Genomic DNA, 42,840 nt, shown 5'->3' with positions numbered 1-42,840 from the left:
GATTCAGTTGTTAAAGAGCGGTTGGTTAAGATCTTTCGTCTCAACCGAGGCGCGCATTCTACAGCAGCCTCATTTGCTGTCAAGTGATTATTTTCAGAAGTTTTCGAAGAATTCTTCAACAACTTCAACCACTTGCGCTTCCGATCTCTCGTCAGCGGGAGGCGAATTCTACAGCGTTACACGCTGCTGTCAACACCTCTTTTTCAACTTCCTTTTGGCTTCGATGAACTGAAGCACTTACCGCCGAAACCTACATAACTCATTGAATCTCAAGGAGTTTTCCGTTTCGACTGCGCCGGAAGTGGGGCGAATTATAGACATCTGAAAATCGCCGTCAACTGTTAATTTCGTTTTTCTTTCAACAACTTGCAGATCGATTAAAAAACGTACAAAACCCACCCTAAATAGACATCCTTCTATATAGACGAAGCACTCACAGCACTCCTTCCTCCTTCAACGCTGCCACTGCACCGGCGCCCAAGCCCAGCACACGCTGCAAAACCTCCAACGTATGCTCACCCAATAAAGGAGGTGCACGACGATATTCGACCGGCGTCTGCGACATCCGGATAGGACTGGCCACCTGAGGCACCATCCCGGCCAACGCATGAGGCAACTCGATCGCCAGCCCACGAGCCTTCACCTGCGGATCTTCGAATACCTGGGACAGATCATTGATCGGCCCGCACGGCACCCCCGCTTGCTCCAATTGAGACACCCACTCAGCGGTAGTCTTGAAAACCGTCGACTGGCGAATCAGTGGTATCAACACCGCCCGATTCGCCACCCGCAGCTTATTAGTCGCGAAACGTGGATCATCAGCCCACTGCGGCTGCCCCGCCACTTCGGCAAACTTGCGGAATTGCCCGTCATTACCCACGGTAAGAATGAAATCACCATCAGCCGTCGGAAAATCCTGATAAGGCACAATGTTTGGATGCGCATTGCCGAGCCGCTTGGGCGCATTGCCGGTAGTCAGGTAGTTCATCGCCTGATTCGCCAGACAAGCTACCTGCACATCCAGCAACGCCATGTCGATATGCTGACCACCACCGTCGTGATCACGATGAGCCAGCGCTGCCAGGATCGCCACTGTCGAATATAGACCCGTGAGAATATCCGTCAGCGCAACCCCGACCTTCACCGGCCCAGCCCCCTCATCACCCTCCGGCCGACCGGTCAGGCTCATCAGCCCACCCAGCCCCTGAATCATGAAGTCATACCCGGCACGCTTGGCATACGGCCCGGTCTGGCCGAAGCCTGTGATCGAGCAATAGATCAGATCCGGGTTGATTGCCTTCAGCGATTCATAGTCCAGCCCATAGGCCGCAAGCCCACCCACTTTGAAGTTCTCAATCAGGATGTCCGACTTGGCAGCCAGTTCCCGCACAAGCCTCTGCCCTTCCGGACGGGTGAAGTCGATAGTCACCGATTGCTTGTTACGGTTGGCCGACAGGTAATAAGCCGCCTCTGTCGTATTTTCGCCATAGGCGTCTTTAAGGAATGGCGGCCCCCAGGCGCGAGTGTCGTCACCATTGCCCGGGCGCTCGACCTTGATCACCTCGGCGCCAAGGTCGGCGAGGATCTGCCCGGCCCACGGCCCGGCCAACACTCGCGATAAATCCAGTACCCGCAGATGCGACAGCGCGCCCATGACCGCTCTCCTATTAATAGAACGCTTGCAGACCGGTTTGTGCACGTCCGAGGATCAGCGCGTGAACGTCGTGAGTACCTTCATAAGTGTTCACCACCTCCAGGTTGACCAGATGTCGGGCCACACCGAACTCGTCGGAGATACCGTTGCCACCGAGCATGTCGCGAGCCATACGGGCGATGTCCAGCGACTTGCCGCAGGAGTTGCGCTTCATGATCGAAGTGATCTCGACAGCAGCAGTGCCTTCATCCTTCATGCGACCCAGACGCAGGCAGCCTTGCAGTGCCAGAGTGATCTCGGTCTGCATGTCGGCCAGTTTCTTCTGGATCAGTTGAGTCGCGGCCAGTGGACGCCCAAACTGTTGACGATCCAGCGTGTACTGGCGAGCGGTGTGCCAGCAAAATTCTGCAGCGCCCAGCGCGCCCCAGGAGATGCCGTAGCGTGCAGAGTTAAGGCAAGTGAACGGGCCTTTCAGACCACGTACGTCCGGGAAGATGTTCTCTTCCGGCACGAACACGTTGTCCATGACGATTTCACCAGTGATCGAAGCTCGCAGGCCGACCTTGCCGTGAATTGCCGGAGCACTCAGACCTTTCCAGCCTTTCTCCAGCACAAAGCCACGGATGTCGCCGGCATCGTCTTTGGCCCAGACCACAAACACATCGGCGATCGGGCTGTTGGTGATCCACATCTTGGCGCCAGTCAGGCTGTAGCCGCCGTCGACTTTGCGTGCGCGAGTAATCATCGCGCCCGGATCGGAACCATGGTTAGGCTCGGTCAGACCGAAGCAACCGATCCACTCGCCGGAAGCCAGTTTCGGCAGGTACTTCTGCTTCTGCGCTTCAGTACCGAATTCGTTGATCGGCACCATCACCAGCGAAGACTGCACACTCATCATCGAGCGGTAGCCGGAGTCGACACGCTCGACTTCACGAGCGATCAGGCCGTAGCTGACATAGTTGAGGCCGCTGCCACCGTACTGCTCAGGGATGGTCGCACCCAACAGGCCGACTTCGCCCATTTCGCGGAAGATTGCCGGATCAGTTTTCTCATGACGGAAAGCTTCGAGGACACGCGGTGCGAGGCTCTGTTGAGCGAACTGCTCGGCGGTGTCGCGGATCATGCGCTCTTCTTCGGTGAGCTGTTGATCCAGCAACAGGGGATCGATCCAGTTGAAGCTAGCTTTACCGCCCATGAGTGTGTCCTCGCAAATCGGGTGAATTAACGTGGCATTGATCCTAGGCGCGGTTCGCCGTCGCGGCAAACGAGGATTTCGCATTCTGTTGTGCTAATTTCTCACTCCGAAACGTCGCTGAATGCCTTTTAAGCGGCGCATTAGTGAGATTGACGTACATGCGCAGAAAGATCCCCAGCACCACGGCCCTGATCAGCTTCGAAGCCGCCGCTCGTCATGAGAGCTTTACCAAGGCTGCCGAAGAACTTTCCCTCACCCAAGGCGCCATTTGCCGACAGATCGCCAGCCTGGAAGACTTCCTCAGTGTGGAACTGTTCCGACGCTCGCGACGCGGGGTGAAACTGACTGAAGCCGGTCTTTCCTACAGCCGAAGGGTCGCAACGCAGCTCGATGCGGTTGAGCGCGACACGCTCTCAGTCATGGGCCAACAAGGCACCAACGTGATCGAACTGGCGGTGGTGCCGACCTTCGGCACGCAATGGCTGCTGCCAAGGCTCAAGGATTTCCAGCTCAAGCATCCGGAAGTAACAGTCAACCTGACCAACCGCACCCGCCCTTTCCTGTTCGCCGACACCGACTTCGATGCCGCAATCTACTTTGGTGATGCGGACTGGTCGGGCACCGAATCCCACAGATTGATGGGCGAGAATCCGATGCCGGTATGCAGCCCCGCCCTACTCGGCAACAAGCCCTATCTGACAGCCGACGAGATTGCCGATCTTCCTTTACTGCAGCAGACCACCCGCCCATATGCCTGGCGCCAGTGGTTCAACTCGCAACACTTGAATATCCCTCGCGACATGACAGGCCCACGCTACGAGCTATTCTCCATGCTGGCCCAGGCGGCCACGCACGACATGGGCATCGCACTGATTCCACCGTTCCTGATTCAGCGTGAATTGGCCGAGAAACACCTGGTGATTGCCAACCCGAATGCGCTCTCCAGTATCAAGGCGTACTACCTGATGATTCCGGAACGGAAAGTCGAATCGGCGTCTCTCAAGGCATTTCGTGACTGGCTGGTAAATCAGGCACAGAGCTACAGCCTAGAAGCATAAAGGCTTTCAGCGATAACTAACCCCGTAGTCAGAAAACCAAAAGCCCTACAGATATAAGTATTTGTCGCAAATCCACAGACTGTATCCGAAAGTCGTACAGACGTCCCACAAGCGCCTGAAGACGTGGCTTTGAGCCTTCATTCGCGACTCATTGCGACCTATTCACGTCACCGATAAGAAAATTCTTCAAATTCGTCCAGAATCCTTGCAAGGCACGGCCTGTAAGGGATTCAGCCGGCCATCTGCGACATTCGGTCACGGGATGACTTGTAGTTAATTTTCCGTCACCAGTCATAATCCCTTGAAGGGCATAAAGTTCGCCTGCAAAATGCCGCGCCCCGCCCTGATTTGGCGGGATCGTGCTGATCGGCCGCCCCAGTCGCACCATCCGCAGTGCCTGGGTTTACTCAATAAGATCACGCAGGAGATTTGACGTGCACATTGGTGTTCCTCTCGAAACCCAGACCGGTGAAACACGGGTTGCTGCAACCCCGGAAACCATTAAAAAGCTGATCAGCCAAGGTCATAAGGTCACTGTGCAATCCGGCGCCGGCGTGAATGCCAGCGTTGTCGACAGTGCCTATGAAGCGGCCGGCGCAACCATTGGCAGTGCCAATGACGCGTTTGGCGCCGAGCTGATTCTCAAAGTGGTCGCCCCGAGCGATGCCGAGCTGACGCTGATCAAGCGCGGCGCGGTGCTAGTGGGCATGCTCAACCCGTTCAACAACGAAAACATCGTCAAAATGGCCGAGTGCGGAATTACCGCGTTCGCCCTGGAAGCGGCGCCGCGCACCTCACGGGCGCAAAGTCTCGATGTGTTGTCCTCGCAAGCGAACATTGCCGGCTATAAAGCTGTGCTGCTGGCCGCTCACCACTACCCACGCTTCATGCCGATGCTGATGACCGCTGCGGGCACCGTGAAAGCGGCACGCGTGCTGATTCTTGGCGCAGGCGTGGCCGGGTTGCAGGCGATTGCCACGGCGAAACGTCTGGGTGCCGTGATCGAAGCGTCCGACGTACGTCCGGCCGTTAAGGAGCAGATCGAGTCGCTCGGTGCGAAATTCGTCGACGTACCTTACGAGACCGATGAAGAGCGCGAATGCGCCGTCGGTGTCGGAGGTTACGCACGGCCGATGCCTGCGAGCTGGATGCAGCGTCAGGCTCAGGCCGTGCACGAACGCGCCAAACAGGCTGACATCGTCATCACCACCGCACTGATTCCGGGTCGCAAGGCACCGACACTGTTGAGCGCAGACACCGTGGCGCAAATGAAACCGGGCTCGGTCGTCATCGATCTCGCGGCGGCTCAAGGTGGCAATTGCCCGCTGACCGTGGCCGATCAGGTCGTTGTCGAGAATGGCGTGACCATTTGTGGCCCGACCAATCTGGCCGGTGAAGTCGCCGCAGACGCTTCGGCGCTCTACGCGCGCAACCTGCTGGACTTCCTCAAGCTGGTCTTCACCAAAGAAGGCCAGTTCGACGTCAACCTCGAAGACGACATCGTCGCCGCGTGCCTGATGTGCCGCGACGGCCAAGTCATCCGCAAAAACGCCTAAGCAGGGATTCAGACGATGGAAGAGCTTATCTCCCCCGGTATCTACAACCTGATCATCTTCGTGCTGGCGATTTATGTCGGTTATCACGTGGTCTGGAACGTTACACCTGCGCTGCACACGCCTTTGATGGCGGTGACCAACGCCATTTCGGCGATCGTGATCGTCGGCGCCATGCTCGCCGCCGCACTGACCGTCACGCCGCTGGGCAAAACCATGGGCACCCTCGCGGTGGCGCTGGCGGCGGTCAACGTCTTCGGTGGCTTCCTGGTCACCCGCCGCATGCTTGAGATGTTCAAGAAGAAAGCCCCGAAAGTAAAAGAAGAGGCGCCGAAGTAATGAGCATGAATCTCGTCACGACGCTCTACCTGATCGCGTCGATCTGCTTTATCCAGGCTCTCAAAGGCCTGTCGCACCCGACTACGTCGCGGCGCGGCAACCTGTTCGGCATGCTCGGCATGGCGTTGGCCATCCTGACTACCGTCGGCCTCATCTATAAGCTCGGCGCTGAGTTGGCCACCGCCGGTATCGGTTATGTGATCGTCGGCCTGCTGATCGGTGGCACCGCCGGTTCGATCATGGCCAAGCGCGTTGAAATGACCAAGATGCCGGAACTGGTCGCGTTCATGCACAGCATGATCGGCCTCGCGGCAGTGTTCATTGCCATTGCAGCTGTGGTTGAGCCGCAATCGCTGGGCATCGTCAAGCAACTGGGCGACTCGATCCCGACGGGCAACCGACTGGAGCTGTTCCTCGGTGCTGCGATCGGTGCGATCACCTTCTCCGGTTCGGTGATTGCGTTCGGCAAGCTGTCGGGCAAGTACAAGTTCCGTCTGTTCCAGGGCGCACCAGTACAGTTCGCCGGTCAGCACAAACTGAACGCAGTGCTGGGTCTGGCGACGCTGGCACTCGGTCTGACCTTCATGTTCACCGGCAACCTCACAGCTTTTGCGTTGATGCTGGCGCTAGCGTTCGTGATGGGCGTGCTGATCATCATCCCGATCGGCGGTGCGGACATGCCGGTCGTAGTGTCGATGCTCAACAGCTATTCGGGCTGGGCGGCGGCGGGTATCGGCTTCTCGCTGAACAACTCGATGCTGATCATTGCCGGTTCGCTGGTGGGTTCGAGCGGTGCAATCCTTTCGTACATCATGTGCAAGGCGATGAACCGTTCCTTCTTTAATGTGCTGCTCGGCGGTTTCGGCAACACGGCGGACGCAGGTCCTGCCGGCGCGAAAGAAGCCCGTCCGGTGAAATCCGGCTCGGCTGACGACGCGACCTTCCTGCTGACCAACGCCGACACCGTGATCATCGTGCCGGGCTACGGTCTGGCGGTGGCTCGCGCGCAGCACGCCTTGAAAGAACTGACCGAGAAGCTGACTCACCGTGGCGTGACCGTGAAGTACGCGATCCACCCGGTTGCCGGTCGGATGCCGGGCCACATGAACGTCCTGCTCGCCGAGGCTGAAGTGCCTTACGATCAAGTGTTCGAGATGGAAGACATCAACTCCGAGTTCGGTCAGGCCGACGTGGTGTTGGTACTCGGCGCGAACGACGTGGTCAACCCGGCCGCGAAGAACGATCCGAAATCGCCGATTGCCGGCATGCCGATTCTTGAAGCGTTCAAGGCCAAGACCATCATTGTCAACAAGCGCTCGATGGCCAGCGGCTATGCCGGTCTGGACAACGAACTGTTCTACCTGGACAAGACCATGATGGTGTTCGGCGACGCGAAGAAAGTCATCGAAGACATGGTCAAAGCGGTCGAGTAATCCATCGCTGCTGCACCCAACGCCCCGACTCGTCGGGGCGTTTTTATTTGCGCAAAACGTCGGACAATATGCCGCGTTGTTGCAGATCCGGTAACGGTGTTTTACTTGAAACCAGCTAAATAGACGCCTCGTTTGCGACCTTGGTAGCGGGACAGGCGCCCGTCAAATTCACTAGACTGCGCATCCTGCTACTCGCTTCCCGAGATAATAATCCATGTACCGTGACCGTATTCGCCTGCCTTCGTTGTTGGATAAAGTGATGAGCGCCGCCGACGCCGCTGCGCTGATTGAGGACGGCATGACCGTCGGCATGAGCGGTTTCACCCGCGCCGGCGAAGCCAAAGCCGTCCCTCACGCACTGGCCGAGCGGGCCAAGGTCACGCCGCTGAAGATCAGCCTGATGACCGGCGCCAGCCTGGGCAATGACCTCGACAAGCAACTGACAGAGGCCGGTGTGCTCTCGCGGCGCATGCCGTTCCAGGTCGACAGCACCTTGCGCAAGGCGATCAACGCCGGCGAAGTGATGTTCATCGACCAGCACCTGTCGGAAACCGTCGAACAACTGCGCAACCAGCAACTGAAGCTGCCGGACATCGCTGTGATCGAAGCCGTGGCCATTACCGAACAGGGTCACATCGTGCCGACCACGTCGGTAGGTAACTCGGCGAGCTTCGCGATTTTCGCCAAACAGGTCATCGTCGAGATCAACCTGGCGCACAACGCCAACCTCGAAGGCCTGCACGACATCTATATCCCGACCTATCGCCCGACGCGCACGCCGATCCCGTTGGTAAAAGTTGACGACCGCATCGGCAGCACAGCGATCCCGATTCCGCCGGAAAAGATCGTTGCCATCGTCATCACCCAGCAGTCTGATTCGCCGTCCACGGTGTCGACCCCGGATGTCGACACCAACGCCATCGCCGAACACCTGATCACCTTCTTCAAGCAGGAAGTCGATGCCGGGCGCATGACCAACAAGCTCGGCCCGCTGCAGGCCGGGATCGGCAACATCGCCAATGCGGTGATGTGTGGCCTGATCGACTCACCGTTCGAAGACTTGACCATGTACTCCGAAGTGCTGCAGGACTCGACCTTCGACCTGATCGACGCCGGCAAGCTGAGCTTCGCGTCGGGCAGCTCGATCACGTTGTCGGAGCGTCGCAACAGCGACGTGTTCGGCAATCTGGAGAAGTACAAGGACAAACTGGTATTGCGTCCGCAGGAAATCTCCAACCACCCGGAAGTGGTACGCCGCCTGGGCATCATCGGCATCAACACGGCGCTGGAATTCGACATCTACGGTAACGTCAACTCCACCCACGTCTGCGGTACGCGGATGATGAACGGCATCGGTGGTTCCGGCGACTTCGCGCGCAACGCGCATCTGGCGGTGTTTGTGACCAAATCGATCGCCAAGGGCGGCGCGATTTCCAGCGTGGTGCCGATGGTCAGCCACGTTGACCACACTGAACATGACGTCGACATCCTGGTGACCGAAGTGGGGCTGGCGGATCTGCGCGGTCTCGCGCCACGCGAACGTGCGCGGGTGATCATCGACAACTGTGTGCACCCGGACTTCCGCCAGGCGCTGAATGACTACTTCACGTCGGCCTGTGCAATCGGTGGTCACACCCCGCACATCCTGCGGGAAGCCTTGAGCTGGCACATGAATCTGGAAGAAACCGGTCGCATGCTCGCGGTTTGATTCACACAGATAAACCACCGATGCAAACACAGTTTGTATCGGTGGACCCTCACACCGCTTGCGACCGACAAAAACTGTACTGCTGTACCGGTCTTTTCCTACGGCATTTACCTACCTTTCTGACAGAATCGAGCAAAAACGCACCACTTTTGTGCAGATAGGTACAGTTTGCTCAATTTTGACCCGTACACCGCCTGTAAACAGTTAACTGGTCACTCACAATACAGTTGAACTGTATCTAGAGAGACTAGGCAAACGAGAGGATCATGGGCACCAGTCAAACCACTACCTGATCCCGCCACAAGCGGAAGGATGTCAACCATGGAACGTACACTCAGTTCCGAACTGTTCTTCGAAGACAAAGCTGCAAAAACCCAGGCTTCCCTGCCTCTGCGCGTTATCGCCAACCTGATGTTGTGGCAGCGCCGCATCTCCAGCCGCCATCAACTGGCCCGTCTGGATTCGCGTCTGCTGGCTGACGCCGGTATCAGCGAAGCTCAACGCTACGAAGAGCTGAGCAAGCCGTTCTGGCGCTAAGTAGCGTCGCTGGCTCTGGTCGTTAGACCCACCGCCAGCAACCCGAATTGAACAAGCAAAACCCGTCGTGGGAAACCACGGCGGGTTTTGTCGTTTTGGGGGGGTGAAACTACCCGTACAGGCGCGTGCAAGACCAACAAGTACAGTTTGATTAAAGCCAAATCTGAACCAGTACAATTTCGCTCCAGTGTATCTGCCCTGCATTCTGTTCCAGGCTCAACATGACCTTCCGCCTTCTCTGGCTAAAGGAATACGTCATGAATGACTTACAGGATGTTTCAGCAATTTCATTGCAACCCGCGCGCCGCCCCATCGCCATACGGCGCTTGCTACGGGGTCTCTGGCAAGGTCTGGAGCGAGCCAGAACCCGGCGCCTGCTGGCCCAACTCAACGGTCGGGATCTGGCCGATCTGGGTTTGAGCCATGCCGATCGGCTGAATGAAATGGAGAAACCGTTCTGGCGCTAGCATTCTGCCCTCTGTGCGAACCGCGTCCGCAGGCCTAATATCCATGCAGAACGTGGCGAACGATGCGCAACTGGCGTCTGACTCCTCAGATACCGAGCCACCTCTCAATACGGTTTATCCACAGGAGTTACATCATGTCCCGTCTTCGTCTGCTCAGCGCTGCCGCCCTGCTGGCCGTGGCTGCCAATGCCAGCGCCACCAGCTTCATCGTCACCACCGATGCCGTTGTCGGTGCCCTGAAATCCTCGTCTGACGCCACTTCCGATGTCACTTCGTCCTTTCGCGACGACAAGATCGTACTTGCCGCCCGTGACGACGCTGCCAGTTTCGTTGCAAGCGAAGGCGAAATCCGTGGGGTGAAACTGGAGAGCGCGCTGGATCACATCCGTCATCAGGCGCCACAGCTGGACGCGACCGACGCGCAACTGGCTCAGGCAATCCTGACGATCTAAGCGATTGCGCCTGATCGGGACACGCGGGTCGTGTCCCGATGTTTCGACACTGGCTCTGGCCCGGGCATTGCGCTAGCCTTCAGGCTCGCCAACCGTTACCGAGTCTCATGCGTTATCTTCAAAATCTACTGATCCCTTCCGTTTTGTTTACCGCCTGCTGGACGACGTCGGTCGAAGCCTTCGACGTGTCGACCCAAAACACCGTTGTCAGCGTCTGGGCAACCGGCATGGTGTCTTCGGCGCCGTTCGACCGTAAACTGCTGGTCGCCGCTCACGATGACGCGGCTGCGTTTGTTGCCAGTGACGGTGAGATGCGAGGCGCACGCCTGGAATCCGCGCTGCATTACTTGCGCAAAACCCGGCCGAAACTTCATGTCAGCGACCTTGAACTGGCGCAGGCAATTCTCGTCCAATAGTTATCTCAGTCCCTCGTTATCATTGCCCCTCCGGAGTCGTTCCATGCGTAGCCCGCTGATTGCTGCCGCCCTTGGCCTGTTTTTACTGGCCGACGTGGCCCAGGCGCACACCCTGGTAGCCACCAGTAACATCATCGTCCGCGCCTCCCAGCGCACCATCGATTTCACTTCCGATACGACTACGTCGATCCGCGATTCGAAAATCATCCGTGAAGCCCACGACGACGCTGCCAGTTTCGTCGCCAGCAACGGTGATATCCGTGGCGCGCACCTGGAAGCCGCGCTCAACACCCTGCGCACTCGCGTGCCGGAAGCGCGCGACGCCAGCGATCAGGTGCTCGCCGAAGCCATCCTCGCACTGTGAAGTCACTCGGCGCCTGGCTGCTGGCCGGGACGCTGTTGCTACTTGGCAACAGCGCCCACGCCGGCCTGCAATTACGGCTCAAGACCGACGGTCTGAGCCCGGCCCAACAACAGGCCAGCCAGGCGCTGATCGATGAGGCGATGCAAAAACTGCCGCCGAGCTTCATCGAGCGGCTGGACCGGCGCATCGATGTTGGCTGGACCGACGACATGCCCGCCAATGCCTATGGGCAGGCCACGCTGGTCGCAGAACTCGATCTGAACCGCAAACTGCTCGCCAGCCTCACTGACGGCAGCGCGGCCAAAGAGAAAACCAACCGCCCCCACGGCACCGTACGCCAGGAATTGCTCGCCACGGTATTGCATGAAATCACTCACATTTATGATCGCGCGCGCCTCTGGCCACAGGCCGAACGCACGCTGATCCAGCGCTGTACCCGCCGCTTCAACAGCGCCGGGCTGATCGGCATTCCCGATGAGTGCCGTGGCCAGAATGGTCGGCGCTTTACCCTCAGCGATGATCCACGTCTGCTCGACCTTGCCGGCTGGCAACAATACGTAGGGCGTCGCGGCGAGCGTGAGCAACACAACCGCCAGATCGCCCGCAGCCCGGATCTGTACGAAATCTCCAGCCCCAAGGAATTCGTTGCGGTCAACATGGAGTATTTCCTCCTCGACCCGAGTTACGCCTGCCGTCGCCCGGCACTGTACCGTTATTACCAGGATCACTTTGGCTGGGCACCGCCGGCCAAAGACACCTGCGCGAAAACCTTCGCGTTCCTTAATGCCGGCAACGATTTCGCCAAACAGCCACTGGGCCAGGTAGATCCGGAGCGTGTCTACGCCGTCGATTACCTGCTGGCCGAGGCCAATCAGAACTGGGTCAGCCGCTGGGGCCACAGCATGTTGCGCCTGGTGATCTGCGCGCCTGGGCGGCCGCGCGGCCCGGATTGCCGGCTCGACCTGGATCAGCATCTGGTGCTGTCGTATCGCGCCTTCGTTGGTGATGTGCAGCTCTCAAGCTGGGACGGGCTGGTCGGCAAGTACCCGTCGCGGTTGTTCGTCTTGCCGCTGGCGCAAGTGATCGACGAGTACACCAAAACCGAATTGCGCAGCCTGGCATCGGTGCCCCTGAACCTGACACGTAAAGAGATCGAAGGCGTGGTCGAACACGCCGCCGAAATGCACTGGAGCTACGACGGCAACTACTTCTTCCTGTCCAATAACTGCGCAGTGGAAGGGCTGAAATTATTGCGCAGCGGTAGTGACAATACACAATTCGTCGGCCTGGACAGCATCATGCCCAACGGCTTGCTGGAAGTGATGAAGGGCCGTGGTCTGGCCGATACCAGCGTGCTGGACGACCCGAAAGAGGCGCTGCGTCTGGGTTATCGCTTTGACTCGTTCCGCGATCGTTATCAGGCGATGTTCGATGTACTGAAGAAGCAATTGCCGATCCGACAGACCACCGTAGAAGATTGGCTTTCGTTGTCCGCCGAGGAACGCCGTGAATGGTTCGAGCGCGCCGACTTGCGCACCAGCGCTGCTTTGCTGCTGCTGGAGCAGGCAAGTTATCGCCGGCAATTGTTGCTGGCGCAGGACGAAGTCAAACAGCGTTACCTCGGTGCGCGCGAGCTGGAAAACGGCGGGATGGACAAGGCCAATGCGACCTTGCAGGAAATCCTCGCCAACAGCGGTTTCCTCAGCCGTCCGGCGGAGCTGCTCGATTCAAAAGGTTACGGATTGCCGCAGCCAAGTGAGTTCAGCCGACTGGAAGCGGAAAGCAGTCAGCGCCAGAAAAAGCTGCTGGCGCTTTCCGGTGATCTGGACGCTGAAGTACGCAAGTTGCTGGAGCCCAAGCGTGCAGCGGAGATTGCGGCCAGCGAGGAGAATGTGAAGCAGATTGGCGCGCATTTGCGCAAATTGCACAAGGCTTCGGGCGGCCTGGAACTGCCTTAAACCTGAGGTTAAGTGCATACCTGTGGCGAGGGGATTTATCCCCGTCGGGTCGCGAAGCGGCCCCTAAATCAGCGAACCCGGTTATTCAGATAAACCGCGCTCGCTGAATTGCGACTGCTGAGCAGCCGGACGGGGATAAATCCCTCGCCACAGGTAATCCTTGTCAGATCAATTCAGGACACCATCGAGAATTTCGTAAACGATCCCGGTACCTACCGCGATCAACACAATGTCGCTCCCGGCCCGGCGCCATTCGTAGCCCGGATACACCGGCAAACGCCCCAACGCACGACCATCCAGCCGCTCACCGTAATAACCATGGGGCAACGGCCGGCCACGCTCCAGATGAATCCCCGGAGGCGGCGGCGCCCCGCGTACAAAGTAGCCATGATTGTCGCGAATGGTCTGGCGCACCGGACCGAAGTCATGCGGTGGCGGGCCACCACGGTGATCGTTCGGCGGACCACGGTGCTCATCGCGATGGTCATCGCCGTGATTATCGTAATGGCCCTGTTGCGGGCCGCCATGGTCGTGATCATCGCGCGGATCGGCGCTGGCCAGCAGCGGTGTCGCGCTGATCATCAGCACGCCCAGTCCGGCAATCAGACGTTTCGGCATTTTCATCGAGTCTTTCCTCACGGCACAAACAGCAAAAAGGGATTCAGAACGTGGTTCTGAATCCCTCGGTCTTGCTCATTTAGTCTGTACCGCGAAGTGCTAATTCCTCTGTATCAGGAACTTTACCTTCAACTGACGCGGGCCTTACGCACACCTTCGGACAGTGCCGAACACAGGCTCAGTACGCCGTCGATGGCTTGATCCGGCGTGGTTGCGTTGGCGATGTGATCGATCAATGCCGAACCCACCACCACGCCATCGGCCAGACGCGCGATGGCCGCCGCCTGCTCCGGGGTACGGATACCGAAACCGATGCTGATCGGCAGGTCGGTATGCCGACGCAGGCGCGCCACCGCTTCCTCGACGTGCTCCAGCGTCGCCGCACCGGCACCGGTCACACCGGCCACCGACACGTAGTAAACGAAACCCGAGCTGCCGTTGAGCACTTTTGGCAGGCGTGCATCGTCGGTGGTCGGCGTGGTCAGGCGAATGAAGTCGATGCCCGCAGCCTGGGCCGGATCGCACAGCTCCGAGTTGTGCTCAGGTGGCATGTCGACCACGATCAGGCCATCAACGCCGGCCTCTTTGGCTTCAGCGATGAAGCGCTCGACACCGAACTTGTGGATCGGGTTGAAGTAACCCATCAGCACCAGCGGCGTGTCGCTGTTGTCCTTGCGGAACTCGCGAACCATTTGCAGGGTTTTCAGCAGATTCTGCTTGGCGGCCAACGCACGAATGTTCGCCAGTTGAATCGCCGGGCCATCGGCCATCGGGTCGGTGAACGGCATGCCCAGTTCGATCACGTCGGCACCGGCCTTCGGCAAGCCTTTAAGGATCGCCAACGAAGTGTCGTAATCCGGGTCGCCTGCGGTGACGAAGGTCACCAGTGCAGCACGGTTCTGTTCTTTGAGTTCGGCAAAGCGGGTTTGCAGGCGGCTCATCAGTGTTTCTCCTGCTTGGAGGTTTCCATGTGGTGCATGACGGTCTGCATGTCTTTGTCGCCGCGACCGGACAGGTTGACCACCATCAGATGATCCTTCGGCAGTTTCGGTGCGCGTTTGAACACTTCAGCCAAGGCATGGGCGCTTTCCAGTGCCGGAATGATCCCTTCCAGGCGGCAGCACTGGTGGAATGCGGCGAGGGCTTCGTCGTCGGTCACCGAGGTGTACTGAACGCGACCGATGTCGTGCAACCAGGCGTGTTCCGGGCCGATGCCCGGGTAGTCGAGGCCGGCGGAAATAGAGTGGGCGTCGATGATCTGGCCATCGTCGTCCTGCAGCAGGAAGGTACGGTTTCCGTGCAGCACACCCGGTACGCCGCCGTTTAGGCTGGCCGCGTGTTTGCCGGTCTCGATGCCGTAACCGGCGGCTTCAACACCGATGATCTCGACGCTCTTGTCGTCGAGGAACGGGTGGAACAGGCCCATGGCGTTGGAACCGCCACCGATGCACGCCACCAGGCTGTCTGGCAGACGACCTTCCTGAGCTTGCAACTGATCACGAGTTTCTTTGCCGATCACGGCCTGGAAGTCGCGAACCATCGCTGGGTAAGGATGCGGGCCGGCCACGGTACCGATCAGGTAGAAGGTGCTGTCAACGTTGGTCACCCAGTCACGCAGCGCTTCGTTCATCGCATCTTTAAGCGTACCGGTGCCGGCCACGACCGGGATGACCTCCGCGCCCAACAGCTTCATGCGAAATACGTTGGCCTGCTGACGTTCGATGTCCGTGGTGCCCATGTAGATCACGCAATCCAGACCGAAACGCGCCGCCACGGTGGCGGTTGCCACACCGTGCATGCCGGCGCCGGTCTCGGCGATGATGCGTTTCTTGCCCATGCGCCGCGCCAGCAGGATCTGGCCGATGCAGTTGTTGATCTTGTGCGCGCCAGTGTGGTTCAGCTCTTCGCGCTTGAGGTAGATCTTGGCGCCACCGCAGAACTCGGTCAGGCGCTCGGCGAAATACAGCGGGCTCGGACGTCCGACGTAGTCGCGCTGGAAGTAGGCCAATTCCTCTTTGAACGCCTGATCTTCCTTGGCCGCTTCGTATTCGCGGGCCAGATCGAGAATCAACGGCATCAGGGTTTCGGCGACGTAGCGGCCACCAAACGAGCCGAACAGGCCGTTATCGTCCGGGCCGTTACGCAGATTAGAGGTGTTCGAAGTCTGGGTCATGGGTCGCTCCAGGTGAATTCGGGTCAAGAGACAATGACGCCCACTCTACCCCTGACCTTCTATGCTGAAAACCGATAAGATCGCCGCAACCTGTCAGGAAAACTCACAGATACCATGAGCCACGACCTTCCCCCGCTTAACGCTTTGCGTGCCTTCGAAGCCACCGCCCGGCTCAACAGCGTCAGTCAGGCGGCTGAACAGCTGCACGTTACTCACGGCGCGGTCAGTCGTCAGCTCAAAGTGCTGGAAGAACACCTTGGGGTCAGTCTTTTCGTCAAGGATGGGCGCGGCTTGAAACTCACAGATGCAGGTGTACGCTTGCGCGATGCCTCCGGTGAGGCCTTTGACCGGTTACGCAGTGTTTGCGCCGAACTGACCCAGAGCACTGCCGACGCCCCGTTTGTGCTGGGTTGTTCTGGAAGCTTGCTGGCACGCTGGTTTATTCCGCGCCTGGGACGACTGAATGCCGATTTGCCGGACTTGCGTTTGCATCTGTCGGCCGGGGAAGGCGATCTCGACCCTCGGCGCCCGGGGCTGGATGCCTTGCTGCTGTTCGCAGAGCCGCCATGGCCAACGGACATGCAAGTTTATGAACTGGCCGCAGAACGTATCGGCCCGGTGATGAGTCCGCTGTTCAGCGGCTATCATCGCCTGCAAACCGCGCCAGCCTCAGCGCTGCTCAGCGAACCTTTGCTGCACACCACATCCCGCCCGCAGGCGTGGCCAAGCTGGGCGCAACAAAACCACCTCGACGCCAAGGCGTTGAAGCTCGGGCAAGGTTTTGAACATTTGTATTATTTGCTGGAAGCCGCAGTCGCCGGACTTGGCGTGGCCATCGCGCCGGAACCGCTGGTGATCGAAGATTTGAAGGCCGGTCGCCTGGTTGCGCCGTGGGGCTTCCGTGAAACCCCGGCGCAACTGGCGCTGTGGCTACCCAAGCGCGCCGCGGACGGGCGCGCCCGACAACTGGCGCAATGGCTCAAGAATGAGCTGCGCCAGAGCGATCACTCGCCGCGTTTGAACAGCAAGTAAGCGGCGAGCAGACCAATCGCGCCGACCGCGACACCGGCGGTTGTCCACGGATGATCCTGCGCGTAATCGCGGGTGGCGATACCGGTTTCGCGGGTTTTCACTTTGACTTCTTCGTAGGCATCGCTGAGCAGGTGACGCGAATGTTTCAGCGCACTTTCAGCATTGCTTTTCAGCGCCTTGAGGGTCTTGCGCGACTCGTCCGAAGCGTCGTCCTTCAGGCTTTCCAACGATTTGAGCAGACTCTCGATCTCGGCTTCCATGCTTTGCAACGAGGCTTTACGTAAAGAGGTGTTGGCCATGGTGGCTCTCCTGCATTGGTGATGAGTGGCGTGTGTTGTTTGGGACTTCAGCGGTTTCAGAAAGTGCAGAAAATCTGAACTTCGTCTGCGCAGAGCCGCCGAAATCAACAGTGCGGATTCACTGCTAGTCTCAATTCCACACGTCTATGCCCCACGCCAAGGAGATCCCAATGAGTGACCATCACACGTACAAGAAAGTCGAGCTGGTCGGTTCATCGACCAGCAGCATCGAAGACGCCATCAACAACGCGCTGGCGGAAGCGAACAAGAGCATCAAGCACCTGGAGTGGTTTGAAGTGGTCGATACCCGTGGCCACATCAAGGACGGCAAGGCTGCGCATTTTCAGGTAACACTCAAAGTCGGCTTCCGGATTGCCAGTAGCTGAGTTTGGTCTACGCTTCTGAACTTGCGCGCTGGCCGAGTGCCATAGGAATGGCAAAGCGCTACAGGGTGGGCACAGCAGATCAATGATCCGATGCCCGCCTCATTTAATCCGACCAGGGAGTGCGACCGATGAAGAAGTTCATATTGGCAGTAGGTTTGTTGAGCCTTGCGGGTGGTGCGTTTGCTGCCGGCAAGCCGTGTGAAGAGCTGAAAAGCGAGATTGCAGCGAAGCTGGACGCCAAGGGCGTTTCCGGGTATTCGCTGGAGATTGTCGACAAGGGTGCAGCGGCTGGCGGCAAAGTCGTCGGCACGTGCGAGGGCGGTGCCAAAGAAATCGTCTACAAACGCGGCTGATCGAGCCTGAAATGCAAAAGCCGACGCTGTGCGTCGGCTTTTTTGTACCCGGCTATCTTTTACACAACTATCAGACCTCAGCCCTTCATCACCTGCGCCAGCAACTCATAGGAGTGCAGGCGATCGGCGTGCTCATACAGGTCGCAAGTGAAAATCAGCTCGTCGGCCTGAGTCTGCTCCACCAGCACTTCCAGCTTCGCGCGGACTTTCTGCGGGCTGCCGACCATCGCCAGACCGAGGAAATCACCCACCGCTTCACGTTCGTGAGGCAACCACAGGCCATCCATGGATTTCACCGGCGGACGTTGCACCAGACTTTGCCCACGCATCAGCGCGAGAATTCGTTGGTAGACAGAAGTCGCCAGATAGTCGGCCTGCTCGTCGGTGTCGGCTGCCACCAGTGGCACGCCGAGCATCACGTACGGTTTGTCGAGCACCGCCGACGGCTTGAAATGGTTGCGGTAAACGCGAATCGCCTCGTGCATGAAGCGCGGGGCGAAGTGCGAGGCGAAGGCGTAAGGCAAACCGCGCTCACCGGCCAGTTGCGCACTGAACAGACTGGAACCGAGCAACCAGATCGGCACATTGGTCCCGGTGCCCGGCATCGCGATGACGCGTTGATCCGGCGTGCGCGGGCCAAGGAATCGTACCAGTTCGGCAACGTCTTCGGGGAAGTCGTCGGCGCTGCCGGAACGCTCGCGACGCAAGGCACGGGCGGTCATCTGGTCGGAGCCTGGCGCGCGACCCAGACCAAGATCGATACGGCCCGGGTACAGACTTTCAAGGGTGCCGAACTGCTCGGCGATTACCAGCGGCGCATGGTTAGGCAGCATCACGCCACCCGAACCGACACGAATGGTCGATGTACCGCCAGCCAGATAACCGAGCAACACTGAAGTTGCGGAACTGGCGATGCCGTCCATGTTGTGGTGCTCGGCGACCCAGAATCGGGTGTAGCCGAATTTTTCGACATGCTGCGCCAGATCCAGCGAGTTGCGCAGCGATTGCGCCGGGCTGCCGTTCTCGCGCACCGGCACCAGATCGAGGGTGGAAAACTTTACGTCGGACAGTTGCTTCATAAACCTGCGTCTCCGAGTGAGGAGGCAGGTTTTTCTTGCGAACGAAAACCTGCCGAATCCATAAGCGTGTTTTGTGCAATAAGGGCATATACCCGAGTTTCAATAGCAGCGATGAAATTTCCTACTAAAAAAGTCAACGATTCAGATGAGCTGAACTTTGTCGCGGCGTCTATCCTCAGAAGCCTTGCAAGCAAAAACCACGTCGACGCGGCGTTTCGCGTCAGTTCTTGAGGAGGCAGACATGGCTATCGTGAAGAAAGCATCCGCGCATTGGGCAGGTGATCTGAAAACCGGCATCGGCTCGATTTCCACCGAGACCGGCGTCCTCAGAGAAGCACCCTACGGCTTTAAGGCCCGCTTCGAGGGCGGCAAGGGCACCAACCCGGAGGAACTGATCGGCGCGGCGCATGCCGGCTGTTTCTCCATGGCGTTTTCGATGATTCTCGGCGATGCCGGGCTTACGGCCGAGAGCATCGACACCAATGCGGAGGTCACTCTCGACCAGGTCGATGGCGGTTTCGCGATCACGGCGGTGAAGTTGATCCTCAAAGCCAAAATCCCCGGTGCCACCCAAGCGCAGTTTGAAGAGCTGAGCAACAAGGCCAAGGAAGGATGCCCGGTGTCGAAAGTGCTGAATGCGAAGATTACCCTAGAGGCTTCGCTGGTCAGTTAATGAATTGAGCCGGATCAGAACCCGCCAGGCAAAACGGTGGTCGAATAAATGACAGCAGCTTTTGCGCATTGTCGTGCGCGCTGCTCCAGGGAGCTTCAACCATGAAACGTTTTGCTTTGGCGGTTATCTGTGGCGCACTGGCGACTTCGGCCTTCGCGGCGCCCAAGGATTGCGAAGAATTGAAGAACGAGATTGAGATCAAGATTCAAGCCAACGCCGTGCCTTCCTACACACTGGAAATTGTCAGCAAGGAAGAGGCAGAAAAGCACGATGTGGCCATGGTCGTTGGCACCTGCGACAACGGCACCAAAGCGATCATCTATCAGAAGAACGACCACTGAGCCGCTTCAGATAATGCAGTTGTAGTCGTGATCTTCGGCGACGATTTCGCGATTGGCGTTGTACAGCCGGGCACTCGGGGTGAACGCCAGCGAACGCCCCTCCAGCACGTAACGCTGCCCGGCTTCGAAATGGTCGTAGCGGATGTACAGGTAGCACAGGCGCTCGACTGGGCCGTTCATCAAGCTGCCGCCACCGCCAAACACTTCGAAGTCAAACCGCACGCGTAATTCGTGACTGCCGGGAGTGACTTGAAAGTAGCGCCCGTCGTTCAGTCGTTGGTTGTCGAGGCGTTCGGCCATCAACACTTTGCCGCCGGGTGTCGGCGTCGAGAAATCGACCCAAGCCATCTGCGGATCAACCGGCGGCAACGGTGTCTGGCAACCGGTCACAACACTGACAACGAGCAGCAACAGCAACTTGCGCATGATGAATATCCATAGGTCCGAATACTCAGCATAGCGCCGATCAGGTGCGCTGACAGCCTGCTGGCGTGCCCTGGCCTACCACGTTGCGCTGCTCGTCATAGAGCTTGGCCCAAGGCCGGAAGCCAATACTGCCGGCCTGCAACTGGTAACGCTGGCCCGCATTGAAGTCCTTGAATTTCACACTCAACTGGCAATCGCGCCACAGCGGCTCAGCGTCGGGACCGATGTTGGTAGCCTCCACCGGAAATTGATAACGCACCTTCAACTCGTGGCTGCCAGGCTGCACTTCAAAGTAGCGTTTGTCGGCGGTCGCCTTGGTATCGACCTGCAGCGCTTGCAGCGCCGTGTCCTGTTGCCGGGCGTTCAAATCAACCCACGCTTGCGAGGGGTCGGGATCGGGCATTCCGAATCCGGCACAACCGGCCAGCGTCAGCAGGCCTCCTGTCAGCATCAACATGCGCATAGCGGTGCTCCTTTAGGCGGGATAGTCTTGCGGGCAGACTTTCCGGGGGATTTCTTATTTTGATCAGGCCGCTTCCAAGCCATGGGTTACTTGATCGCGTTTTTCGGATTTTGTTTCCGGGTGTGATGCTTTTGCTGCTCAACGGTTGTACCAGCGTCAGCTACTACAGCCAGTTGGCAAGTGGTCAGTGGCAGCTGTTGCGGGCACGTGAGCCGGTGGAAAAGGTCATTGCCGACCCGAGCCGCGACGCGTCATTGCGCGCGCACCTGGCCCAGTCGCAGAAGGCCCGCGTCTTCGCCAGCGAGCATCTGCACCTGCCGGACAACCAGAGCTATCGCCTGTACGCCGACATCGGCCGGCCATTTGTGGTGTGGAACGTGTTCGCCACCGCAGAGTTTTCCCTGACCCCGCAGAACCATTGCTTTCCGATTGCGGGATGCGTGGCCTATCGCGGCTACTACAACCAGAGCGCGGCGCGGGGCGAAGCGGCGATCCAGCGTTTGCAGGGCATGGACGTGTCGATTGGTGGCGTCGAGGCTTATTCGACGCTGGGCTGGTTCAACGACCCGATTCTCAATTCGATGATGGGCTGGGGCGATGAGCGACTGGCCACGCTGATCTTTCATGAGCTGGCCCATCAGCGTTTTTATGTGAAGGACGACACCGAGTTCAACGAATCCTTTGCCACATTTGTCGAGCAGGAAGGTACGCGGCAGTGGCGGGCGTTTCGCGGATTGCCGGCAGATAACGATTCAAAGTTCAAGCAGCGCGATCAATTCATCGAGTTGGTGCTCGACATACGTTCACGACTGGAAACGTTGTATGCGCAGCCGTTGCCCGTGGAACAGATGCGCGAGAGCAAAGCAGCAGCCTTCGAGCAGTTCCGCCGGGACTATCGGCTGATGCGGGACAGTCAGTGGGCCGGGGACAAGCGTTATGACGCCTGGGTGAATGCGCCGCTGAATAACGCACGGTTGTTGCCGTTTGGACTGTATGACCAGTGGGTGCCGGCGTTTGCGGCGTTGTTCAGGCAGGTTGGCGGGGACTGGGTGCGGTTTTATGCCGAGGTGGAGAGGTTGGGGGAGTTGCCGGGAACTGAGCGTAAAGCGGCTTTGAAAATATTGGCGGATCCAGACCGTTGAGTTGGTTGGGAGGACGTCATCGCGAGCAGGCTCACTCCTACAGGGGAATACGTTCCAAATGTAAGAGTGAGCCTGCTCGCGATAGCGTAATAATCAGCGCTGCAAAAATGCCTGGTGCAACTCAGCCAAAGTCTCGAAGTGATAAGCCGGCGCTTCGGCATTCAACTCTTCAAAACTGCCAAATCCATAACCAACCGCCGCCGCATCCAACCCATTGCTGCGCGCCCCGATCAGGTCATGCTTGCGATCGCCGATCATCAAAGTATTGGCCGGATCCAGCCCCTCCTCCTTCATCAGATGCGCAATCAGCTCGACTTTGTTGGTCCGCGTGCCATCCAGTTCACTGCCGTAAATCACCTTGAAGTGTTTGGCAAAGTCGAAGTGCCGGGCAATCTCACGAGCGAACACCCAGGGTTTCGATGTCGCGATATACAATTGCCGCCCCTGCCCGCTCAGGGTTTCCAGCAACGGTGTGACGCCATCGAACACACGGTTCTCGTACAGGCCGGTGACCTTGAAGCGCTCGCGATAGAAATTCACCGCTTCCCAGGCTTTGGCCTCATCGAAACCATAAAACTGCATGAACGCCTGCAACAACGGCGGGCCGATGAAGTGTTCAAGCCTGGTCAGGTCCGGCTCGTCGATGCCGAGTTTGCCGAGGGCGAACTGGATAGAACGGGTAATGCCCTCACGCGGGTCGGTCAGAGTGCCATCGAGGTCGAACAGTACGGTCTGGTAATGCATGAGAAATCCTGAGCAGGTGTAAGACGATTCAGATCTGGTCGTAGCCTTCGGCCAAATGCAGATCCTTGAGCTTCACGTAGTTCGCCGCGCTGTAGGTGAAGAAGGCGTTTTCCTTGTCGGTCAGTGGGCGGATCTGTTTCACCGGGCTACCGACATAGAGGAAGCCGCTTTGCAGGCGCTTGCCCGGCGGCACCAGGCTGCCCGCACCGATGATCACGTCATCCTCGACCACCGCGCCGTCCATGACGATGCTGCCCATGCCGATCAACACACGGTTGCCGACGCTGCAACCATGCAGCATGACTTTGTGGGCGATGGTCACGTCATCGCCGATCAGCAGCGGGAAGCCATCCGGGTTGAACGGGCCAGCATGAGTAATGTGCAACACGCAGCCATCCTGCACGCTGGTACGCGCGCCGATGCGGATGCGGTGCATGTCGCCACGGATCACCGTCAGCGGCCAGACGGAGCTGTCTTCGCCGATTTCGACGTCGCCGATCACCACCGCCGAGGCGTCGACAAACGCGCCTTTGCTCAGGCTGGGAGTGTGATTCTGGTACTTGCGAACGGACACGATAAGTTCTCTCTCTGTCGCCGATAGCTGCGGTGAGTGTCGATTGTAATTAAGATGGGGCAATGTTTCCCCAGCCAAGGTGCCAACCGTGAGCGTGAACAACCCTCTGCTGCAGTCCTACGACCTGCCACCGTTCTCCACGATCCGTGCCGAACACGTCCTGCCAGCCATCGAAACCATCCTGGCCGACAACCGCGCCGCCATCGCCGAAATCCTCAAGACCCAAGGCCAGAATCCGACCTGGGCCGGCCTGGTGTTGGCGATGGATGAGCTCAATGATCGCCTCGGTGCTGCCTGGAGCCCGGTTAGCCACCTCAACGCCGTGTGCAACAGTGCCGAACTGCGCGAAGCCTACGAGTCGTGCCTGCCAGCCTTGAGCGCTTACTCCACCGAGATGGGCCAGAACCGTGAGCTGTTCCAGGCCTATGAAGCGCTGGCTAACAGCCCCGAAGCAGCCGGTTTCGATGTGGCGCAAAAGACTATTCTGGAACACGCCCTGCGTGATTTCCGCCTGTCGGGTATCGACCTGCCGGAAGCCGAACAGAAGCGCTACGCCGAAGTGCAGAGCAAACTGTCCGAGCTGGGCAGCCGTTTCTCCAATCAACTGCTCGACGCCACTCAGGCGTGGACCAAACACATTACCGATGAAGCCGCCCTCACCGGCCTGACCGATTCGGCCAAGGCGCAAATGGCCGCTGCCGCGCAGGCCAAAGGCCTTGATGGCTGGCTGATCACCCTGGAATTCCCGAGCTACTACGCCGTGATGACCTACGCGCAAGACCGTGCGCTGCGCGAGGAAGTCTACGCCGCCTACTGCACCCGCGCCTCGGATCAAGGCCCGAATGCAGGCCAGAACGACAACGGCCCGGTGATGGAAGAAATCCTCGACCTGCGTCAGGAACTGGCCAGGCTATTGGGTTTTGCCAGTTTCTCCGAGCTGAGCCTCGCGACCAAAATGGCTGAATCCAGCGATCAGGTACTGAGCTTCCTGCGCGATCTGGCCAAGCGCAGCAAACCGTTCGCCGCGCAGGATCTGCAACAGCTGCGCGCCTACGCCGCCGAACAGGGCTGCGCTGACCTGCAAAGCTGGGACAGCGGTTTCTACGGTGAAAAGCTGCGTGAACAACGCTACAGCGTCGCTCAGGAAACCCTGCGCGCTTACTTCCCGATCGACAAAGTGCTGGGCGGCCTGTTCGCCATCGTTCAGCGTCTGTACGGCATCGAAATCGCCGAGCAGAAAGGCTTCGACACCTGGCACCCGGATGTTCGCCTGTTCGAGATCAAGGAAAACGGCCAGCACGTCGGCCGCTTCTTCTTCGACCTCTACGCTCGCGCCAACAAGCGTGGCGGTGCCTGGATGGACGGTGCCCGTGACCGTCGCCGCACTATCGATGGCGTGCTGCAAAGCCCTGTCGCCAATCTGGTGTGCAACTTCACCCCGGCCGACAGCGGCAAGCCTGCGCTGCTGACCCACGATGAAGTGACCACGCTGTTCCACGAATTCGGCCATGGCCTGCATCACCTGCTGACTCGCGTCGAACATGCCGGCGTGTCGGGCATCAACGGCGTGGCGTGGGATGCGGTCGAGTTGCCGAGCCAGTTCATGGAGAACTGGTGCTGGGAGCCGGAAGGCCTCGCGTTGATCTCCGGCCATTACGAAAGCCGCGAGCCACTGCCGCAAGACCTGCTGGAAAAAATGCTCGCGGCGAAGAACTTCCAGTCCGGCCTGATGATGGTCCGTCAGCTGGAGTTCTCGCTGTTCGACTTCGAACTGCACGCTACCCACGGCGACGGTCGCAGCGTTGCGCAGGTATTGGAAGGCGTGCGTGACGAGGTTTCGGTCATGCGTCCGCCGGCCTACAACCGCTTCCCGAACAGCTTCGCGCACATCTTCGCTGGCGGTTACGCGGCGGGGTACTACAGCTACAAGTGGGCAGAAGTGCTCTCGGCCGATGCCTTCTCGAAGTTCGAAGAGGACGGTGTGCTCAACGCTGAAACCGGTCGCGCCTTCCGTGAAGCGATCCTGGCACGCGGCGGTTCGCAGGCGCCGATGGTGCTGTTCGTCGACTTCCGTGGCCGTGAGCCGTCGATTGACGCACTGTTGCGCCACAGCGGCCTGAGTGAGGACGCGGCAGCATGAGTGAGGGGCCTGTGATTACCAAGAAACGCTTTATCGCCGGGGCGGTCTGCCCGGCGTGCAGCGAACCGGACAAGCTGATGATGTGGAACGAAGACAGTGTTCCACACCGTGAGTGTGTGGCCTGCGGTTACTCCGACACGCTCAACGAGCAAGGGCTGTCGGTTCCCAAGGAGCTGGGCACGCGGGTCAACACCAGCGCGCTCAAACCAGCGCCGGACAAGACCGTGCAAGCCGTGCAGTTCTTCCCGAATCCGAAACTGAAGAAAAAATCCGAAGACTGAGTGGCGATTTCTACCCTCCACGGCGCAATGCCGTGGAGGGTAGCCCTCACTTCAAATTGACCGACTGAAACCAGCTCTTCATCGAGCAGGTGGCGAACGCGCTGGTGCTGCAATCGCCGTTGGCCAACGCTGTACGCAACTTGTCGACATCCGCCTGCATCATGTAGCGAATACCGTCCTTGAAGTGAGTACTGTCGCCAAAACCGCCCTGCGTCATCTCACTCAACGCATCTTCCTTGCTCCAGCCCTGCACGACTACGCGATACATCGCCGCCATCAGACCGGTGCGATCCGAGCCGTGCTTGCAATGCATCAGCACCCGGCCCTCGGCTTCAGCAGCCTGAATCGCGCGCAACGTCTTGAGCACATCGCTGTCGTCGACATGGTTGGTGCGGTACGGCAACTGCACCTGGTGGATGCCCGGCTCGGACAGCCAGTTGCTGTCGGCTTCCGGCAGGAAGTTGATCACCGTGGCCACCTTCAGATTCTTCAGCAACGGCACGGCGCCGTCGTCGGGCAAGGCACTGCGGTAGAGCGTCGGCGACATCTGGAACAGGTTGTATTGCACTTCAACCGGTTGCGCCCATTCGCTGGGGCGAGCGGTGATTGCCGCGTCAGCCTGAGCCGGGATCAAGTGCAACAAGACAACAAGCGACAAACACAGGGCAGGGAAAAGACGCACTCGGGACATGCTGGGTTGACCGTGTCGGGATTATTTATTGAGAGGTACGCAGCTTCGTGCCTGGCCAGTCAAAGCCCCGTGAGCCGGTTGTCAAAGAATCGTGAATCCGCGTTGTTTCATCGATTGCGGCTCGGGAAACCGGTCTTTTTTCCGCTGAATCGGTTCATCCCGAAGCTTAGCCTGCTACCATTTGTCACATGATGTTGCAGACGTGTCCTGTTTTTCCGGGTCAGACCGGCGCCGTCTCGACAAGAATTCGCTCAAGCCGCTCGCAGAAACGGCTGAACCCCTAATGCCTGATGAGGTGCATCCCCCATGTCTGATGAAGATCGAGACAACCCGCGGCGTGAGTTTTTGCGCAAATCCCTGACCCTGATTCCCGTGGTCACCCTGGCCGGCACAAGTCTGGGCAGCAGCGTGCTGCACGCCGCGCCTGAAGCTGCACCCACCGCGCCTGCGCCACACGCGGTGCGCACTGATGCCAGCCCTTACCAGCCGAGCTACTTCACGGCCGAAGAGTGGGCGTTCATCAACGCCGCCGTCGCGCAATTGATCCCCAACGATGCCCAAGGCCCGGGCGCGCTCGAAGCCGGCGTGCCGGAATACATCGACCGCCAGATGAACACCCCGTACGCCGCCGGTGCCCTGTGGTACATGCAAGGCCCGTTCAACGCCGACGCCGCAGCCGAGATGGGCTGGCAAAGCAAACTGGTGCCAAAAGAAATCTATCGCCTCGGCATCGCCGCCACGGATCAGTGGGCAAAATCCATCAACGGTAAAACATTTGCCGAGCAAGACAGCGCTACCCGAGACGATTTTCTCAAGCAACTCGAAGCCGGCAAAGCGCAATTCGATGCCGTTCCGGCGAAGATTTTCTTCAATCTGCTGCTGCAAAACACCAAGGAGGGTTTCTTCTGCGACCCGATCCATGGCGGCAATAAAGGCATGGTCGGCTGGACCATGATCGGCTTCCCCGGCGCCCGCGCCGATTTCATGGATTGGGTGGAACGCAACGAGCAATACCCCTTCCCGGCAGTTTCGATTCGCGGCGAGAGGGCGTAAGCATGGCAACGATAATGAAGAAGGTGGACGCGGTCATCGTCGGTTTCGGCTGGACCGGCGCAATCATGGCCAAGGAGCTGACCGAGGCCGGCCTCAATGTGCTGGCGCTGGAGCGCGGGCCGATGCAAGACACCTACCCCGACGGAAACTATCCGCAGGTGATCGACGAACTCACCTACAGCGTGCGCAAAAAACTCTTTCAGGACATCTCGAAAGAAACCGTCACCATTCGCCATAGCGTCAACGACATCGCGTTGCCGAACCGTCAGTTGGGCGCGTTCCTGCCGGGTAACGGGGTTGGCGGTGCCGGCCTGCACTGGTCGGGTGTGCATTTTCGCGTCGATCCGATCGAGTTGCGCATGCGCAGCCATTACGAAGAGCGTTACGGCAAGAGCTTCATCCCCAAGGACATGACCATCCAGGACTTCGGCGTCAGCTATGAAGAGCTGGAGCCGTTTTTCGATTTCGCCGAAAAGGTCTTCGGTACCTCGGGCCAGGCCTGGACCGTGAAAGGCCAACTGGTTGGCCAAGGCAAGGGCGGCAACCCTTACGCGGCGGATCGCTCCAACCCGTTCCCGCTGCAAGCGCAGAAGAACACCGTGTCCGCACAGCTGTTCGGCAAAGCGGCTACAGAGGTCGGTTACAAACCCTACAACCTGCCTTCGGCAAATACTTCCGGGCCGTACACCAATCCTTACGGCGCGCAGATGGGGCCGTGCAACTTCTGCGGGTTCTGCAGTGGTTACGTTTGCTACATGTATTCCAAGGCGTCGCCGAACGTGAACATTCTGCCGGCGCTCAAGCCGCTGCCGAATTTCGAGTTGCGGCCCAATTCCCACGTGCTGCGGGTCAACCTCGACAGCACAAAAAGCAAAGCCACCGGCGTCACTTACATCGACGGTCAGGGTCGCGAGATCGAGCAACCGGCGGATCTGGTGATCCTCGGCGCGTTCCAGTTGCACAACGTGCGCCTGATGCTGCTCTCCGGCATCGGCAAACCGTATGACCCGATCAGCGGTGAAGGCGTGGTCGGGCGCAACTTCGCCTACCAGAACATGGCCACGATCAAGGCGTTCTTCGACAAAGACACCCACACCAACAACTTCATCGGCGCCGGCGGCAACGGCGTGGCGGTCGATGACTTCAACGCCGACAACTTCGACCACGGGCCTCACGGTTTCGTCGGTGGCTCGCCGATGTGGGTCAACCAGGCCGGCAGCCGACCGATCGCCGGCACCTCCAACCCGCCGGGCACCCCGGCCTGGGGCAGTGCGTGGAAACGCGCGACCGCCGATTACTACACCCATCAGGTGTCGATGGACGCCCACGGCGCGCATCAGTCCTACCGTGGCAACTACCTCGATCTCGACCCGGTGTACCGCGATGCCTACGGCATGCCGCTGCTGCGGATGACGTTCGACTGGCAGGAAAACGACATCAAGATGAACCGCTTCATGGTCGAGAAAATGGGCAAGATCGCCGAGGCCATGGGCCCGAAAGCCATCGCCGTGATCGGCAAGAAAGTCGGCGACCACTTCAACACCGCGTCGTACCAGACCACCCACCTCAACGGTGGCGCGATCATGGGCACCGATCCGAAGACCAGCGCGCTGAACCGCTACCTGCAGAGCTGGGACGTGCACAACGTGTTCGTCCCGGGCGCCTCGGCATTCCCGCAAGGCCTGGGTTACAACCCGACCGGACTGGTGGCTGCGCTGACCTACTGGTCGGCGAAAGCGATCCGCGAGCAATACCTGAAAAACCCCGGCCCGCTGGTTCAGGTTTAAGGAGCGATGACCATGAAGACTCTCGTTATCGCGACGTTGGCGCTGCTTGGCAGCGCCTCGATCCACGCGACTGAAGTTGATCAATCCTTGATCAAACAAGGCGAATACCTCGCCCGTGCCGGTGACTGCGTGGCTTGTCACACGGCCAAGGACGGCAAGCCGTTCGCCGGCGGTCTGCCGATGGAAACCCCGATCGGCACGATCTACTCGACCAACATCACTCCCGATAAAACCGGCGTCGGTGATTACAGCTTCGCAGACTTCGATCAGGCCGTGCGCCATGGCGTCGCCAAAAACGGCAGTACGTTGTACCCGGCGATGCCGTATCCGTCCTACGCCCGAGTCAGCGAAACCGACATGCAGGCGCTGTACGCCTATTTCATGCAGGGCGTTGCACCGGTCGCGCAGGAGAACAAGGCCAGCGACATCCCGTGGCCTTTGAGCATGCGCTGGCCGCTGATGGGCTGGCGCTGGATGTTTGCGCCGAAGGTCGAGGACTACAAAGCCACGTCGGACGATGCCGTCGTCAGTCGTGGGGCCTATCTCGTCGAAGGCCTCGGACATTGCGGCGCCTGCCATACGCCACGTGCGCTGACCATGCAGGAAAAATCCCTGAGCGCGGCCGATGGCAGTACTTTTCTGGCCGGTAGTGCGCCGCTGGAAGGCTGGATCGCCAAAAGCCTGCGCGGCGACCACAAGGATGGCCTCGGCAGCTGGAGCGAAGAGCAACTTGTCCAGTTCCTCAAGACCGGGCGCAGCGACCGCAGCGCCGTGTTCGGCGGCATGAGCGACGTGGTCACCCACAGCATGCAGTACATGACCGATGCCGACCTGACCGCGATTGCCCGCTACCTCAAATCGCTGCCGGCCACTGATCCGAACGATCAACCGCACCAATACGACGAGAAAGCGGCAAAAGCCTTGTGGAACGGTGACGACAGTCAGCGCGGTGCGTCGGTGTACATCGATAACTGCGCGGCGTGCCACCGCACCGATGGCCACGGTTACACGCGAGTTTTCCCGGCGCTGGCGGGTAATCCGGTGCTGCAATCGGAAGACCCGACTTCGTTGATCCACATCGTGCTGAAGGGCGGCACCCTGCCCGCAACGCATGCGGCGCCTTCAACTTTCACCATGCCGGGATTCGCCTGGCGTTTGTCGGATCAGGAGGTGGCGGATGTGGTGAGTTTTATTCGTGGGAGCTGGGGCAACAAGGGCTCGTCCGTAAATGCCGATGACGTGGCAAAGTTGCGCATAGGTGATTTGAGCGAAGCATCCATTCATACTCGCTGATCCGCTGTAAACCAGAGTAAAAACAAAACGCCCTGCTTGAGCAATCAAGCAGAGTGTTTTATTTAAACCTGTATAAGAAAGTAACTCTTATTATGGGTTAACAATGTTTGCATACGCTTTGGCGAGCGCCGCCAGTTTTGTTTTATCTTCATCACCAATGACGCCATCACCATCAACGTCTTGCCCAAGGCGACCAATGCTGAAAGTATTACCGCCATCCTTGGAGATTGCGGTAACCATCATCGAATCTACCAGACTTTCAACAACCGACTCGGACTGCTCGTCCCAGTTTTCTTCCTTGCGTGCCAGCTGCATGGAAACTTGTGTATTGGGTTCCGAATGGCTGGGTTGCATAAGTTGTAGAAAGACACCACGGGAGTTAAAGAACGACATATCAAAATCCTTTTTGTGTGTGTGAAAACATTAAATATTCAGCGGAAGTGGATATTACAAATCAACAACTGAAATAACCAATCGATACATGTTTCATTGATTTGCATACGACAAATTTATTAAGTTTCATCGCCATTTTTATATGTTCCTGTCCCATATTCGGCAGCCCAGCGGTAGTGGCTGTCGTCCGCTTTTACGATTACTGTATGGATATACAGACAAAGGGATCCAGCGATGTCCACTCCCCTGCCACCCCGCGGCCGCGGCACCGCGACCAATCCGCACAACCGCTTCGCCCCCAATCACTCAGTGGCCGAAGATGACGGCTGGTACCAGGAGGTTCCCGAAACGCAGAACACCGAGGTGATGTTCGAAACCGCGAAGACCATCATCACCCGCAACACCTCACCGGACCTGCCCTTTGATCGTTCGATCAACCCTTATCGCGGCTGTGAACATGGCTGCATCTATTGTTACGCGCGGCCCAGCCACGCCTATTGGGACATGTCGCCGGGGCTGGATTTCGAAACAAAGCTGATTGCCAAGACCAACGCTGCGCAGGTGCTGGAAGAACAGCTCGGGAAAAAAGGCTATCAATGCGCACCGATCAACCTCGGCTCGAACACCGACCCGTACCAACCCATCGAGCGTGAATACAGAATCACCCGCCAGACCCTCGAGGTGCTGTTGCGCTACCGGCATCCGGTGACCATCGTCACCAAGGGTTCACTGATTCTGCGAGACCTCGACCTGCTCACAGAGCTGGCGCAGCAACGGCTGGTGGCGGTGATGATCAGCCTGACCACGCTGGATGACGAACTCAAACGCATCCTCGAACCCCGCGCCGCCGCACCAAAGGCCCGGTTACGGGCGATCCGGGTGATGCGCGAAGCGGGAATTCCGGTGGGGGTGCTGTGTTCGCCGATGATTCCGATGATCAACGATAGCGAAATCGAAAACCTGCTCAACGAGGCCCACGCTGCCGGCGCACAAAGTGCCGCGTACATGATGCTGCGCCTGCCGCTGGAAGTGGCACCGCTGTTCGAAGGATGGCTGCAGGCGCACTATCCACAACGTGCCGCGCACGTGCTGAGCCTGATCCGCCAGAGCCGTGGCGGTGAACTCTACGACAGCCGTTTCGGCGCCCGCATGCGCGGCGAAGGAGTGTTCGCCGACTTGCTCGCGCAACGCTTCGCCAAAGCCATCAAGCGCCTGGGGCTCAATCACCGTGAGGGCCACAACCTCGATTGCACCGCCTTCTGTCCGCCGGGTCGCCAGATGTCGTTGATTTAGCGACAATTGGCCTATGGTTGAGGGGTTGGAAACCTTCCGCCGGAATTACCCAGTCACGTTTTTTGTGACCTGGAACACACGTTCTAGAGCGTTTGATTCAGTTTGAGTTAAGTTTCGGCGGCTACCTTGTTCATCGAGTGACTGACGGGTCGGGATGACCCGGATGTTTTAAACAGCCACTGGCTTCATACCGGAATACCGGGGAAGACTCCCTGAATCCGCCAAAGAGGATGAATCATGAGTGACAAGGATAAACAGCCGTTGGCTGCGTCGGCGCAAACCCCAGAAGCGGAATCCGCCGATGCAGCGCTGCGACAGATCGTAGACGGCTTTTTGCATTTTCATCATGAGGTTTTTCCGCAACAGGAAGAACTCTTCAAAAAACTCGCCACGGCCCAGGCGCCAAAGGCGATGTTCATCACCTGCGCCGACTCGCGCATCGTTCCCGAACTGATCACCCAGAGCTCCCCGGGCGATCTGTTCGTGACCCGTAATGTCGGCAACGTTGTTCCGCCCTACGGCCAGATGAACGGCGGCGTTTCCACCGCCATCGAATACGCGGTACTGGCGCTGGGCGTGCAGCACATCATCATCTGCGGCCATTCCGATTGCGGCGCCATGCGTGCGGTGCTCAACCCGGACAGCCTGGAAAAAATGCCCACGGTCAAAGCTTGGCTGCGCCACGCCGAAGTGGCGAAAACCATGGTGCATGACAACTGTCACTGCGCCGACGAAAAAGAAAGCATGCCGATCCTCACCGAGGAAAACGTCATCGCCCAATTGCAGCACTTGCGTACCCATCCCTCGGTAGCCTCGCGCATGGCGAACGGTCATCTGTTCATCCATGGCTGGGTCTACAACATCGAAACCAGCGAAATCAAAGCTTACGACGCGGATCAGGGACGTTTCCTGCCGCTCGATGGCAGCCATCCGATTCCGGTGGCGACGCCCAAAGCGCGCTTCTAAATCCTCCTAAAAACCTGTGTGGTTTGACGCCGGCCGCTGATTCAGCGGTCAGGCTTCGCCACGCCTGAAGAAAACTTCGGGAGACTCGCCATGCGTGCGGCTCAATTGAAAGCGGTGTTGCCTCGGGAGCTGCTGGCTTCGGTGGTTGTGTTTCTGGTCGCCCTGCCGTTGTGCATGGGCATTGCAATTGCGTCTGGGTTGCCGCCGGCCAAAGGCTTGATCACCGGGATCATTGGCGGTCTGGTAGTGGGATGGCTGGCAGGTTCGCCGTTGCAGGTCAGTGGGCCGGCGGCGGGACTGGCAGTGTTGGTGTTCGAACTGGTGCGTCAGCACGGCATTGAGATGCTTGGGCCGATTCTGCTGCTGGCGGGTTTTCTGCAACTGGTGGCCGGACGCTTGAAGCTGGGTTGCTGGTTTCGGGTGACGGCGCCAGCGGTGGTCTACGGGATGCTTGCCGGGATTGGCGTATTGATCGTGCTGTCACAGGTGCATGTGATGCTCGATGCCGCGCCGAAACCCTCTGGTCTGGACAATCTGACGGCATTTCCGGGCGCGGTGGCGCAGGCGTTGCCGTCCTTTGGCTGGCAGGCCGGGTTGCTCGGGCTCGCAACCATCGCCGTGATGTGGCTGTGGGAAAAATTCCGCCCGCACTCGCTGCGCTTCATTCCGGGCGCGCTGCTCGGGGTCGGGCTGGCAACAGCCGCCAGTCTGCTGCTGGCGTTGCAGGTCAAGCGCGTCGAGGTGCCGGCGAATCTGGCGGAAGCCATCGATTGGTTGAAACCGGCAGATCTGCTCAGCCTGGCCGATCCGACGCTGCTGATCGCCGCGTTCGCCGTGGCCTTCATCGCCAGCGCCGAAACCCTGCTGTCCGCCGCTGCAGTGGACCGCATGCACAGCGGCGTACGCTCGGACTTCGACCGTGAACTGTCGGCGCAAGGTGTCGGCAACATGCTTTGCGGTCTGGTCGGCGCACTGCCGATGACCGGGGTGATCGTGCGCAGCTCGGCCAACGTTCAGGCTGGTGCGACCACGCGTTATTCGACGATCTTCCATGGCCTGTGGCTGCTGGCGTTCGTGTTGTTGCTGTCGAGCGTGCTGCAAAGCATTCCGGTGGCGAGCCTGGCCGGGGTGCTGGTCTACACCGGTTTCAAACTGGTCGACCTGAAAGCCTTCCGGGGTCTGAGCCGTTACGGGCGGATGCCGATGTTCACCTACGCGGCGACGGCGCTGGCGATCATCTTCACGGATCTGCTGACCGGCGTGCTGATCGGTTTTGGCCTGACCCTGGTGAAACTGGCGTTCAAGGCCTCGCGCTTGAAGATCAGCCTGATCGATCTGCCGCAGGACGGCGAGATGGAATTACGTCTGGTCGGGGCGGCAACGTTCCTCAAGGTGCCGGCGCTGACCCAAGTGTTGAACACGATTCCCGAAGGCACGACGGTGCATGTACCGCTCAATAACCTGAGTTACATCGACCATTCGTGTCTGGAATTGCTGGAGGAATGGGGCCGGGCGAATGCGGCGAAGGGTTCAAAGCTGTTGATCGAGTCGCGAGGGTTGAAACGCAGGCTTGAGGGACGGGTTCGCACAAATGTCGGCATTGGTGCGGCCGGGTAAATAACCCACGGTGTAAATAAACCCTGTGGGAGGGGGCTTGCTCCCGAAGACGGCGTGTCAGTCGACATTAACAGTGACTGATGCACCGCCTTCGGGAGCAAGCCCCCTCCCACATTGGGATTTGTGCAGGGCTTTGAATCAGGCCGCGGGCTGATCCAGCTCCAGACCCACACCCAATCGGCGGCCCATGCACGGCCAGCGTTTCCACGCCGCGCCGGTGTCCGGGCTGCTGAGTTTCTCGCGGTAGGCTTCCACCGACTCCAGCGCAAAGCTGTCATCGTCGAGCATGTTGTCCACCGCGTGGTGCACGACTTCATCCAGTTGATTGGCAAATTCCTCACCGAGCAACTGGTGAGCAATCAGATTGGCGACCGTCATGTCCAGGGGGATCAGTGGCTGGCCGAAATGCTTGATGTACAGGTCGTTGACCTCTTCGACAAAGCGGTGCGCCAGATAGGCTTCGTCCAGCAGATGCTCCAGGCCCACGGGAGGCTGAAGGAAATACTGCTCGGCGATTTTCAGCACCGGTTTGATCTGTGACTCGATTCCCGCTTCCCTGGCGACTTCATTGGCTGCGTCCAGCAGGTCAGGTACTTCATCGATGTAGGCTTCGACAAAGCGCGTCAATACAGCCTTGGCATCCGTCTCCGGTAATTGGATCGACGGGTGCAGGTGAGGCAGTTGTTCTTCCAGCTGACGGGTCAGCCGTCCGGTTTCGTTTTCGTGTTGTCGGGCTTTTTGGATCTGCTCGCGCAATGCGGCGGTGTTCATGAAAACTCCAGGAAACAAGGCAATGAAATAGGGAAGACATAACTTAGCTGGCTTACGAAAAATGCTAAGACGCATTTGTCATAATTATTTCATCCTTGATGCACCTGCGTTATATCGATTTGCCACCACTCGTCTGCATCCTTCTCCATTCGTGCCCTTGAACGCAAGTACCCACTGTTTCAGATCATTTACGTCATCGCCGTTGCATTTTTCAGTCGCTGTCTATACTCGCCAATGAATGGAGTTAGCTGATGACGCCCGACTGCCCACGCAGCAAGGCCCGGCGATTCAAGTTCGTAGTCTGATGCAGCCGCTCCCTTGCCGAAGGCGTTGCGCCTACGGGATAACAAGAACGATAAGGGGAACCCGCAATGATGCGACATCCACATGTCTGGATGGGCCTCCTGTTGTGGTCGATTTTCAGCCAGGCCAATGCCGCCTGGACTGTGAATATGGCGCCTGGAGCGACTGAAATCAGTCACGCAGTATTCGACCTGCACATGACCATTTTCTGGATCTGTGTGGTGATCGGGATCATCGTCTTCGGCGCCATGTTCTGGTCGATGATGGTGCACCGCCGTTCTACCGGGCAGGTCGCCGCAAAATTCCACGAAAGCACCACCGTCGAAATCCTCTGGACCGTCGTCCCGCTGCTGATTCTGGTGGCAATGGCCGTCCCCGCGACCGCCACGCTGATTCGCATGTACGACACCAGCGAGCCGGACATCGATATCCAGGTCACCGGCTATCAATGGAAGTGGCATTACAAATACCTGGGCCAGGACGTCGAGTTCTTCAGCAACCTGGCCACCCCCGCCGAGCAGATCCACAACAAGGAAGCCAAGGGCGAGCATTACTTGCTCGAAGTCGACAAGCCGCTGGTGTTGCCGGTCGGCGCCAAAGTGCGCTTCCTCGTCACCTCCGCTGACGTCATCCACTCCTGGTGGGTGCCTGCGTTCGCGGTCAAGCGCGATGCGATCCCCGGTTTCGTCAACGAAGCCTGGACGCGCATCGACAAGCCCGGCATTTACCGAGGCCAGTGCGCCGAACTATGCGGCAAGGATCACGGCTTCATGCCGATCGTGGTCGACGTCAAGGAGAAGGCCGATTACGACAAGTGGCTCGCCGACCGTAAAGCCGAAGCCGTGCAACTCAAAGAGCTGACCAGCAAGGAATGGACGCTCGATGAGCTCAAGGAACGCGGCGACAAGATCTATCACACCACCTGCGTCGCCTGTCACCAGGCCGAAGGTCAGGGCCTGCCGCCAATGTTCCCGGCGCTCAAGGGCTCGGAACTGATCATGAAAGGCTCGAAAGCCGATCACCTGCATCGCGTGTATTTCGGCAAGCCCGGCACCGCCATGGCGGCGTTCGGCAAGCAACTGTCGGAAGTCGATATCGCAGCGGTCGTGACTTACGAACGTAACGCCTGGGGCAACAACAAGGGCGACATGGTCACGCCAAAAGAAGTGCTGGAGCTGAAACAGGCGGAAAGCAAATGAGCCGGTCTATTGCGTACTGCGTGAACCGGTCGGGGCAAGGCGCCCCGGCCTGCCAAGTCCACTCACTTGAAGGAGACCGGCCATGAGCGCTGTCATCGATGACCACGGTCACGCCGACCACGCCCACGGCCCCGCCAAAGGCCTGATGCGCTGGGTGCTGACCACCAACCACAAGGACATCGGCACGCTGTACCTGTGGTTCGCGTTCTGCATGTTCCTGCTCGGCGGCTCGTTCGCCATGGTGATCCGCGCCGAGCTGTTCCAGCCCGGTCTGCAAATCGTCGAGCCGGCGTTCTTCAACCAGATGACCACCATGCATGGCCTGGTGATGGTCTTCGGGGCGGTGATGCCGGCGTTCGTCGGCCTCGCCAACTGGATGATCCCGTTGATGATCGGCGCGCCGGACATGGCCCTGCCGCGCATGAACAACTTCAGTTTCTGGCTGTTGCCGGCGGCATTCCTGTTGCTGGTCTCGACCCTGTTCACCCCCGGTGGCGGGCCGAACTTCGGCTGGACGTTCTATGCGCCGCTGTCGACAACGTACGCGCCGGAAAGCGTGACGTTCTTCATCTTCGCCATCCACTTGATGGGCATCAGCTCGATCATGGGCGCGATCAACGTGATCGCGACCATCCTCAACCTGCGCGCCCCCGGCATGACGCTGATGAAAATGCCGCTGTTCGTCTGGACCTGGCTGATCACCGCGTTTCTGTTGATCGCGGTGATGCCGGTGCTCGCCGGGTGCGTGACGATGATGTTGATGGACATCCACTTCGGCACCAGTTTCTTCAGCGCTGCCGGTGGCGGTGACCCGGTGCTGTTCCAGCATGTGTTCTGGTTCTTCGGGCATCCCGAGGTGTACATCATGATCCTGCCGGCCTTCGGTGCCGTCAGCCAGATCATCCCGACCTTCGCCCGCAAGCCGCTGTTTGGTTACACCTCGATGGTCTACGCCACCGCGAGCATCGCGTTCCTGTCGTTCATCGTCTGGGCGCACCACATGTTCGTGGTCGGCATTCCGTTGGTGGGCGAGTTGTTCTTCATGTACGCGACGATGCTCATCGCGGTGCCGACCGGGGTGAAGGTGTTCAACTGGGCCAGCACCATGTGGCAAGGCTCAATGACCTTCGAGACGCCAATGCTGTTTGCCGTGGCGTTCGTGATTCTGTTTTCGATTGGCGGCTTCTCCGGGCTGATGCTGGCCATCGCCCCGGCGGACTTCCAGTACCAGGACACCTACTTCGTGGTCGCGCACTTTCACTACGTGCTGGTGCCGGGGGCGATCTTCGGGATCTTCGCATCGGCGTATTACTGGCTGCCGAAATGGACCGGGCACATGTACGACGAAACCCTCGGCAAGCTGCACTTCTGGCTGTCGTTCGTCGGCATGAACCTGACCTTCTTCCCGATGCACTTCGTCGGGCTGGCGGGGATGCCACGGCGGATTCCGGACTACAACCTGCAGTTCGCCGACTTCAACATGGTCTCCTCGATTGGCGCATTCATGTTCGGCGCCACGCAGATCTTCTTCCTGTTCATCGTGGTCAAGACCATTCGCGGCGGCCCGCCAGCACCGGCCAAACCGTGGGATGGCGCCGAAGGCCTGGAGTGGAGCGTGCCATCACCGGCGCCGTATCACACCTTCACCACACCGCCGGAAGTGAAATGAAACGCCTTGCCTTTGTGGGAGGGGGCTTGCTCCCGAATGCGTCAAATCATTCAACTCATGTGTTGAATGATGAATTGCATTCGCGAGCGAGCCCGCTCCCACAGGGGATCTCGGCTGAGGCTGAAAATCATGGCTGACTCGATCTCGCTGAAAAAACTGGTCACCCGCCTGCTCGGAGTCGTCGTGGCGATGTTCGTTTTCGGTTTTGCTCTGGTGCCGATCTACGACGTGATGTGCAAGGCCTTCGGCATCAACGGCAAGACGGCCGGCCAGTACGAAGGCGAGCAGGTGGTGGACGAGTCGCGGCAGGTGCGGGTGCAGTTTCTGTCGACCAACAACATCGACATGCCGTGGGAGTTCTACCCCAAGCATGACGAACTGACCGCCAACCCCGGCGCGGTCAACGAGATGATCTTCATCGCGCGCAACCCCACCGACAAACCGATGAGCGCGCAAGCGGTGCCGAGCATCGCGCCGAGCAACGCGGCGGCGTATTTCCACAAGACCGAATGCTTTTGCTTTACCCAACAGGTGCTGCAGCCCGGTCAGCAGATCGAGATGCCGGTGCGCTTCATTGTTGACCGTGACATGCCCAAGGATGTGAAGCACCTGACGCTGTCCTACACGCTGTTCGATATCACCGCCCGACATCCTCCGGTGGCTGCAAACACCGGCGGTTGAGCGTGCCCGATAAGGAGAACAATCAATGGCAACTCATGAGCACTATTACGTTCCGGCCCAGAGCAAATGGCCGATCATCGCCACCTTCGGCATGGCCATCACCGTGTACGGCCTGGCGACCTGGTTCAACGATCTGAAGGCAGCGCGCCCGGAATCCCACGGCCCTTACATCTTTTTCGTCGGCGGCCTGTTGCTCGCGTACATGTTGTTCGGCTGGTTCGGCGCGGTGATCAAGGAAAGTCGCGCGGGGCTCTACAGCCCGCAGCTGGATCGTTCGTTTCGCTGGGGCATGAGTTGGTTCATCTTCTCCGAAGTGATGTTCTTCATCGCTTTCTTCGGCGCGCTGTTTTACGTGCGACACATCTCCGGCCCGGCGCTCGGTGGCGAAGGCCCGAAAGGTATCGCCCACATGCTCTGGCCGAACTTCCAGTTCACCTGGCCGCTTCTGCACACGCCGGATCCGAAATTATTCCCGCCACCCAAGGAAGTCATCAGCCCGTGGGGCCTGCCGCTGATCAACACGATTCTGCTGGTCAGCTCCAGCGTGACCATCACCATCGCCCACCATGCCTTGAAGAAAGGCCACCGCGGCGCGCTGAAAATCTGGCTGGCGATCACCGTGCTGCTGGGCTGCGGCTTCCTCGCCTTGCAGGCCGAGGAATACATGCACGCCTACCACGAACTGGGACTGACCCTCGGTTCGGGCATTTATGGCGCGACGTTCTTCATGCTCACCGGTTTCCACGGCGCCCACGTGACCATCGGCACGATCATTCTGTTTGTGATGCTGATGCGCATCATGAAGGGCCATTTCGACAACGAACATCAGTTCGGCTTTGAAGCGGCGAGCTGGTATTGGCACTTCGTGGATGTGGTGTGGATCGGCTTGTTCATCTTCGTTTACGTCCTCTGAGGATCAGCTACCACGGCGCATGCGAAACCAATTGGCCGCTGTAAAAGCCCCAGGCGATCAAGCCGACGGTGGCAGCGGCCAATGCCACCCGAACACTCAAGGCGATGACCAGGCGATTGGAACTGCTGTCGTCCTTGACCAGGAAAAACAGGCCGCTGAACAGGCTGATCACCGTGGCAATCAGCATCAGGACGATCGCTGTTTTGAGCATGGGAAGAACTCCGGGGGACAGGCGATGCAATTGAGTATAGCGATCGCGACGACTGACTTTGTGGCGCGGCCATGAAGCGCTTTCGCCCGGGCGTGATACCGACCGTGGTGGTGGCGTTGCTGCTGCCGCTGCTGGTGTCGCTGGGCTTCTGGCAGCTGAGCCGTGGCGCGGAAAAAACCGCCCTCCTCGCCAGCTACGCCGAACGTCGCGCCGCCGAACCGATGGCCAGCAGCGAATTACTGCACAGCACTGATCCGGCCTTTCGCCGGGTGCATCTGCATGGCCAGTTCGATGCTGCGCACAGCCTGCTACTCGACAACCGCCAGCGTAACGGCAAGGTCGGCGTGGAACTGCTGCAACCGTTTCAGGACCGCGCCACAGGACTGTGGCTGCTGGTCAATCGTGGCTGGCTGCCATGGCCGGATCGTCGCGTAGCGCCACAATTCAGCACGCCTGCCGAGGCGCTGAGTATCGATGCCTGGGTCTACGTCGCTCCCGGTGCAACCTTCCAGTTACATGCCGACCCGGTCAGCAGCACCTGGCCGCAAACCATCACCGCCGTCGAGCCGGCCAAACTGTGGAAAACCCTCGACCGCGACGGCTTCACCTACGAAGTGCGTGCAGAACAAGGCCCGGCCAGCTACGAGGCCGACTGGCCAGTGGTCGCCATGGGCCCGGAAAAACACCTCGGTTACGCCGTGCAGTGGTTTGCCATGGCCACCGCCCTGCTCGGCCTCTACGTCTATTTGGGCTTGCACAACGCAAAGGAGAAACACCATGGGAACGGCCATGAATCCACCCAGCATGTCTGAAGCGAAACCCGTCGCCAGTCGCCGTCGCGGACGCATCCAGCTGCTGCTGATCCTGCTCGGTGTGATCGGTCCGATGATCCTCGCCACCGGCATGTACAAATTGCAGTTCTGGGTACCGGATGGCCGCAGCTACCACGGCGAACTGATCGGCAATGGCCAGACCCGCGCCGACCTCGGCGTACAAGCCGAAGAAGAGCGCTGGCAGATGCTGGTAACCGCGCCTAAAGATTGCGCGGTTGATTGCCAGCAGTTGGTGTATCTGGCGCGGCAGATCCAGATCGGCCTCGGTCGTGATGCCAGCCGCGCCAGCCACGCCCTGGCCGCCGCACAGCCTTTGGGCGCTGACTACGAAGCCAAGCTGACCCGCGAATATCCGCAACTGCAACGCTATCCACTGGACGTGACCACGTTCAGCAAGACCACTGGCGACAAGGCTACCCCGCAACTGTGGATCATCGACCCGCACGGCAACCTCGTGCTGCGCTACGACCCGACTGTGAAAGGCAAGGATCTGCTCAACGACCTGCGCCACCTGCTGAAACTGTCGAACATCGGATAAGGGCATCGTCATGGCCAAACCTGGATTTCGCCTCGCGCTGTTTGCCACCCTGCTGGCACTGATTGTGGTGCTGCTCGGCGCCTACACCCGCCTGACCCACGCAGGTCTCGGCTGTCCGGACTGGCCGGGCTGCTACGGCTTTATCAGCGTACCGAAAAGCGAAGCCCAACTGGCCCATGCCGAACTGCATTACCCCGACTCGCCGGTGGAGGCGCACAAGGGCTGGAACGAGATGATCCACCGCTACTTCGCCGGCACCCTCGGCCTGCTGATTTCGATTCTGGCCGGGCGCGCCTGGGTCAATCGCCGTCATCCGGGGCAGCCGCTGAAGTTGCCGCTGTTTTTGCTGGCGGTGGTGTTCGCCCAGGCGGCGTTCGGCATGTGGACGGTGACACTCAAGCTCTGGCCGCAAGTGGTGACCGGGCATTTGCTCGGTGGCTTCGCGACCTTGAGTCTGCTGTTTCTGCTGACGTTGAGACTGTCCGGCGTGCTGCCGGCGCTGACCGTGCCCAAGCGTTTGCAGTATTGGGCGACTGCTGGCCTGTTACTGGTGATCGGCCAGATCGCCCTCGGTGGCTGGGTCAGTTCCAATTATGCGGCAGTGGCCTGCATCGACTTCCCGACCTGCCACGGGCAATGGCTGCCGCCGGCGGATTTCGCCAACGGTTTTCACCTGACCCAGCACATCGGCCCCAATTACCTCGGCGGGCAACTCGACAGCGATGCACGCACGGCGATTCATCTGACCCACCGTATCGGCGCACTGTTGGT

Annotated in this window: 47 protein-coding genes (1 of these 47 cut by a window edge); 32 read left to right on the top strand and 15 right to left on the bottom strand. The window is 59.2% G+C overall.

Features of this window, described 5'->3' with window-relative positions; all coding sequences use genetic code 11:
* Positions 1-433 precede the first annotated feature (433 nt).
* Positions 434-1,654 (bottom strand): CaiB/BaiF CoA transferase family protein, encoded by a 1,221-nt coding sequence (locus tag F2P67_RS18395; protein WP_166222254.1) that lies wholly within the window; start codon positions 1,652-1,654, stop codon positions 434-436.
* Between the two features lie 13 nt (positions 1,655-1,667).
* Positions 1,668-2,849 carry an acyl-CoA dehydrogenase gene (locus F2P67_RS18390; protein WP_007953903.1) on the bottom strand — a complete coding sequence of 394 codons (1,182 nt, stop codon included), beginning with the start codon at positions 2,847-2,849 and terminating at the stop codon, positions 1,668-1,670.
* Positions 2,850-3,007: 158 nt separating this feature from the next.
* On the opposite strand from F2P67_RS18390, the gene F2P67_RS18385 reads away from it, so the two are divergent.
* From F2P67_RS18385 to F2P67_RS18335, 11 genes are all read left to right on the top strand, one after another.
* Positions 3,008-3,907, top strand: coding sequence for a LysR family transcriptional regulator (locus F2P67_RS18385; protein ID WP_166222253.1), 900 nt, complete (start codon positions 3,008-3,010; stop codon positions 3,905-3,907).
* A 434-nt stretch (positions 3,908-4,341) separates the two neighbouring features.
* A complete protein-coding gene (locus F2P67_RS18380) occupies positions 4,342-5,463 on the top strand; it encodes a Re/Si-specific NAD(P)(+) transhydrogenase subunit alpha (protein WP_166222252.1) in 1,122 nt (373 codons plus the stop codon).
* 15 nt (positions 5,464-5,478) lie between these two features.
* Complete coding sequence (locus F2P67_RS18375) at positions 5,479-5,799, top strand: NAD(P) transhydrogenase subunit alpha part 2 (RefSeq protein ID WP_003187417.1); 321 nt, start codon at positions 5,479-5,481, stop codon at positions 5,797-5,799.
* Entirely contained in the window at positions 5,799-7,232 is a 1,434-nt protein-coding gene (locus F2P67_RS18370; protein WP_166222251.1) for an NAD(P)(+) transhydrogenase (Re/Si-specific) subunit beta, read from the top strand. Before F2P67_RS18375 ends, F2P67_RS18370 begins: the two co-directional genes overlap by 1 nt.
* Positions 7,233-7,446: 214 nt before the next feature.
* On the top strand, positions 7,447-8,940 hold the full coding sequence (gene scpC, locus F2P67_RS18365) for a succinyl-CoA:acetate CoA-transferase ScpC (protein WP_166222250.1): 1,494 nt from the start codon (positions 7,447-7,449) through the stop codon (positions 8,938-8,940).
* 321 nt (positions 8,941-9,261) lie between these two features.
* Positions 9,262-9,477, top strand: a complete 216-nt coding sequence (locus F2P67_RS18360) for a DUF1127 domain-containing protein (protein WP_003220409.1) — start codon at positions 9,262-9,264, stop codon at positions 9,475-9,477.
* A 257-nt stretch (positions 9,478-9,734) separates the two neighbouring features.
* Entirely contained in the window at positions 9,735-9,944 is a 210-nt protein-coding gene (locus F2P67_RS18355; protein WP_166222249.1) for a DUF1127 domain-containing protein, read from the top strand.
* Between the two features lie 134 nt (positions 9,945-10,078).
* Positions 10,079-10,396 (top strand): DUF2388 domain-containing protein, encoded by a 318-nt coding sequence (locus F2P67_RS18350; protein WP_166222247.1) that lies wholly within the window; start codon positions 10,079-10,081, stop codon positions 10,394-10,396.
* A gap of 107 nt (positions 10,397-10,503) precedes the next feature.
* A complete protein-coding gene (locus tag F2P67_RS18345; RefSeq protein WP_166222245.1) occupies positions 10,504-10,812 on the top strand; it encodes a DUF2388 domain-containing protein in 309 nt (102 codons plus the stop codon).
* 43 nt (positions 10,813-10,855) lie between these two features.
* Positions 10,856-11,176 (top strand): DUF2388 domain-containing protein, encoded by a 321-nt coding sequence (locus F2P67_RS18340; protein WP_034152281.1) that lies wholly within the window; start codon positions 10,856-10,858, stop codon positions 11,174-11,176.
* On the top strand, positions 11,173-13,134 hold the full coding sequence (locus F2P67_RS18335) for a DUF7844 domain-containing protein (protein WP_166222243.1): 1,962 nt from the start codon (positions 11,173-11,175) through the stop codon (positions 13,132-13,134). Before F2P67_RS18340 ends, F2P67_RS18335 begins: the two co-directional genes overlap by 4 nt.
* Positions 13,135-13,302: 168 nt before the next feature.
* On the opposite strand, the gene F2P67_RS18330 is transcribed toward F2P67_RS18335, so the two are convergent.
* The 3 genes from F2P67_RS18330 to trpB form a co-directional block, all read right to left on the bottom strand.
* The gene (locus F2P67_RS18330; RefSeq protein ID WP_166222242.1) at positions 13,303-13,758 is read right to left on the bottom strand and encodes an anti-virulence regulator CigR family protein; all 456 of its coding nucleotides are present in this window, start codon (positions 13,756-13,758) and stop codon (positions 13,303-13,305) included.
* Positions 13,759-13,880: 122 nt separating this feature from the next.
* Positions 13,881-14,693 (bottom strand): tryptophan synthase subunit alpha, encoded by an 813-nt coding sequence (gene trpA / locus F2P67_RS18325; protein ID WP_166222241.1) that lies wholly within the window; start codon positions 14,691-14,693, stop codon positions 13,881-13,883.
* Entirely contained in the window at positions 14,693-15,925 is a 1,233-nt protein-coding gene (gene trpB / locus F2P67_RS18320) for a tryptophan synthase subunit beta (RefSeq protein ID WP_166222240.1), read from the bottom strand. The genes trpA and trpB overlap by 1 nt, the downstream gene beginning before the upstream one ends.
* Positions 15,926-16,039: 114 nt before the next feature.
* Here trpB and F2P67_RS18315 point away from each other — a divergent pair, with 114 nt between their 5' ends.
* Positions 16,040-16,957, top strand: a complete 918-nt coding sequence (locus tag F2P67_RS18315; RefSeq protein ID WP_166222239.1) for a LysR family transcriptional regulator — start codon at positions 16,040-16,042, stop codon at positions 16,955-16,957.
* Here the strand turns inward: F2P67_RS18315 and F2P67_RS18310 are convergent.
* Entirely contained in the window at positions 16,930-17,256 is a 327-nt protein-coding gene (locus tag F2P67_RS18310) for an ElaB/YgaM/YqjD family protein (protein WP_166222238.1), read from the bottom strand. The two genes, F2P67_RS18315 and F2P67_RS18310, sit on opposite strands and share 28 nt — an antisense overlap.
* A gap of 170 nt (positions 17,257-17,426) precedes the next feature.
* Between F2P67_RS18310 and F2P67_RS18305 the strand changes: the two genes are divergently transcribed.
* Both F2P67_RS18305 and F2P67_RS18300 read left to right on the top strand, forming a co-directional pair.
* The gene (locus F2P67_RS18305) at positions 17,427-17,642 is read left to right on the top strand and encodes a dodecin (RefSeq protein ID WP_003220389.1); all 216 of its coding nucleotides are present in this window, start codon (positions 17,427-17,429) and stop codon (positions 17,640-17,642) included.
* Positions 17,643-17,770: 128 nt separating this feature from the next.
* The gene (locus F2P67_RS18300) at positions 17,771-17,995 is read left to right on the top strand and encodes a DUF1161 domain-containing protein (protein ID WP_166222237.1); all 225 of its coding nucleotides are present in this window, start codon (positions 17,771-17,773) and stop codon (positions 17,993-17,995) included.
* 77 nt (positions 17,996-18,072) lie between these two features.
* On the opposite strand, the gene F2P67_RS18295 is transcribed toward F2P67_RS18300, so the two are convergent.
* A complete protein-coding gene (locus F2P67_RS18295; protein ID WP_166222236.1) occupies positions 18,073-19,074 on the bottom strand; it encodes an LLM class flavin-dependent oxidoreductase in 1,002 nt (333 codons plus the stop codon).
* Between the two features lie 241 nt (positions 19,075-19,315).
* Between F2P67_RS18295 and F2P67_RS18290 the strand changes: the two genes are divergently transcribed.
* Together F2P67_RS18290 and F2P67_RS18285 are read left to right on the top strand one after the other, a co-directional pair.
* The gene (locus tag F2P67_RS18290; protein WP_123536992.1) at positions 19,316-19,747 is read left to right on the top strand and encodes an OsmC family protein; all 432 of its coding nucleotides are present in this window, start codon (positions 19,316-19,318) and stop codon (positions 19,745-19,747) included.
* Positions 19,748-19,848: 101 nt separating this feature from the next.
* Complete coding sequence (locus F2P67_RS18285; RefSeq protein WP_166222235.1) at positions 19,849-20,088, top strand: DUF1161 domain-containing protein; 240 nt, start codon at positions 19,849-19,851, stop codon at positions 20,086-20,088.
* 6 nt (positions 20,089-20,094) lie between these two features.
* Here F2P67_RS18285 and F2P67_RS18280 read toward each other — a convergent pair whose 3' ends face one another.
* On the bottom strand, positions 20,095-20,514 hold the full coding sequence (locus F2P67_RS18280; protein WP_166222234.1) for a PA0061/PA0062 family lipoprotein: 420 nt from the start codon (positions 20,512-20,514) through the stop codon (positions 20,095-20,097).
* A 40-nt stretch (positions 20,515-20,554) separates the two neighbouring features.
* Positions 20,555-20,977, bottom strand: a complete 423-nt coding sequence (locus F2P67_RS18275) for a PA0061/PA0062 family lipoprotein (RefSeq protein ID WP_166222233.1) — start codon at positions 20,975-20,977, stop codon at positions 20,555-20,557.
* A gap of 59 nt (positions 20,978-21,036) precedes the next feature.
* Between F2P67_RS18275 and F2P67_RS18270 the strand changes: the two genes are divergently transcribed.
* A complete protein-coding gene (locus F2P67_RS18270; RefSeq protein ID WP_166222232.1) occupies positions 21,037-22,119 on the top strand; it encodes an aminopeptidase in 1,083 nt (360 codons plus the stop codon).
* A 93-nt stretch (positions 22,120-22,212) separates the two neighbouring features.
* Here the strand turns inward: F2P67_RS18270 and F2P67_RS18265 are convergent, their stop codons facing one another.
* Positions 22,213-22,863: an HAD family hydrolase gene (locus F2P67_RS18265; RefSeq protein WP_166222230.1), complete on the bottom strand. Its 651-nt coding sequence runs from the start codon at positions 22,861-22,863 to the stop codon at positions 22,213-22,215.
* Between the two features lie 28 nt (positions 22,864-22,891).
* Complete coding sequence (locus F2P67_RS18260) at positions 22,892-23,437, bottom strand: gamma carbonic anhydrase family protein (protein ID WP_166222228.1); 546 nt, start codon at positions 23,435-23,437, stop codon at positions 22,892-22,894.
* An 88-nt stretch (positions 23,438-23,525) separates the two neighbouring features.
* Between F2P67_RS18260 and prlC the strand changes: the two genes are divergently transcribed.
* Together prlC and F2P67_RS18250 are read left to right on the top strand one after the other, a co-directional pair.
* Positions 23,526-25,577 carry an oligopeptidase A gene (gene prlC, locus F2P67_RS18255; protein ID WP_166222226.1) on the top strand — a complete coding sequence of 684 codons (2,052 nt, stop codon included), beginning with the start codon at positions 23,526-23,528 and terminating at the stop codon, positions 25,575-25,577.
* Entirely contained in the window at positions 25,574-25,858 is a 285-nt protein-coding gene (locus tag F2P67_RS18250; protein ID WP_166222224.1) for a YheV family putative zinc ribbon protein, read from the top strand. The genes prlC and F2P67_RS18250 overlap by 4 nt, the downstream gene beginning before the upstream one ends.
* Positions 25,859-25,904: 46 nt before the next feature.
* Here F2P67_RS18250 and F2P67_RS18245 read toward each other — a convergent pair whose 3' ends face one another.
* The gene (locus F2P67_RS18245; RefSeq protein ID WP_166222222.1) at positions 25,905-26,549 is read right to left on the bottom strand and encodes a dual specificity protein phosphatase family protein; all 645 of its coding nucleotides are present in this window, start codon (positions 26,547-26,549) and stop codon (positions 25,905-25,907) included.
* Between the two features lie 306 nt (positions 26,550-26,855).
* Between F2P67_RS18245 and F2P67_RS18240 the strand changes: the two genes are divergently transcribed.
* The 3 genes from F2P67_RS18240 to F2P67_RS18230 are packed head-to-tail and all read left to right on the top strand — an operon-like array spanning position 26,856 to position 30,682.
* The gene (locus tag F2P67_RS18240) at positions 26,856-27,602 is read left to right on the top strand and encodes a gluconate 2-dehydrogenase subunit 3 family protein (protein WP_166222220.1); all 747 of its coding nucleotides are present in this window, start codon (positions 26,856-26,858) and stop codon (positions 27,600-27,602) included.
* Positions 27,603-27,604: 2 nt separating this feature from the next.
* Entirely contained in the window at positions 27,605-29,389 is a 1,785-nt protein-coding gene (locus tag F2P67_RS18235; protein WP_166222218.1) for a GMC family oxidoreductase, read from the top strand.
* A 12-nt stretch (positions 29,390-29,401) separates the two neighbouring features.
* Complete coding sequence (locus F2P67_RS18230) at positions 29,402-30,682, top strand: c-type cytochrome (RefSeq protein WP_166222216.1); 1,281 nt, start codon at positions 29,402-29,404, stop codon at positions 30,680-30,682.
* A 90-nt stretch (positions 30,683-30,772) separates the two neighbouring features.
* Here F2P67_RS18230 and F2P67_RS18225 read toward each other — a convergent pair whose 3' ends face one another.
* Positions 30,773-31,075 carry a hypothetical protein gene (locus F2P67_RS18225; RefSeq protein ID WP_166222215.1) on the bottom strand — a complete coding sequence of 101 codons (303 nt, stop codon included), beginning with the start codon at positions 31,073-31,075 and terminating at the stop codon, positions 30,773-30,775.
* 234 nt (positions 31,076-31,309) lie between these two features.
* Between F2P67_RS18225 and F2P67_RS18220 the strand changes: the two genes are divergently transcribed.
* The 3 genes from F2P67_RS18220 (at position 31,310) to F2P67_RS18210 (ending at position 34,951) form a co-directional block, all read left to right on the top strand.
* A complete protein-coding gene (locus tag F2P67_RS18220; protein ID WP_166222213.1) occupies positions 31,310-32,368 on the top strand; it encodes a PA0069 family radical SAM protein in 1,059 nt (352 codons plus the stop codon).
* A 237-nt stretch (positions 32,369-32,605) separates the two neighbouring features.
* A complete protein-coding gene (locus F2P67_RS18215; RefSeq protein ID WP_064116616.1) occupies positions 32,606-33,334 on the top strand; it encodes a carbonic anhydrase in 729 nt (242 codons plus the stop codon).
* Positions 33,335-33,424: 90 nt separating this feature from the next.
* Positions 33,425-34,951 carry a SulP family inorganic anion transporter gene (locus tag F2P67_RS18210; RefSeq protein WP_166222211.1) on the top strand — a complete coding sequence of 509 codons (1,527 nt, stop codon included), beginning with the start codon at positions 33,425-33,427 and terminating at the stop codon, positions 34,949-34,951.
* A 138-nt stretch (positions 34,952-35,089) separates the two neighbouring features.
* On the opposite strand, the gene F2P67_RS18205 is transcribed toward F2P67_RS18210, so the two are convergent.
* Complete coding sequence (locus F2P67_RS18205) at positions 35,090-35,722, bottom strand: hypothetical protein (protein ID WP_166222209.1); 633 nt, start codon at positions 35,720-35,722, stop codon at positions 35,090-35,092.
* Positions 35,723-36,093: 371 nt separating this feature from the next.
* Here F2P67_RS18205 and coxB point away from each other — a divergent pair, with 371 nt between their 5' ends.
* The 4 genes from coxB to F2P67_RS18185 all read left to right on the top strand — a co-directional run bounded on the left by coxB (position 36,094) and on the right by F2P67_RS18185 (position 40,487).
* Entirely contained in the window at positions 36,094-37,224 is a 1,131-nt protein-coding gene (gene coxB / locus F2P67_RS18200; protein ID WP_166222207.1) for a cytochrome c oxidase subunit II, read from the top strand.
* Between the two features lie 82 nt (positions 37,225-37,306).
* The gene (ctaD, locus tag F2P67_RS18195; protein WP_166222205.1) at positions 37,307-38,893 is read left to right on the top strand and encodes a cytochrome c oxidase subunit I; all 1,587 of its coding nucleotides are present in this window, start codon (positions 37,307-37,309) and stop codon (positions 38,891-38,893) included.
* 129 nt (positions 38,894-39,022) lie between these two features.
* Positions 39,023-39,574, top strand: a complete 552-nt coding sequence (locus F2P67_RS18190) for a cytochrome c oxidase assembly protein (RefSeq protein WP_166222203.1) — start codon at positions 39,023-39,025, stop codon at positions 39,572-39,574.
* Positions 39,575-39,599: 25 nt separating this feature from the next.
* On the top strand, positions 39,600-40,487 hold the full coding sequence (locus F2P67_RS18185; RefSeq protein ID WP_166222201.1) for a cytochrome c oxidase subunit 3: 888 nt from the start codon (positions 39,600-39,602) through the stop codon (positions 40,485-40,487).
* Between the two features lie 7 nt (positions 40,488-40,494).
* Here F2P67_RS18185 and F2P67_RS18180 read toward each other — a convergent pair whose 3' ends face one another.
* Positions 40,495-40,698, bottom strand: a complete 204-nt coding sequence (locus F2P67_RS18180; protein WP_007911731.1) for a twin transmembrane helix small protein — start codon at positions 40,696-40,698, stop codon at positions 40,495-40,497.
* A 71-nt stretch (positions 40,699-40,769) separates the two neighbouring features.
* On the opposite strand from F2P67_RS18180, the gene F2P67_RS18175 reads away from it, so the two are divergent.
* The 3 genes in view from F2P67_RS18175 to F2P67_RS18165 are tightly spaced (at most 10 nt apart) and all read left to right on the top strand, a layout consistent with a single transcriptional unit that may run on beyond the window.
* Positions 40,770-41,510: an SURF1 family protein gene (locus F2P67_RS18175; RefSeq protein ID WP_166222199.1), complete on the top strand. Its 741-nt coding sequence runs from the start codon at positions 40,770-40,772 to the stop codon at positions 41,508-41,510.
* On the top strand, positions 41,476-42,069 hold the full coding sequence (locus F2P67_RS18170; RefSeq protein ID WP_166222197.1) for a hypothetical protein: 594 nt from the start codon (positions 41,476-41,478) through the stop codon (positions 42,067-42,069). Before F2P67_RS18175 ends, F2P67_RS18170 begins: the two co-directional genes overlap by 35 nt.
* A 10-nt stretch (positions 42,070-42,079) precedes the next feature.
* Positions 42,080-42,840, top strand: the 5' portion of a protein-coding gene (locus F2P67_RS18165) for a COX15/CtaA family protein (protein ID WP_166222195.1). 319 nt of this gene lie beyond the right edge of the window; the window shows 761 of its 1,080 coding nt (coding positions 1-761); its start codon is at positions 42,080-42,082; its stop codon lies off the right edge, out of view.

This window comes from Pseudomonas atagonensis, from assembly GCF_011369485.1.
Taxonomy (GTDB): Bacteria; Pseudomonadota; Gammaproteobacteria; order Pseudomonadales; family Pseudomonadaceae; genus Aquipseudomonas; species Aquipseudomonas atagonensis.
The sequence above is the reverse complement of the archived record's forward strand: the minus strand, read 5'-3'. Positions and strand labels throughout refer to the sequence as shown.

Coding starts and splice junctions, on each gene's coding strand:
- F2P67_RS18395 (WP_166222254.1), bottom strand. CDS start 1,654: ATGGGCGCGCTGTCGCATCTGCGGGTACTGGATTTATCGCGAGTGTTG.
- F2P67_RS18390 (WP_007953903.1), bottom strand. CDS start 2,849: ATGGGCGGTAAAGCTAGCTTCAACTGGATCGATCCCCTGTTGCTGGAT.
- F2P67_RS18385 (WP_166222253.1), top strand. CDS start 3,008: ATGCGCAGAAAGATCCCCAGCACCACGGCCCTGATCAGCTTCGAAGCC.
- F2P67_RS18375 (WP_003187417.1), top strand. CDS start 5,479: ATGGAAGAGCTTATCTCCCCCGGTATCTACAACCTGATCATCTTCGTG.
- F2P67_RS18370 (WP_166222251.1), top strand. CDS start 5,799: ATGAGCATGAATCTCGTCACGACGCTCTACCTGATCGCGTCGATCTGC.
- scpC (WP_166222250.1), top strand. CDS start 7,447: ATGTACCGTGACCGTATTCGCCTGCCTTCGTTGTTGGATAAAGTGATG.
- F2P67_RS18360 (WP_003220409.1), top strand. CDS start 9,262: ATGGAACGTACACTCAGTTCCGAACTGTTCTTCGAAGACAAAGCTGCA.
- F2P67_RS18355 (WP_166222249.1), top strand. CDS start 9,735: ATGAATGACTTACAGGATGTTTCAGCAATTTCATTGCAACCCGCGCGC.
- F2P67_RS18350 (WP_166222247.1), top strand. CDS start 10,079: ATGTCCCGTCTTCGTCTGCTCAGCGCTGCCGCCCTGCTGGCCGTGGCT.
- F2P67_RS18345 (WP_166222245.1), top strand. CDS start 10,504: ATGCGTTATCTTCAAAATCTACTGATCCCTTCCGTTTTGTTTACCGCC.
- F2P67_RS18340 (WP_034152281.1), top strand. CDS start 10,856: ATGCGTAGCCCGCTGATTGCTGCCGCCCTTGGCCTGTTTTTACTGGCC.
- F2P67_RS18330 (WP_166222242.1), bottom strand. CDS start 13,758: ATGAAAATGCCGAAACGTCTGATTGCCGGACTGGGCGTGCTGATGATC.
- trpA (WP_166222241.1), bottom strand. CDS start 14,693: ATGAGCCGCCTGCAAACCCGCTTTGCCGAACTCAAAGAACAGAACCGT.
- trpB (WP_166222240.1), bottom strand. CDS start 15,925: ATGACCCAGACTTCGAACACCTCTAATCTGCGTAACGGCCCGGACGAT.
- F2P67_RS18315 (WP_166222239.1), top strand. CDS start 16,040: ATGAGCCACGACCTTCCCCCGCTTAACGCTTTGCGTGCCTTCGAAGCC.
- F2P67_RS18310 (WP_166222238.1), bottom strand. CDS start 17,256: ATGGCCAACACCTCTTTACGTAAAGCCTCGTTGCAAAGCATGGAAGCC.
- F2P67_RS18305 (WP_003220389.1), top strand. CDS start 17,427: ATGAGTGACCATCACACGTACAAGAAAGTCGAGCTGGTCGGTTCATCG.
- F2P67_RS18300 (WP_166222237.1), top strand. CDS start 17,771: ATGAAGAAGTTCATATTGGCAGTAGGTTTGTTGAGCCTTGCGGGTGGT.
- F2P67_RS18295 (WP_166222236.1), bottom strand. CDS start 19,074: ATGAAGCAACTGTCCGACGTAAAGTTTTCCACCCTCGATCTGGTGCCG.
- F2P67_RS18290 (WP_123536992.1), top strand. CDS start 19,316: ATGGCTATCGTGAAGAAAGCATCCGCGCATTGGGCAGGTGATCTGAAA.
- F2P67_RS18285 (WP_166222235.1), top strand. CDS start 19,849: ATGAAACGTTTTGCTTTGGCGGTTATCTGTGGCGCACTGGCGACTTCG.
- F2P67_RS18280 (WP_166222234.1), bottom strand. CDS start 20,514: ATGCGCAAGTTGCTGTTGCTGCTCGTTGTCAGTGTTGTGACCGGTTGC.
- F2P67_RS18275 (WP_166222233.1), bottom strand. CDS start 20,977: ATGCGCATGTTGATGCTGACAGGAGGCCTGCTGACGCTGGCCGGTTGT.
- F2P67_RS18265 (WP_166222230.1), bottom strand. CDS start 22,863: ATGCATTACCAGACCGTACTGTTCGACCTCGATGGCACTCTGACCGAC.
- F2P67_RS18250 (WP_166222224.1), top strand. CDS start 25,574: ATGAGTGAGGGGCCTGTGATTACCAAGAAACGCTTTATCGCCGGGGCG.
- F2P67_RS18245 (WP_166222222.1), bottom strand. CDS start 26,549: ATGTCCCGAGTGCGTCTTTTCCCTGCCCTGTGTTTGTCGCTTGTTGTC.
- F2P67_RS18240 (WP_166222220.1), top strand. CDS start 26,856: ATGTCTGATGAAGATCGAGACAACCCGCGGCGTGAGTTTTTGCGCAAA.
- F2P67_RS18235 (WP_166222218.1), top strand. CDS start 27,605: ATGGCAACGATAATGAAGAAGGTGGACGCGGTCATCGTCGGTTTCGGC.
- F2P67_RS18230 (WP_166222216.1), top strand. CDS start 29,402: ATGAAGACTCTCGTTATCGCGACGTTGGCGCTGCTTGGCAGCGCCTCG.
- F2P67_RS18225 (WP_166222215.1), bottom strand. CDS start 31,075: ATGTCGTTCTTTAACTCCCGTGGTGTCTTTCTACAACTTATGCAACCC.
- F2P67_RS18220 (WP_166222213.1), top strand. CDS start 31,310: ATGTCCACTCCCCTGCCACCCCGCGGCCGCGGCACCGCGACCAATCCG.
- F2P67_RS18215 (WP_064116616.1), top strand. CDS start 32,606: ATGAGTGACAAGGATAAACAGCCGTTGGCTGCGTCGGCGCAAACCCCA.
- F2P67_RS18210 (WP_166222211.1), top strand. CDS start 33,425: ATGCGTGCGGCTCAATTGAAAGCGGTGTTGCCTCGGGAGCTGCTGGCT.
- F2P67_RS18205 (WP_166222209.1), bottom strand. CDS start 35,722: ATGAACACCGCCGCATTGCGCGAGCAGATCCAAAAAGCCCGACAACAC.
- coxB (WP_166222207.1), top strand. CDS start 36,094: ATGATGCGACATCCACATGTCTGGATGGGCCTCCTGTTGTGGTCGATT.
- ctaD (WP_166222205.1), top strand. CDS start 37,307: ATGAGCGCTGTCATCGATGACCACGGTCACGCCGACCACGCCCACGGC.
- F2P67_RS18190 (WP_166222203.1), top strand. CDS start 39,023: ATGGCTGACTCGATCTCGCTGAAAAAACTGGTCACCCGCCTGCTCGGA.
- F2P67_RS18185 (WP_166222201.1), top strand. CDS start 39,600: ATGGCAACTCATGAGCACTATTACGTTCCGGCCCAGAGCAAATGGCCG.
- F2P67_RS18180 (WP_007911731.1), bottom strand. CDS start 40,698: ATGCTCAAAACAGCGATCGTCCTGATGCTGATTGCCACGGTGATCAGC.
- F2P67_RS18175 (WP_166222199.1), top strand. CDS start 40,770: ATGAAGCGCTTTCGCCCGGGCGTGATACCGACCGTGGTGGTGGCGTTG.
- F2P67_RS18170 (WP_166222197.1), top strand. CDS start 41,476: ATGGGAACGGCCATGAATCCACCCAGCATGTCTGAAGCGAAACCCGTC.